The organism is Citrobacter sp. LST-B2 (genome assembly GCF_057983045.1).
Genome location: NZ_CP192598.1, coordinates 4,601,624 through 4,658,758, shown reverse-complemented (window position 1 = coordinate 4,658,758; position 57,135 = coordinate 4,601,624). Strand labels below are relative to the sequence as shown.

General features: G+C 55.1%; 51 protein-coding genes and 3 pseudogenes (2 of these 54 only partly in view). 27 read left to right on the top strand and 27 right to left on the bottom strand.

The features are described from left to right. A protein-coding gene (gene aphA, locus ACQ0PY_RS22485; RefSeq protein ID WP_042999042.1) for an acid phosphatase AphA crosses the window boundary here: on the top strand, positions 1 to 623 show its 3' portion. It extends 91 nt beyond the left edge of the window; only the last 623 of its 714 coding nucleotides appear in the window; its start codon lies beyond the left edge, outside the window; the stop codon is at positions 621 to 623. Positions 624 to 749: 126 nt separating this feature from the next. After that, a complete protein-coding gene (locus ACQ0PY_RS22480) occupies positions 750 to 1,106 on the top strand; it encodes an MmcQ/YjbR family DNA-binding protein (protein WP_042999043.1) in 357 nt (118 codons plus the stop codon). A gap of 41 nt (positions 1,107 to 1,147) precedes the next feature. Here ACQ0PY_RS22480 and uvrA read toward each other — a convergent pair whose 3' ends face one another. Further along, positions 1,148 to 3,970 carry an excinuclease ABC subunit UvrA gene (uvrA, locus tag ACQ0PY_RS22475; RefSeq protein WP_042999044.1) on the bottom strand — a complete coding sequence of 941 codons (2,823 nt, stop codon included), beginning with the start codon at positions 3,968 to 3,970 and terminating at the stop codon, positions 1,148 to 1,150. 252 nt (positions 3,971 to 4,222) lie between these two features. Between uvrA and ssb1 the strand changes: the two genes are divergently transcribed. The 3 genes and pseudogenes from ssb1 (at position 4,223) to ACQ0PY_RS22460 (ending at position 5,919) form a co-directional block, all read left to right on the top strand. Then, complete coding sequence (gene ssb1, locus ACQ0PY_RS22470; protein ID WP_042999045.1) at positions 4,223 to 4,750, top strand: single-stranded DNA-binding protein SSB1; 528 nt, start codon at positions 4,223 to 4,225, stop codon at positions 4,748 to 4,750. A 186-nt stretch (positions 4,751 to 4,936) separates the two neighbouring features. Further along, positions 4,937 to 5,200: pseudogene (tnpA, locus tag ACQ0PY_RS22465) on the top strand (IS200/IS605 family transposase); the annotation flags it as partial. 287 nt (positions 5,201 to 5,487) lie between these two features. Beyond that, on the top strand, positions 5,488 to 5,919 hold the full coding sequence (locus tag ACQ0PY_RS22460; RefSeq protein WP_042999046.1) for a universal stress protein: 432 nt from the start codon (positions 5,488 to 5,490) through the stop codon (positions 5,917 to 5,919). Positions 5,920 to 5,984: 65 nt separating this feature from the next. On the opposite strand, the gene ACQ0PY_RS22455 is transcribed toward ACQ0PY_RS22460, so the two are convergent. Together ACQ0PY_RS22455 and ACQ0PY_RS22450 are read right to left on the bottom strand one after the other, a co-directional pair. Further along, positions 5,985 to 8,693 (bottom strand): cation-transporting P-type ATPase, encoded by a 2,709-nt coding sequence (locus tag ACQ0PY_RS22455; RefSeq protein ID WP_109739579.1) that lies wholly within the window; start codon positions 8,691 to 8,693, stop codon positions 5,985 to 5,987. 558 nt (positions 8,694 to 9,251) lie between these two features. After that, on the bottom strand, positions 9,252 to 9,533 hold the full coding sequence (locus ACQ0PY_RS22450) for a YjcB family protein (protein WP_109739578.1): 282 nt from the start codon (positions 9,531 to 9,533) through the stop codon (positions 9,252 to 9,254). Between the two features lie 596 nt (positions 9,534 to 10,129). On the opposite strand from ACQ0PY_RS22450, the gene ACQ0PY_RS22445 reads away from it, so the two are divergent. Then, positions 10,130 to 11,716, top strand: coding sequence for an EAL domain-containing protein (locus ACQ0PY_RS22445; protein WP_042999049.1), 1,587 nt, complete (start codon positions 10,130 to 10,132; stop codon positions 11,714 to 11,716). Between the two features lie 2 nt (positions 11,717 to 11,718). Here ACQ0PY_RS22445 and soxS read toward each other — a convergent pair whose 3' ends face one another. Beyond that, entirely contained in the window at positions 11,719 to 12,042 is a 324-nt protein-coding gene (soxS, locus tag ACQ0PY_RS22440) for a superoxide response transcriptional regulator SoxS (protein WP_042321117.1), read from the bottom strand. 86 nt (positions 12,043 to 12,128) lie between these two features. Here soxS and soxR point away from each other — a divergent pair, with 86 nt between their 5' ends. The 8 genes from soxR (at position 12,129) to mgtU (ending at position 21,538) form a co-directional block, all read left to right on the top strand. Next, positions 12,129 to 12,593 carry a redox-sensitive transcriptional activator SoxR gene (gene soxR, locus ACQ0PY_RS22435; RefSeq protein ID WP_042321119.1) on the top strand — a complete coding sequence of 155 codons (465 nt, stop codon included), beginning with the start codon at positions 12,129 to 12,131 and terminating at the stop codon, positions 12,591 to 12,593. A gap of 254 nt (positions 12,594 to 12,847) precedes the next feature. Then, positions 12,848 to 13,516, top strand: coding sequence for a glutathione S-transferase family protein (locus tag ACQ0PY_RS22430; RefSeq protein WP_109739577.1), 669 nt, complete (start codon positions 12,848 to 12,850; stop codon positions 13,514 to 13,516). Between the two features lie 346 nt (positions 13,517 to 13,862). Beyond that, the gene (gene ghxP / locus ACQ0PY_RS22425; protein WP_044326546.1) at positions 13,863 to 15,212 is read left to right on the top strand and encodes a guanine/hypoxanthine transporter GhxP; all 1,350 of its coding nucleotides are present in this window, start codon (positions 13,863 to 13,865) and stop codon (positions 15,210 to 15,212) included. Positions 15,213 to 15,361: 149 nt separating this feature from the next. After that, positions 15,362 to 17,008, top strand: coding sequence for a Na+/H+ antiporter (locus tag ACQ0PY_RS22420; RefSeq protein WP_042999051.1), 1,647 nt, complete (start codon positions 15,362 to 15,364; stop codon positions 17,006 to 17,008). Positions 17,009 to 17,744: 736 nt separating this feature from the next. Beyond that, positions 17,745 to 18,440 carry an MgtC family protein gene (locus tag ACQ0PY_RS22415; RefSeq protein WP_042999052.1) on the top strand — a complete coding sequence of 232 codons (696 nt, stop codon included), beginning with the start codon at positions 17,745 to 17,747 and terminating at the stop codon, positions 18,438 to 18,440. 155 nt (positions 18,441 to 18,595) lie between these two features. Then, positions 18,596 to 21,328, top strand: a complete 2,733-nt coding sequence (gene mgtA / locus ACQ0PY_RS22410; RefSeq protein ID WP_061069529.1) for a magnesium-translocating P-type ATPase — start codon at positions 18,596 to 18,598, stop codon at positions 21,326 to 21,328. A gap of 18 nt (positions 21,329 to 21,346) precedes the next feature. Then, entirely contained in the window at positions 21,347 to 21,439 is a 93-nt protein-coding gene (gene mgtR, locus ACQ0PY_RS22405) for a protein MgtR (RefSeq protein WP_094030729.1), read from the top strand. 12 nt (positions 21,440 to 21,451) lie between these two features. Beyond that, entirely contained in the window at positions 21,452 to 21,538 is an 87-nt protein-coding gene (gene mgtU, locus ACQ0PY_RS22400) for a magnesium transporter protection protein MgtU (RefSeq protein WP_252869633.1), read from the top strand. A gap of 367 nt (positions 21,539 to 21,905) precedes the next feature. On the opposite strand, the gene ACQ0PY_RS22395 is transcribed toward mgtU, so the two are convergent. Further along, entirely contained in the window at positions 21,906 to 22,808 is a 903-nt protein-coding gene (locus ACQ0PY_RS22395; RefSeq protein WP_042999054.1) for a LysR family transcriptional regulator, read from the bottom strand. A gap of 103 nt (positions 22,809 to 22,911) precedes the next feature. Here ACQ0PY_RS22395 and ACQ0PY_RS22390 point away from each other — a divergent pair, with 103 nt between their 5' ends. Both ACQ0PY_RS22390 and ACQ0PY_RS22385 read left to right on the top strand, forming a co-directional pair. Then, positions 22,912 to 23,322, top strand: coding sequence for a CidA/LrgA family protein (locus tag ACQ0PY_RS22390; RefSeq protein ID WP_042999055.1), 411 nt, complete (start codon positions 22,912 to 22,914; stop codon positions 23,320 to 23,322). After that, positions 23,315 to 24,004 (top strand): LrgB family protein, encoded by a 690-nt coding sequence (locus ACQ0PY_RS22385; RefSeq protein ID WP_044257358.1) that lies wholly within the window; start codon positions 23,315 to 23,317, stop codon positions 24,002 to 24,004. Before ACQ0PY_RS22390 ends, ACQ0PY_RS22385 begins: the two co-directional genes overlap by 8 nt. A 42-nt stretch (positions 24,005 to 24,046) precedes the next feature. Here the strand turns inward: ACQ0PY_RS22385 and actP are convergent, their stop codons facing one another. The 3 genes from actP to acs form a co-directional block, all read right to left on the bottom strand. Then, positions 24,047 to 25,696 carry a cation/acetate symporter ActP gene (gene actP / locus ACQ0PY_RS22380; RefSeq protein WP_042999057.1) on the bottom strand — a complete coding sequence of 550 codons (1,650 nt, stop codon included), beginning with the start codon at positions 25,694 to 25,696 and terminating at the stop codon, positions 24,047 to 24,049. After that, positions 25,693 to 26,007, bottom strand: a complete 315-nt coding sequence (locus ACQ0PY_RS22375) for a DUF485 domain-containing protein (RefSeq protein ID WP_042999058.1) — start codon at positions 26,005 to 26,007, stop codon at positions 25,693 to 25,695. Before ACQ0PY_RS22375 ends, actP begins: the two co-directional genes overlap by 4 nt. A 235-nt stretch (positions 26,008 to 26,242) precedes the next feature. Continuing rightward, positions 26,243 to 28,201 carry an acetate--CoA ligase gene (acs, locus tag ACQ0PY_RS22370; RefSeq protein WP_044257356.1) on the bottom strand — a complete coding sequence of 653 codons (1,959 nt, stop codon included), beginning with the start codon at positions 28,199 to 28,201 and terminating at the stop codon, positions 26,243 to 26,245. 431 nt (positions 28,202 to 28,632) lie between these two features. On the opposite strand from acs, the gene nrfA reads away from it, so the two are divergent. From nrfA to gltP, 8 genes and pseudogenes are all read left to right on the top strand, one after another. Further along, on the top strand, positions 28,633 to 30,069 hold the full coding sequence (gene nrfA, locus ACQ0PY_RS22365; protein ID WP_099433569.1) for an ammonia-forming nitrite reductase cytochrome c552 subunit: 1,437 nt from the start codon (positions 28,633 to 28,635) through the stop codon (positions 30,067 to 30,069). Between the two features lie 44 nt (positions 30,070 to 30,113). Then, entirely contained in the window at positions 30,114 to 30,677 is a 564-nt protein-coding gene (nrfB, locus tag ACQ0PY_RS22360) for a cytochrome c nitrite reductase pentaheme subunit (protein ID WP_042999062.1), read from the top strand. After that, positions 30,674 to 31,345, top strand: a complete 672-nt coding sequence (gene nrfC / locus ACQ0PY_RS22355; protein WP_042999063.1) for a cytochrome c nitrite reductase Fe-S protein — start codon at positions 30,674 to 30,676, stop codon at positions 31,343 to 31,345. Before nrfB ends, nrfC begins: the two co-directional genes overlap by 4 nt. Further along, positions 31,342 to 32,298 (top strand): cytochrome c nitrite reductase subunit NrfD, encoded by a 957-nt coding sequence (gene nrfD / locus ACQ0PY_RS22350; protein ID WP_042999064.1) that lies wholly within the window; start codon positions 31,342 to 31,344, stop codon positions 32,296 to 32,298. The genes nrfC and nrfD overlap by 4 nt, the downstream gene beginning before the upstream one ends. 26 nt (positions 32,299 to 32,324) lie before the next feature. Beyond that, positions 32,325 to 34,096: pseudogene (locus tag ACQ0PY_RS22345) on the top strand (heme lyase CcmF/NrfE family subunit); the annotation flags it as partial. 80 nt (positions 34,097 to 34,176) lie between these two features. Next, positions 34,177 to 34,542 (top strand): annotated as a pseudogene (nrfF, locus tag ACQ0PY_RS22340) (heme lyase NrfEFG subunit NrfF); the annotation flags it as partial. Next, positions 34,529 to 35,137 carry a heme lyase NrfEFG subunit NrfG gene (nrfG, locus tag ACQ0PY_RS22335; RefSeq protein WP_090050339.1) on the top strand — a complete coding sequence of 203 codons (609 nt, stop codon included), beginning with the start codon at positions 34,529 to 34,531 and terminating at the stop codon, positions 35,135 to 35,137. The pseudogene nrfF and the gene nrfG, both read left to right, overlap by 14 nt. Before the next feature lie 397 nt (positions 35,138 to 35,534). Further along, a complete protein-coding gene (gltP, locus tag ACQ0PY_RS22330) occupies positions 35,535 to 36,845 on the top strand; it encodes a glutamate/aspartate:proton symporter GltP (protein ID WP_042999068.1) in 1,311 nt (436 codons plus the stop codon). Positions 36,846 to 36,942: 97 nt separating this feature from the next. Here the strand turns inward: gltP and yjcO are convergent, their stop codons facing one another. Beyond that, on the bottom strand, positions 36,943 to 37,632 hold the full coding sequence (gene yjcO / locus ACQ0PY_RS22325; protein ID WP_042999069.1) for a Sel1 family TPR-like repeat protein YjcO: 690 nt from the start codon (positions 37,630 to 37,632) through the stop codon (positions 36,943 to 36,945). A 103-nt stretch (positions 37,633 to 37,735) separates the two neighbouring features. Further along, a complete protein-coding gene (gene fdhF / locus ACQ0PY_RS22320) occupies positions 37,736 to 39,883 on the bottom strand; it encodes a formate dehydrogenase subunit alpha (RefSeq protein ID WP_109739575.1) in 2,148 nt (715 codons plus the stop codon). A gap of 277 nt (positions 39,884 to 40,160) precedes the next feature. Between fdhF and yjdP the strand changes: the two genes are divergently transcribed. After that, positions 40,161 to 40,496: a DDRRRQL repeat protein YjdP gene (yjdP, locus tag ACQ0PY_RS22315; protein WP_042999071.1), complete on the top strand. Its 336-nt coding sequence runs from the start codon at positions 40,161 to 40,163 to the stop codon at positions 40,494 to 40,496. On the opposite strand, the gene phnP is transcribed toward yjdP, so the two are convergent. The 16 genes from phnP to ACQ0PY_RS22235 form a co-directional block, all read right to left on the bottom strand. Further along, a complete protein-coding gene (gene phnP, locus ACQ0PY_RS22310) occupies positions 40,493 to 41,251 on the bottom strand; it encodes a phosphonate metabolism protein PhnP (RefSeq protein ID WP_109739574.1) in 759 nt (252 codons plus the stop codon). The two genes, yjdP and phnP, sit on opposite strands and share 4 nt — an antisense overlap. Before the next feature lie 63 nt (positions 41,252 to 41,314). Then, entirely contained in the window at positions 41,315 to 41,749 is a 435-nt protein-coding gene (phnO, locus tag ACQ0PY_RS22305; protein ID WP_109739573.1) for an aminoalkylphosphonate N-acetyltransferase, read from the bottom strand. Continuing rightward, positions 41,736 to 42,290: a ribose 1,5-bisphosphokinase gene (gene phnN / locus ACQ0PY_RS22300; protein WP_042999074.1), complete on the bottom strand. Its 555-nt coding sequence runs from the start codon at positions 42,288 to 42,290 to the stop codon at positions 41,736 to 41,738. Before phnN ends, phnO begins: the two co-directional genes overlap by 14 nt. 2 nt (positions 42,291 to 42,292) lie before the next feature. Next, a complete protein-coding gene (phnM, locus tag ACQ0PY_RS22295; RefSeq protein ID WP_109739572.1) occupies positions 42,293 to 43,429 on the bottom strand; it encodes an alpha-D-ribose 1-methylphosphonate 5-triphosphate diphosphatase in 1,137 nt (378 codons plus the stop codon). Further along, positions 43,426 to 44,112, bottom strand: a complete 687-nt coding sequence (gene phnL, locus ACQ0PY_RS22290) for a phosphonate C-P lyase system protein PhnL (protein ID WP_109739571.1) — start codon at positions 44,110 to 44,112, stop codon at positions 43,426 to 43,428. Before phnL ends, phnM begins: the two co-directional genes overlap by 4 nt. Before the next feature lie 72 nt (positions 44,113 to 44,184). Further along, the gene (gene phnK / locus ACQ0PY_RS22285; RefSeq protein ID WP_061069534.1) at positions 44,185 to 44,943 is read right to left on the bottom strand and encodes a phosphonate C-P lyase system protein PhnK; all 759 of its coding nucleotides are present in this window, start codon (positions 44,941 to 44,943) and stop codon (positions 44,185 to 44,187) included. Then, positions 44,940 to 45,731, bottom strand: a complete 792-nt coding sequence (gene phnJ / locus ACQ0PY_RS22280; protein ID WP_231912858.1) for an alpha-D-ribose 1-methylphosphonate 5-phosphate C-P-lyase PhnJ — start codon at positions 45,729 to 45,731, stop codon at positions 44,940 to 44,942. Before phnJ ends, phnK begins: the two co-directional genes overlap by 4 nt. Before the next feature lie 46 nt (positions 45,732 to 45,777). Next, positions 45,778 to 46,845: a carbon-phosphorus lyase complex subunit gene (locus ACQ0PY_RS22275; RefSeq protein ID WP_334262942.1), complete on the bottom strand. Its 1,068-nt coding sequence runs from the start codon at positions 46,843 to 46,845 to the stop codon at positions 45,778 to 45,780. Then, a complete protein-coding gene (gene phnH / locus ACQ0PY_RS22270; protein ID WP_042999080.1) occupies positions 46,845 to 47,429 on the bottom strand; it encodes a phosphonate C-P lyase system protein PhnH in 585 nt (194 codons plus the stop codon). The genes ACQ0PY_RS22275 and phnH overlap by 1 nt, the downstream gene beginning before the upstream one ends. Beyond that, positions 47,426 to 47,878 carry a phosphonate C-P lyase system protein PhnG gene (gene phnG / locus ACQ0PY_RS22265; RefSeq protein WP_042999081.1) on the bottom strand — a complete coding sequence of 151 codons (453 nt, stop codon included), beginning with the start codon at positions 47,876 to 47,878 and terminating at the stop codon, positions 47,426 to 47,428. Before phnG ends, phnH begins: the two co-directional genes overlap by 4 nt. Beyond that, entirely contained in the window at positions 47,879 to 48,604 is a 726-nt protein-coding gene (phnF, locus tag ACQ0PY_RS22260; RefSeq protein ID WP_044328534.1) for a phosphonate metabolism transcriptional regulator PhnF, read from the bottom strand. It abuts the gene before it with no gap. 20 nt (positions 48,605 to 48,624) lie between these two features. After that, positions 48,625 to 49,404, bottom strand: coding sequence for a phosphonate ABC transporter, permease protein PhnE (phnE, locus tag ACQ0PY_RS22255; RefSeq protein ID WP_044328535.1), 780 nt, complete (start codon positions 49,402 to 49,404; stop codon positions 48,625 to 48,627). Positions 49,405 to 49,501: 97 nt separating this feature from the next. Then, positions 49,502 to 50,518 (bottom strand): phosphonate ABC transporter substrate-binding protein, encoded by a 1,017-nt coding sequence (phnD, locus tag ACQ0PY_RS22250; RefSeq protein ID WP_042999084.1) that lies wholly within the window; start codon positions 50,516 to 50,518, stop codon positions 49,502 to 49,504. A gap of 148 nt (positions 50,519 to 50,666) precedes the next feature. Further along, complete coding sequence (phnC, locus tag ACQ0PY_RS22245; RefSeq protein WP_109739568.1) at positions 50,667 to 51,455, bottom strand: phosphonate ABC transporter ATP-binding protein; 789 nt, start codon at positions 51,453 to 51,455, stop codon at positions 50,667 to 50,669. Between the two features lie 132 nt (positions 51,456 to 51,587). Further along, on the bottom strand, positions 51,588 to 52,034 hold the full coding sequence (gene yjdN / locus ACQ0PY_RS22240; protein ID WP_109739567.1) for a VOC family metalloprotein YjdN: 447 nt from the start codon (positions 52,032 to 52,034) through the stop codon (positions 51,588 to 51,590). Positions 52,035 to 52,115: 81 nt separating this feature from the next. Next, positions 52,116 to 52,451, bottom strand: coding sequence for a zinc ribbon domain-containing protein YjdM (locus ACQ0PY_RS22235; RefSeq protein WP_042999087.1), 336 nt, complete (start codon positions 52,449 to 52,451; stop codon positions 52,116 to 52,118). A 529-nt stretch (positions 52,452 to 52,980) separates the two neighbouring features. On the opposite strand from ACQ0PY_RS22235, the gene crfC reads away from it, so the two are divergent. Together crfC and ACQ0PY_RS22225 are read left to right on the top strand one after the other, a co-directional pair. Continuing rightward, positions 52,981 to 55,335, top strand: coding sequence for a clamp-binding protein CrfC (gene crfC, locus ACQ0PY_RS22230; protein WP_109739566.1), 2,355 nt, complete (start codon positions 52,981 to 52,983; stop codon positions 55,333 to 55,335). Continuing rightward, a complete protein-coding gene (locus ACQ0PY_RS22225; RefSeq protein ID WP_054176708.1) occupies positions 55,332 to 56,222 on the top strand; it encodes a diguanylate cyclase regulator RdcB family protein in 891 nt (296 codons plus the stop codon). Before crfC ends, ACQ0PY_RS22225 begins: the two co-directional genes overlap by 4 nt. A gap of 17 nt (positions 56,223 to 56,239) precedes the next feature. Here ACQ0PY_RS22225 and kdgT read toward each other — a convergent pair whose 3' ends face one another. Next, positions 56,240 to 57,135 carry the 3' portion of a 2-keto-3-deoxygluconate transporter gene (gene kdgT, locus ACQ0PY_RS22220; RefSeq protein WP_042999090.1) on the bottom strand. Its footprint extends 103 nt past the window's final position, so 896 of the gene's 999 nt are visible here — the last part of the coding sequence; its start codon lies beyond the right edge, outside the window; the stop codon is at positions 56,240 to 56,242.

The window sequence follows — 57,135 nt, the reverse complement described above, 5'->3', positions numbered from 1 at the left end:
TAAATCCCGGTACTAACGTTGCGAAACTCGCGGAACAAGCTCCTGTTCACTGGGTTTCCGTGGCGCAGATCGAAAACACGCTGACCGGTCGTCCGCCAATGGCCGTCGGTTTTGATATTGATGACACCGTGCTGTTTTCCAGTCCTGGTTTCTGGCGTGGAAAGAAAACCTGGTCCCCGGACAGCGAGGCGTATCTGAAGAACCCGGCATTCTGGGAGAAAATGAACAACGGCTGGGATGAGTTCAGTATTCCAAAAGAGGTCGCGCGTCAGTTGATCGACATGCACGTCCGTCGTGGCGACAGCATCTTTTTTATCACCGGTCGTTCGCCGACCAAAACCGAGACCGTATCGAAAACGCTGGCAGATAACTTCCACATTCCGGCGGCAAATATGAATCCGGTGATTTTTGCCGGAGACAAGCCGGGTCAGAACACCAAAACGCAGTGGCTGCAGGATAAAAATATCCGCATGTTCTATGGCGACTCGGATAACGACATTACCGCCGCGCGTGATGCGGGCATCCGTGGGATCCGTATTCTGCGCGCCTCAAACTCGACCTACAGACCGTTGCCGCAGGCTGGTGCGTATGGTGAAGAGGTGATCGTAAATTCGGAGTATTAACCGGCGGCTGAGCGTCTGCTGTTTTTTTAAACAAAATTGATCTGCCAGCTTTTACCTTTTGCTGTCTTGCTGCACACTGAATAGATGACATTTCAGTGGAGTATTACGCTTGCGAGGGGATTAACGATGACCAATTCGGAGTTACTGCAATACTGCATGGCGAAAATCGGCGCGGAGCAGAGTGTGCACAGTGACTGGAAAGCCACACAAATCAAAGTTGAAGATGTGCTCTTTGCCATGGTGAAAGAGGTGGAAGGTCGCCCGGCGGTATCTCTGAAAACCAGCCCCGAACTGGCGGAATTGTTACGCCAGCAGCACAGTGATGTGCGTCCGAGCCGACATCTCAATAAGGCACACTGGAGCACCGTCTACCTCGACGGCTCGCTGCCGGATTCACAAATTTATTATCTGGTGGATGCTTCGTACCAACAGGCGGTGAATACGCTGCCGGAAGAGAAACGCAAGCTGCTGGTACAGCCGTAAAAAACGCCGTTCAGTGTGAAAGATGAACGGCGTTTTGTCTTTTACAGCATCGGTTTCAGGAAGCGGGCCGTGTGTGAGGCTTCACATTCCGCCACGGTTTCTGGCGTACCGGAGACGAGGATTTCCCCACCGCCGCTACCGCCTTCTGGACCGAGATCCACGATCCAGTCCGCCGTTTTGATGACGTCCAGGTTGTGCTCAATCACTACGATGGTATTGCCCTGATCGCGTAACTGATGGAGCACGTCCAGCAATTGTTGGATATCGGCAAAATGCAGACCCGTAGTCGGTTCATCCAGAATATAGAGCGTCTGGCCGGTGCCGCGTTTCGACAGTTCGCGCGCCAGCTTCACACGCTGGGCTTCACCGCCGGAGAGCGTTGTCGCCGACTGGCCGAGACGAATGTAGGTCAAACCGACATCCATCAGGGTTTGCAGCTTACGTGCCAGCGCCGGGACGGCATCAAAGAATTCACGTGCTTCTTCGATAGTCATATCCAGCACTTCGTGGATGGTTTTGCCCTTGTACTTAATCTCCAGCGTTTCGCGGTTATAGCGCTTGCCTTTGCACTGGTCGCACGGCACGTAAATATCTGGCAGGAAGTGCATTTCGACTTTAATTACGCCATCGCCCTGACAGGCTTCGCAACGCCCGCCGCGAACGTTAAAACTGAAACGCCCCGGCGTATAGCCGCGTGAGCGTGATTCCGGTACGCCAGCAAACAGCTCACGTACTGGCGTAAACACGCCCGTGTACGTTGCCGGGTTGGAACGCGGTGTACGTCCAATCGGGCTCTGATCGATGTCGATGACCTTATCGAAATGCTCCAGCCCCTGCACATCGCGGTACGGCGCCGGTTCGGCGATCGTCGCACCGTTCAACTGGCGCTGTGCAATCGGGAACAGCGTATCGTTAATCAGGGTCGACTTACCGGAACCGGACACGCCGGTGATGCAGGTGAACAGGCCGACCGGCAGCGTTAACGTCACGTCTTTCAGGTTGTTGCCGCGCGCGCCGGTCAGTTTCAGCACTTTCTCCGGGTTTGCGGGAACGCGCTGTTTCGGCACTTCAATCTTGCGTTTGCCGCTCATGTACTGGCCGGTCAGGGACTCCGGCACCGCCATAATCGCTTCCAGCGGACCTTCGGCAACCACTTCGCCGCCGTGGACGCCGGCACCCGGACCGATATCAATCACGTGGTCGGCGGCGCGAATCGCATCTTCATCGTGCTCTACCACAATCACGGTATTGCCGAGATTGCGCAGGTGGATCAGCGTCCCCAGCAGACGTTCGTTATCGCGCTGGTGAAGGCCGATGGACGGCTCATCCAGCACGTACATCACGCCGACCAGACCGGCGCCAATCTGGCTTGCCAGTCGAATACGCTGGGCTTCGCCGCCGGAGAGCGTTTCCGCGGAACGGGACAGCGTCAGATAGTTGAGGCCAACGTTGACCAGGAACTTGAGGCGGTCGCCAATCTCTTTGAGGATTTTCTCTGCAATCTTCGCCCGCTGACCGGCGAGTTTGAGATTGTTGAAGAAGTCCATCGCATGGCCGATGCTCATGTCGGAAATGGTCGGCAGCGGTGTATTTTCAACGAAGACGTGGCGCGCTTCGCGCTTAAGACGGGTTCCTTCACAACTGGCGCACGGGCGGTTGCTGATGAACTTGGCTAACTCTTCACGAACGGCGCTGGATTCCGTCTCTTTATAGCGGCGTTCCATGTTGTGCAGTACGCCTTCAAACGGATGGCGACGCACGGAGGTATCGCCACGATCGTTCATGTATTTGAATTCAATACTCTCTTTACCAGAACCGTACAGCACCACTTTGTGTACGTTTGCGCTCAGGCTGGCCCACGGGGCTTCAACATCAAACTTGTAGTGTTCTGCCAGCGATTTCAGCATCTGGAAGTAATAGAAGTTCCGGCGATCCCAACCGCGAATGGCCCCGCCCGCTAGCGACAGCTCAGGGTTCTGGATCACGCGATCGGGGTCGAAATATTGCTGTACGCCGAGCCCATCGCAGGTCGGGCAGGCGCCCGCCGGGTTGTTAAAGGAGAACAGGCGTGGTTCCAGTTCGCGCATGCTGTAACCGCAGATTGGGCAGGCGAAGTTGGCGGAAAAGAGCAGTTCTTCTGCTTTTTCGTCGTCCATATCGGCAACCACCGCCGTCCCGCCGGACAGCTCCAGCGCGGTCTCAAACGATTCCGCCAGACGAGTGCTGAGATCGTCACGCACTTTGAAACGATCGATCACCACCTCGATAGTGTGTTTCTTCTGCAGTTCCAGCTTTGGCGGATCGGAGAGGTCACACACTTCGCCATCGATACGGGCGCGGATATAACCCTGGCTTGCCAGGTTTTCCAGCGTTTTGGTGTGCTCGCCCTTACGCTCTTTAATCACCGGGGCCAGCAGCATCAGGCGTTTGCCCTCCGGCTGCGACAGAACGTTATCCACCATCTGGCTTACGGTCTGCGCCGCCAGCGGAACATCGTGATCCGGGCAGCGCGGTTCGCCAACGCGGGCAAACAGCAGACGCAGGTAGTCGTGGATTTCGGTAATGGTGCCGACCGTCGAGCGCGGGTTATGGGACGTCGATTTCTGTTCAATTGAGATGGCGGGAGACAGCCCCTCAATATGATCGACATCCGGCTTTTCCATTAACGACAGAAACTGACGCGCATAGGCAGAAAGGGATTCAACGTAACGACGCTGCCCTTCGGCATACAAGGTGTCGAAAGCGAGCGAGGATTTGCCTGACCCCGAAAGCCCGGTCACGACAATCAGTTTGTCGCGGGGGATGACGAGGTTGATGTTTTTGAGATTATGGGTGCGGGCGCCCCGAACTTCGATCTTATCCATTCACCTTTCCCGGATTAAACGCTTTTTTGCCCGGCGCAGCAGGGTGCTACCGGCGATCACAAACGGTTAATTATGACACAATAAAACCTGAATGGATATACAGTATTGGAATGCAAAACGCAGAGTCTTATGTAACAATGTCCGGCTGAGGTTGTTTCGCGGAATCCGCGTCGCAACATAGTAAATTCGCTATTGGTAATGCTACAATCGCGCGTTTACACTTATTAAGAAACGTTTTCAGGAGACTCGATCATGGCCAGCAGAGGCGTAAATAAGGTTATTCTCGTGGGTAATCTGGGCCAGGACCCGGAAGTACGCTACATGCCGAATGGTGGCGCAGTTGCCAACATCACGCTGGCTACTTCCGAATCCTGGCGTGACAAGCAGACCGGTGAAATGAAAGAGCAGACAGAATGGCACCGTGTTGTGCTGTTCGGCAAACTGGCGGAAGTAGCCAGCGAATATCTGCGTAAAGGTTCTCAGGTCTACATTGAAGGTCAGTTGCGTACCCGTAAATGGACCGATCAGTCCGGCGTAGAGAAATACACCACGGAAGTGGTGGTGAATGTTGGTGGTACCATGCAGATGCTGGGTGGTCGTCAGGGTGGTGGCGCACCGGCAGGCGGTCAGCAGCAACAGGGTGGTTGGGGTCAACCTCAGCAGCCACAGGGTGGCAACCAGTTCAGCGGCGGCGCGCAGTCTCGCCCGCAGCAGCAGTCTGCCCCGGCAGCACCGTCTAATGAACCACCAATGGATTTCGACGACGATATCCCGTTCTGATCAAGCCAGTTTAGCGCTGTGCTAAATAAAAATAGAAAAGCCCCGTTTCTGACGGGGCTTTTTTGTACGCATAAAACCCCAGCCAGGCTGGAGGTTCCGGAAAGCTTTCAATTTTGAGACAGTTATTAAAACCCCTTGCGGTCTGGCAACTGCAAAAGTTAAACAAGAAATCAAAAGGGGATCCCAATGAGGGACGAAAAGAGCTTAGCGCACACCCGATGGAACTGTAAATATCATATAGTTTTTGCGCCAAAATACCGAAGACAAGCGTTCTACGGAGAGAAACGCAGGGCGGTAGGCAGCATCTTAAGAAAGCTGTGTGAGTGGAAAAACGTACGAATCCTGGAAGCGGAATGCTGTGCAGATCATATCCATATGCTTGTGGAGAGCCCACCCAAAATGAGCGTATACGGCTTTATGGCGTATCTGAAAGGGAAAAGTAGTCTGATGCAAATGTCAGATCGTATGCGCCTGTTAGGGCGCGGCTAGTAACAGAGCCTTATCGGCGCATCAGAAAAACCTCCGGCTATGCCGGAGGATATTTTTTTGTCAGTTTTTCTCACGCTACGTAAATAAATCTGCAGAGTTATCAGGAAGATAAATAAACTGCCTGAGATCAAATCGTGACGACGATTATCGATTATCCTGCGTTCGCAACTTTCACCCATTAAGACTGAACCTTGCCGGGCTTTTCAGGGAAACACGATCAGCCTGTCAGCGAACATAAGGAAATTAGAATGAACAAATCCATTTTAATGCCGGTTGATATTCTGGCGATGGACCTTTCTGACAAAGCGATTGCCTGGGCCGATCACATGCTCAATAAAGAAGAGGGCGTGCTACATCTGCTGCACGTTTTCCCTAAGCTGCAGGCGTCGCCAATGCGCGGCTTTGCTTCGGATATCAAAAAATACGAAGAGTACATGACCAACGATGCGCAGGAGAAAATGCTCGCGCTGGCGAGAAAATTCAAAACGCCGCTGGAGAGGATTCGCTTTGAAGTCCGACACGGCAATATTCGCGATGAGGTGAATGACGCGGCAGCGGCGCATAATGCCGAAATGATTATTATCGGCTCACGCAAACCGGGGATTGCCACCCATCTGCTGGGCTCGGCAGCCGCTAATATTTTGCGTTACGCAAAGGTGCCGGTAATGGTTGTTCGTTAATCCGTCATCGTAGACGAAAAAGGCCTCCGGTTTTGGGAGGCCTTTTTATTGCCGGATACCGCCGGTTAGTTCCGGCGGTATTTGCGGGTGAGGGGTTTCTCAATCTCAACAATGAAGAACAGCGCGATGCCGATGGCAAAGGTAATTCCCCAGTAGCGCAGCGGCAGAGCTTCAGTACCAAACAACATCTGCAGGAACGGCACGTAGATAATCGCCAACTGCAGCAGTAACAGAATACCGCTGACCAGCCAGATGCCTTTATTCATCAGCAGACCGCGACCCAGCGAGAAGCCATCGGAAACGCGGCAGTTGAGCATGTACACCCACTGCGCTGTCACCAGCGTTTGCAACAGGACGGTGCGGATGAATTCCGGGCTGTGACCGCGCGGCTGCAGCCAGGCTTCCAGCATAAAGGCACAGGCGGCAATTAGCGTACCGACAAATCCTACGCGCCAGATAGCAAAGCCATCCATCACGTTCTCATTACTCTGGCGCGGTGGGCGGCGCATGATGTTGCGCTCACCGGCTTCAAACGCCAGACCGAATGACAGCGTGGCGGAGGTTGCCATGTTCATCCACAGGATCAGCACTGGCGTCAGCGGGATCAGATTACCCGCCAGCAGCGCGACGATGATCAGCAGACCCTGCGCCAGGTTAGTGGGCATGATAAACAGGATGGTTTTCTTCAGGTTGTCGTAGACGCGGCGCCCTTCCTGTACCGCGCTGGCAATGGTCGCGAAGTTATCATCCGTCAGCACCATGTCGGCGGCCTCTTTCGTCACTTCGGTACCTTTAATACCCATCGCGATGCCTACATCGGCCTGCTTCAGCGCCGGCGCGTCGTTGACACCATCCCCGGTCATGCCGACGATCTCGCCTTTTTCTTGCAGGGCTTTTACCAGACGCAGCTTATGCTCCGGGCTGGTACGGGCAAAGATATCGTAGGTGACGGCCGCTTCGGCAAGTTCAGCCTCATCCATCTGCTCGAGTTCATAGCCCGTCACCGCATGTGTGCTGTTATGGATACCCAACATGCCGCCAATGCTCATGGCGGTTTGCGGGTGATCGCCGGTGATCATTTTGACGCGGATCCCGGCTTGCTGGCAGGCACCGATCGCCGCAATGGCTTCCGGGCGCGGCGGATCCATCATCCCGGCGATGCCGAGGAAAATGAGCCCCTCACTCAGACAGTCATGGGTCAGCGCATCGGCATCAGCACGCGCAGGCTTCCAGGCGGCAGCCACCATCCGCAAACCTTCTTTGGCATAGCGGGCGATTTCGGCCTCCCAGTGCGGCTGGGTAAAGGCTTCCGTGCCGTTCGCGGTTTGTTGCAACCGGCAGAGTTTAAACAGCACATCCGGTGCCCCGGTCACCAGTACGCGCTCGTCGTTGCCGATGCGATAGTGCGTCGCCATATATTTGTACTGGGAATCGAACGGGATTTTACTGCGCAGTTCGCTCTCGACGGCAGGCAACATGGCCTTGGCGGCCAGCACTTTCAGCGCCCCTTCCGTTGGCCCGCCGGTAATTCCCCAGTGCCCCTGTTCATCGCGAATCAACTGGCTGTCGTTGCACAGATCAATAGTACGCAGATAGCTTTCAAGCAGGCTGCCAGGCGCAATCTCTGCCTGCGCGTCGTTTTCCTCGACGTGGATCTCGCCCGTTGGTTCGTAGCTGTTGCCCTGCACGCGATAATTTTTATCCGCCGTGATGATGGCTTTAACCGTCATCTCGTTCATGGTCAGCGTGCCGGTTTTGTCGGAACAAATCACCGACATGGCACCCAACGTTTCAACGGTAGGCAGTTTGCGGATGATGGCGCGTTTGCGGGCCATGGTCTGTACGCCCAGCGACAGGATGATCGAGATAATCGCCGGTAAACCTTCCGGAACGGCCGCGACAGCCAGGCTAATTAACGAAAGCAGCAGTTCACCCATCGGCATATCGCGCAGCAGCAGACTGAAAATAAACAGCCCGAGCATCATGGCGAGAATAAGGGCAAAAATCGCTTTACCGAGTTTATCCATCTGCACCAGTAGCGGCGTACGGTGCTTTTCGATCTCCGTCATCATCTGGTTGATATGGCCCAGTTCCGTCGCCTCGCCGGTGGCGATTACCACGCCAAGCCCCGCCCCGGCGCTGATGGTGGTGCCAGAGAACAGCAGGTTTTTGCGATCGCCCAGCGGCAGTTCGCTAGTCAGCGCCTCTGCCGTTTTGTCCACAACGGTGGATTCACCGGTCAGGATAGCCTCTTCAACCCGCAGGTTATGGGCTTCCATGACACGAAGATCGGCGGGGATGCGGTCACCCGCACGCAGTACCACGATATCGCCGACAACCAGATCGGTCGTCGCGACCGTCTCATGTTGTCCGTTACGGACCACGACAGCGAATGCGGAGAGCATATTGCGGATGCTTTTCAGCGATTTTTCCGCGTTGTTTTCCTGAATATGGCCAATCAGGGCATTGATCACCGCGACGCCGAGGATGACGGCTGTATCCACCCAGTGCCCCATTACGGCGGTGAGGGCCGCTGCGGCGATCAGGACGTAGATCAGAACATCGTGAAAATGGGCCAGAAAGCGTAGCCAGGCGGGTTTACCCGCTTTTTCCGGTAGTGCGTTAAGGCCATCTCTGGCAAGACGTGCGCTGGCCTCATTGTGAGTCAGCCCGGAAGGTTGGCTCTGCTGATTTTTCAGAACCTCCTCAACGGTTAGCTGGTACGGCTTTTTTCCAGCGCATGGCGCAGAATGGAGACGATTGCTGTTCGGCATTCTGGTCAAAGTAAATTTCCTCAAAGAATAAAATTTTAATATTTTGAAACACGCGCATACTATTTGAATAATGCCTTAAGATGTTTGATATTAATCAATGGTATTTCGGTAAATATTATTTTATCTTTGAGTGAAGATGATATTTTCCCTTGTTTTTTATGAGGGTAAATGGAAGTGTAAATTTAGGAAAGGAGGTGTTTATGTTTGGAATATACAATGCCAAGAGATTGATTTTATTGATTATGTTTGCAATCGCTGTGGCGGCAATTAGCGGTATTTCAACCTATTTCTTTGTAAAATATCTGGGATGAGAATAATAAAAACAGTCTTCCTTACATAACTTTTAAATCCTGAAAAATAATGACATTAGGGAAATCAGAGACAACGGGGAAATATATTATGAAGCGCAGCCTGCCGAATAAACGGGCCGCGCCATATAAGCGAATAATCGAGGCGGGCTTGCTGAAATCGAAGGGGAATCGAGTGTGTCCACAACAAACACCGACGGGATTATCTGGAAACAATAAAAAAGCCTCCGTCAGGGAGGCTTAGGTGAAATCAGGTCAATACCATCGGCCATTCCGGCGGCGTCTGGCTCATTACTTCAACCATCACGGATTCAATGTTGTTCCAGATGGCGGAGAGATCCATCAGGGTGATGCCGAGTAATCCCGTCGCAAACCAACAGGCGGCGACAACCCCGAGCCCATTGCTGATCACTGCCAGACCAATGTAATCTGAGCGACGAAAGCGAATATTCAATGTGCTGGCGAGAAACATGAGCACAGCGCTCAGCAGCTGCCAGCGGAGAAGAACCACGCCAGTGGTTAGGGTAGCCATGAAATATTTCCTCTGAGAATAGCAGGTGCCCTGGACAGCGCGGCGTTTTCACGGGAGGCGTGGCGCACTCTGGCTATCGATGGGCATTCACATCAACACCGAATGAAACATTGTTTTTGTTTCATAATATTTGTGAACTATATCACGGTTAGGCGACCATTCGCCAGCCTGTCGACTTCTTTTTTGCCTGCTTTATAACCTTAATAAAAACATGGTTATTGATTCAATGATCGACACACTTTCACCGTGGTGCAACCGAAAAGCGCGACGTAATAAAGAGGCAATGGCTTTACCTTGTTTGTATTGTCAAAAAATAAGCAGACGAAGAAATTTAACTTAATTTCATTTTGAGAATGAGCCAACAAAACTTTCATAAAACACGACTCCTTTCGCTGAATGGATTACCCTTAATAAAATTAATCGTCACTGCGGGTTTGCTTTATGGTCGAATATTATCACCATCCTGCAATATCAGACTTTTGCTAATAAAAGTCTGTTGCTAATATTGATAGATTCATGCAACGTAACCACCTGTGTAATTTAGCATCCTGTCTTGATGATAACAGGCATATGAAATGCAGGGATATAGGGCTGAAATGAATCATCGGGTGCGACGCAAGGTGCTGAGGTTCCTCGGGATAATCATGGTGGTTTTGCTCCCCGTGATGCTGGCGCTATGGTTTGCCCACCTGCAAGCAACGTCCCAAACCAGTAAGCAACTGAGCATTTTTGCTCATCTGGCTTTAGATAAAACAGAACTGGTCGTTTTACAGGCAGACTTAGCCCGCGATGCCGCTGAACAGTATCAGGGACAAGCGTGTACGCCGGCGCATCAACAACGAATGTTGAATATTATCCGAGGGCGCCTGTATATCAACGAGTTAATTTATGCGCAAGGCGATCGTTTTTTATGCTCAACGGTAATGGCACCGTCAGCGCCCTATATTATGCCAACGGCAAACTATAAACGAAAACCCAATATCGCTATTTATTACTTTCGCGATACGCCTTTTTTCACCGGTTATAAAATGACGTATATGCAACGTGGAAACTATGTTGCCGTGATCAATCCATTGTCATATAGCGAAGTGATGTCCGAAGACCCCGAGCTGGCCTGGGGGGTCTATGACACGGTAACCAACACCTTTTTCTCCCTTAGCGAACAGGCCTGGGCGGCTCAACTGTTGCCACTGGTCCAGCGTAATCAGTCTGTATTCCGGCAGGACGACCGTTTTTATACCGTCGTCCAATCGGATAAACGCCCCATAGCGGTCATTGTGTCGACCTCGATGCAGCGGTTTTATCAGAATCTGTATCAGCAATTGCTGATCGCGCTTCCGTTGGCGGTCATCAGCAGTATTTTGCTATTAATGTTCTGGTCTCGGGCGCGTCGGCAATACTACTCGCCGCGGCGCATGCTCCAGCGCGCGCTTAAACAGCGTCAGCTTTGCCTGCACTATCAGCCGATCATTGATATCAAAAACGAGAAATGCGTGGGGGCGGAAGCGCTGCTGCGCTGGCCGGGTTGTAAAGATCAGGTGATGAGTCCGGCGGAGTTTATCCCGCTGGCGGAAAAAGAGGGGATGATCGCGCAGATTACCGACTACGTGGTGGAAGAAGTGTTCAGTGATATGGGGACGTTTCTGGCTGCAAATCCGCAGTTGTATATCTCTATCAACCTTTCCGCATCGGATTTCCACTCTTCACGATTGATTGCCATGATCGCGGATAAAGCGCGCGAACATGGCGTACTTGCGCAACAAATAAAAGTCGAAGTGACCGAGCGAGGATTTATCGATGTGCCGAAAACCACGCCGGTGATCCAGGCATTTCGTCAGGCAGGCTATGAAGTGGCGATTGATGATTTCGGCACCGGCTACTCTAACCTGCACAACCTCTATTCCCTGAACGTTGATATTCTTAAGATCGACAAGTCCTTTATCGATACGCTGACCACCAACAGTACCAGCCATCTGATTGCGGAACATATCATTGAGATGGCGCAAAGCCTGCGTCTGAAAACCATCGCAGAAGGCGTGGAGACGGCGGATCAGGTGAGCTGGCTGCTTAAACGCGGGGTGCAGTACTGTCAGGGGTGGCACTTTGCGAAGGCGCTGCCGCCGCAGGACTTCATTCACTGGCTGCAACAACCGCCCGCACTCCTGATGCAGCGCGGGCAGTAATACTACAGGCGGTGGCGGTAGTCGCTGGGGGTGCGATCAAATTCCCGGCGAAACACGCGGGAAAATGTCTGTTGCGACACATAACCTAAATCCATCGCAATATCGAATATCGGTCGCTCGGTGTTGCGCAGTTCAACGGCGGCCAACAGCAGCCGCCGCTGACGGATATAGTCACCCAACGTCTGGCGCATTACTGTGCGGAACATCCTCTGTAAATACCACTTTGAATAACCTGATTTTTTCGCGACCACATCAATGTTCAGCGGTTGGTCGATATGTTCATCAATCCATTCAATAAGAGTCTGAATAATTTGCTGATGGGACATATTGCTGCCTCCTTCTCAGTGTTCGATTCGTCTATTTGTCTGCGGGCGAGTATAATTCCTCAAGTTAACTTGAGGTAAAGCGATTTATGGAAAAGAAATTACCGCGTATAAAAGCGATGCTCACGCCGGGCGAAGTGGCAAAGCGTAGCGGCGTGGCGGTGTCCGCATTGCATTTCTATGAAAGCAAGGGGCTTATCAGCAGTATCCGCAACAGCGGCAATCAGCGCAGATACCGGCGTGACGTGTTGCGTTATGTCGCGATTATCAAGATTGCTCAGCGGATCGGTATCCCACTGGCGACTATCAGTGAAGCGCTGGGCGTGCTGCCGGAAGGTCATACCCTCAGCGCTAAAGAGTGGAAGCAACTCTCCTCGCAATGGCGCGAAGAGCTGGACCGTCGCATTCATACGCTGGTGGCGCTGCGTGATGAGCTGGATGGTTGCATCGGCTGTGGCTGCTTGTCGCGCAAAGACTGTCCGTTACGTAACCCCGGAGATCGGCTGGGCGAAGAGGGTACGGGCGCGCGTCTGCTGGAAGATGAACAAAACTAAAGCGCCGCAAGGGCGCTTTAGTTTGTTTTCCGGTCTTTGTCTTTCTCTCTATCCCGCTGGTTCACGGGAGGGTTTCCCCCGACGTCAACACCCCTCATTCGAGCACGTGGTGGAGGTTCCGGTTTGTGTTGATACTGTAAGTGTAAGCCGCGTTATCCCGTTTGCCAGTGTATCTGGCGACTTTTTAGGCGAATTTTTTTCGCCATCTCCCATAATTTACTAGAGTGAGTATGAGGAAATGACGGGAGAACATCATGCTGACGGTGCATCATTTAAACCAGTCCCGCTCACAGCGCATTCTCTGGGCGCTGGAGGAGCTATCGCTGCCTTACCAGATTGTGCGTTACCAGCGTGAAAAGAACATGCTCGCTCCGCCGGCACTGAAGAAAATTCATCCGCTGGGGAAATCCCCCGTAGTGGAAGATAACGGCGCGATCCTCGCGGAGTCAGGGGCGATTCTCGACTATTTGCAGGACACCTATGACAGCGAAGGGAAGTTTAAACCGGCTGATGCACAATCCGTTCTCCAGTATCGCTTCTGGTTGCATTACGCCGAGGGTTCGCTGATGCCGTTGCTGTTAATGAAGCTGGTCTTCACCAGTCTGGGGAAACCGCCCGTGCCGTTTGGTTTGCGCACGCTGGGCGGCGTGCTGGGGCAGGGCGTACAAAAAGCGTATCTCAATCCGCAACTGGAAACCCACGCGCGCTTTATTGACGCGCACCTCGCTGAGCGTCCGTGGTTTGCCGGAGACCATCTCAGCATGGCGGATATCCAGATGAGTTTTCCTCTTTTTGCGTTACTGGCGCGCGGTGGTATTGCCGATCTTCCCCATATCAGCGCGTGGAAAAAACGCGTGGAAATGCGTCCTGCCTGGCAACGTGCCATTCAGCAGGGAGGACCTTTTGCCATTCCCGGTGGTTGATGGCGGTTTTTTAACCGTCTTGCCTCCTGCATTTGCGACGCGATCCGGCTAACTATGTTGCCGGATTGCGCATTGACGATAACGTTTGCGCATCAGTTGGTGATTTCTTCAGCGTTAGTGCAAGAAATGAGTAAAAAGCGGCAAAGTTCAGTTGAAAATCCTCGTATGATCGCTGGATAATCGTTTGCTTTTTTTACAACCCGTTTTTTTATGCGCGGAGCTAAACGTTTGCTTTTTGCGACACCCCTCTTTGTCGCGATCAGAGCACAGGGAGTTGACGTTGCGCTGGCAGTGGATTGTCCACCACGCATAAGAACGAATAATAAACTCTCAGGGGATGTTTTCTATGTCTACGCCTTCAGCGCGTACCGGCGGTTCGCTCGACGCCTGGTTTAAAATTTCACAACGTGGAAGCACTGTCCGTCAGGAAGTGGTGGCAGGTTTAACAACGTTTCTGGCGATGGTGTACTCCGTTATCGTCGTGCCTGGCATGCTGGGTAAAGCCGGATTCCCGCCCGCGGCGGTGTTCGTCGCGACCTGTCTGGTGGCCGGTCTGGGGTCTATCGTCATGGGGTTGTGGGCCAACCTGCCGCTGGCGATTGGTTGCGCCATCTCGCTGACCGCCTTCACCGCGTTCAGTCTGGTACTGGGCCAGCAGATTAGCGTTCCGGTCGCACTGGGTGCGGTATTCCTGATGGGTGTACTGTTTACCATTATCTCCGCCACCGGGATTCGTAGCTGGATCCTGCGCAATTTACCGCAGGGTATCGCGCACGGTACCGGTATCGGTATCGGTCTGTTTTTACTGTTAATCGCGGCGAACGGCGTGGGTCTGGTTATCAAAAACCCGCTGGACGGTTTGCCGGTGGCGCTCGGCCACTTCGCTACCTTCCCGGTGATTATGTCGCTGGTGGGTCTGGCGGTAATTATCGGTCTGGAGAAACTGAAAGTGCCGGGCGGTATTCTGCTGACTATTATCGGCATTTCTGTCGTTGGTCTGATTTTCGATCCGGCGGTGAAATTCTCCGGCATTTTTGCCATGCCGTCGCTGAGCGATGAAACCGGTAAATCACTGATTGGCAGCCTGGATATCATGGGCGCGCTGAACCCGGTTGTTCTGCCAAGCGTTCTGGCGCTGGTAATGACCGCTGTGTTTGATGCCACCGGCACCATCCGTGCCGTGGCGGGTCAGGCGAATCTGCTGGATAAAGACGGGCAGATTATTGACGGCGGTAAAGCACTGACCACAGACTCCCTGAGCAGCGTGTTCTCCGGTCTGGTGGGTGCGGCGCCGGCAGCAGTCTACATTGAGTCGGCAGCCGGTACGGCGGCGGGGGGTAAAACTGGCCTGACCGCCATTACCGTTGGCGTGCTGTTCCTGCTGATCCTGTTCCTTTCCCCGCTTTCTTACCTCGTTCCAGTGTATGCCACGGCGCCTGCGCTGATGTACGTCGGTCTGCTGATGCTGAGCAACGTGGCGAAAATCGATTTCGCTGACTTTGTCGATGCGATGGCGGGTCTGGTGACGGCGGTATTCATTGTACTGACTTGTAACATCGTGACCGGCATCATGATTGGTTTTGCCACGCTGGTGATTGGCCGTGTGGTGTCGGGTGAATGGCGCAAGCTGAACATCGGCACCGTAGTGATCGCCGTGGCGCTGGTGGCGTTCTATGCCGGTGGCTGGTCCATTTGATTCCGAAAGTGATTCCGAAAAACGGGTGGCGTTTGCCGCCCGTTTTTATTTTCAGCACACACTCGTTGTCTTTTGCGATACTCTGAGAAAGGTAAAATTGAGGCACGACGCCTCTCAAACACATAAGAAACATCGCAAACAGGGAACGCATGGAAATCTTCTTCACAATACTCATCATGACCCTTGTGGTCTCGCTGTCCGGGGTATTTACGCGCGTATTGCCCTTCCAGCTCCCCTTACCCCTCATGCAGATTGCTATTGGCGCGCTGTTGGCGTGGCCCACGTTTGGTCTGCACGTAGAATTTGACCCCGAACTGTTTCTGGTTCTGTTTATCCCGCCGCTGCTGTTTGCGGATGGCTGGAAGACGCCAACGCGAGAATTTCTTGAACATGGGCGAGAGATTTTCGGTCTGGCGCTGGCGCTGGTGCTGGTCACCGTGGTCGGGATTGGTTTTCTGATTTACTGGCTGGTGCCGGGCATTCCGTTGATTCCGGCCTTTGCGCTGGCTGCCGTGCTGTCGCCAACCGATGCGGTTGCGCTTTCCGGTATTGTCGGTGAAGGGCGGATCCCTAAGAAAATCATGGGCATCCTGCAAGGTGAGGCGCTGATGAATGACGCCTCCGGTCTGGTATCTTTGAAATTTGCCGTTGCGGTGGCGATGGGCACGATGGTGTTTACCGTCGGCGGCGCGACGGTGGAGTTCTTTAAGGTGGCGATCGGCGGTATCCTCGCGGGCTTTGTGGTCAGTTGGTTGTACGGTCGCTCGCTGCGCTTTCTCAGCCGCTGGGGCGGCGATGAGCCAGCGACGCAAATCGTCCTGCTGTTCCTGCTGCCGTTCGCATCGTACCTGATCGCAGAACATATCGGCGTCTCCGGGATCCTCGCGGCGGTCGCCGCCGGGATGACCATCACCCGCTCCGGGGTGATGCGCCGTGCGCCGCTGGCGATGCGTCTGCGCGCCAACAGCACCTGGGCGATGCTTGAGTTTGTGTTTAACGGCATGGTCTTTTTGCTGTTGGGCCTGCAACTGCCGGGCATTCTCGAGTCGTCGCTGGTGGCAGCGGAGGCCGATCCGAACGTGGAAATCTGGATGCTATTTACCGATATCATTCTGATTTATGTGGCGCTGATGCTGGTGCGTTTCGGCTGGCTGTGGACGATGAAAAACTTCAGCATGCGTTTCCTGAAAAAGAAACCGATGGAGTTTGGCTCCTGGACGACACGGGAAATTTTGATCGCCTCCTTTGCGGGCGTTCGCGGGGCTATCACCCTCGCGGGTGTCCTGTCTATCCCGCTGCTGCTGCCAGATGGCAACGTCTTCCCGGCGCGCTACGAACTGGTCTTCCTGGCCGCTGGGGTGATTCTGTTCTCGCTGTTTGTCGGCGTGATTATGCTGCCGATTCTGCTGCAACATCTGGAAGTGGCCGATCATTCTCAGCAACTGAAAGAGGAGCGGATTGCCCGCGCGGCGACGGCGGAGGTGGCGATTGTCGCCATTCAGAAGATGGAAGAGCGTCTGGCGGCGGATACCGAAGAGAACATTGATAATCAGCTGCTGACCGAGGTGAGTTCCCGCGTCATCGGTAACCTGCGGCGTCGTGCCGACGGGCGTAACGATGTTGAGAGTTCGCTCCAGGAAGAGAATCTGGAACGCCGCTTCCGTCTCGCGGCGCTGCGTTCAGAGCGGGCGGAGCTGTATCACCTGCGCGCCACGCGTGAAATCAGCAATGAAACGCTGCAAAAACTGCTGCACGATCTCGACCTGCTGGAAGCGTTACTGATCGAAAATCAGTAACACCGTCATGTTGCCCGGTGGCGCTACGCTTACCGGGCATCGACCCGGGCGGCAGATTCAGCGGACCGTCGAATCCCTGACGGATATGTCCTGGAATCGCCTGGTGAGCGAAACGACGTCATTCTGAGCCATACCGATTTTCAGTCTGTAGAAAAGTAGTCAGGTCATACGTATCCCGCGTAGTGTATGGCAACAACAAGACCGGGAGACGGCAGATTTTAAATTTGCAGCCTTCAGGCTGCTTAGTTCTATCCCGCTATGATTGGTGCATGATAGGGCAGGATTAGGTGCTGATAGCAGCGATCGTGACGTCGATAATTAATGACGTCTTTGATTAGTGAATTAACCCCGGTTCGCGCCGGGGTGGGCTTTGAGCATTAAGGTCATTCTAAACAAATCGTCACTAAAGCGAGATTTTAACTTTACTCGAATAATTGAATGATTATAATGAGCACAAATTCATACAGGAGAAATATGTTGGACAGTCACCCTTATTTATACATAAAGGCAAGCTGACGTAATTTTTTCTGCGCTGCTTGCCTACCGGCGGGCAGCAATCTCCTCATCCAGACGATTGCATCCCATAAAGAATAACGCAGCATGGCTGCGAGGATAATCGTCATGTTCATGTTTAAAAATACATTATTCCCTCCACCGTCAACGCGACGTTAATCGCCTTTCCGGCGACAATTCGTCGTGTGCTTAATAAAGCACGTAGTTAATTCTTCCAACATAAATGGAGGAAGCTATGTTGATGTTTCCTTATATCGCAAATTTACTCGCTGCGATGCTATTGGGCGCGCTGATTGGCGCTGAAAGACAGTGGCGTCAGCGTATGGCCGGCCTGCGCACTAACGCGCTGGTCGCCACCGGCGCGGCGGTTTTTATTCTGAGCTCCATTTCAACCTCTCCGGACAGCCCTGGACGTATTGCCGCGCAGGTGGTTTCCGGAATTGGTTTTCTCGGTGCCGGCGTCATCATGCGTGAAGGCATGAACGTGCGCGGCCTGAATACCGCTGCAACCTTGTGGTGCTCTGCGGCGATTGGCGTGCTGTGTGGACTGGGCCAGTTCTGGCAAGCGGCGGCGGCAACGCTGATAATCCTCTGCGCCAATATTCTACTGCGCGAAGCGGCGCAGAGAATTAATCAGATCCCCGGCGCGACAGAAGAAGAGAAATGCTACGTTCTGAATATTGTCTGTCAAAGCGAATATGAAAACGCGATTCGTCAGCTATTGCTTAATATCAGTAAAGAGATGACGCTCAGCCTTCAGGGACTGGTGTCAACAGCAGCAAAAGAACAAGGGCATAAAGAAATTCGCATCGAACTGGTGGGTAATACCGACTGCCGCAAAGCGCGAGACCTTATTATGTCAAGAGTTGGCGGGGACGAAAACATTACGTCAGTCCGCTGGTGTGTCGAGGGGAGTTAACCTCGCGGCTATTCTACTCCGACAATCATTTGTCTAAGGAGGGAATGATGAATATTCCCAGGCAATTAAAGTAATAAGCGTTTAATAACGTAAAAATGAATTATGCATAAATCATTTATGCAGGGATAACGACGTCTTAAATTTGAGGATTAATCATGACTGACATGAAAATAGTAAACCGGAAAATAAACCGGTCTGCGTCAGAAAATGATAAGCAGCATAAAAAAAGCTTCGCCATTGAAACCGAGGCATTTAACAGCCCGGATCATACGCTGGCGCGGTTAAACAGCAGTCGCCACGGGCTCACCAACGAAGATGCCCTTGAACGACTGGATGAATATGGCCGCAATGAAGTGGCGCATGAGCAGGCGCCGCCAGCATTGATCCAGCTTTTGCAGGCATTCAATAACCCGTTTATCTATGTCCTGATGGCGCTGGCCGCCGTCAGCTTCGTGACCGATTACTGGCTACCGCTGCGTAACGGCGAAGAGACCGATCTGACCGGGATCATCATTATCGTCACGATGGTTAGCCTGAGCGGGTTATTGCGTTTCTGGCAGGAGTTTCGTACCAACAAAGCGGCGCAGGCGCTGAAATCCATGGTCCGCACCACGGCTACCGTGCTGCGTCGCGGTCCCGGGAATCTGGGGTCGGTGCAGGAGGAGATTGCCATTGAGGAGCTGGTGCCCGGTGACATCATCTTCCTGGCAGCAGGGGATCTGGTTCCGGCGGACGTCCGTTTGCTGGAGTCCCGGGACCTGTTTGTTAGTCAGTCGATACTCAGCGGCGAGTCGCTGCCGGTTGAGAAGTATGATGTTCTGGCCAGCGTTTCCGGCAAAGGGTGTGACAGGCTTCCTGAGCCGAACAAAAATAAAAGCCTGCTGGAGATGGGCAATATCTGTCTGATGGGCACTAACGTGACCAGCGGCAGGGCGCAGGCGGTGGTGGTGGCCACCGGAAACCGTACCTGGTTTGGCTCGCTGGCGAAATCCATCGTTGGCACGCGTACCCAGACGGCGTTCGACCGCGGGGTAAACAGCGTCAGCTGGCTGTTGATTCGATTTATGCTGGTGATGGTACCGATTGTGCTGCTGATTAACGGCTTCAGCAAAGGTGACTGGGTTGAGGCCTCGCTGTTTGCCCTGGCGGTAGCGGTTGGCCTGACGCCGGAAATGCTGCCGATGATCGTCAGCTCTAACCTGGCGAAAGGCGCTATCGCCATGTCGCGGCGCAAAGTGATCGTCAAGCGGCTGAATGCCATTCAGAACTTTGGCGCGATGGACGTGCTGTGTACCGATAAAACCGGCACGCTGACTCAGGACAATATCATTCTTGAGCATCACCTTGATGTCAGCGGTCATGAGAGCGACCGGGTGCTGACGCTGGCCTGGCTGAATAGCAGTAGCCAGAGCGGGGCGCGCAACCTGATGGACCGGGCGGTGCTGCGCTTTGGCGAGGGCAGGATTGCGTCAGCGACCAAAGAGCATTTTGTCAAACTGGATGAACTGCCGTTTGATTTTGTACGCCGTCGGGTATCGGTTTCGGTGGAAGATGTTCGCCACGGTGACAAAAGTCTGATCTGCAAAGGCGCTGTCGAAGAGATGCTGATGGTCGCCACGCATCTTCGTGAAGGCGATAACGTTGTGGCGCTGGATGAAACCCGACGCGATCTGCTGTTAGCCAAAACGAAGGATTATAACGCCCAGGGCTTCCGCGTGCTGCTGGTCGCAACTCGCAAGCTGGATGACTCCGCTCTGACCACGCCGCTGTGCACCGCCGATGAGCAGGGACTGACGGTTGAAGGGATGTTGACTTTCCTCGATCCGCCGAAAGAGAGCGCGGGAAAAGCCATTGCCGCGCTGCGCGACAACGGCGTGGCGGTGAAAGTCCTGACCGGCGATAATCCGGTGGTTACGGCGCGTATTTGCCTGGAAGTGGGCATTGATGCCCACGGCATCCTGACCGGGGCCCAGATTGAAGCGATGACGGATAATGAACTGGAGCGCGAAGTAGAAAAGCGCGCGGTATTCGCCAAACTGACGCCGCTGCAGAAGTCGCGCATCCTGAAAATGCTGCAGAAAAACGGGCACACCGTCGGTTTTCTCGGCGACGGCATCAATGATGCGCCGGCCCTGCGCGATGCGGATGTAGGCATTTCGGTCGACAGCGCGGCAGATATCGCCAAAGAGGCATCGGATATCATCCTGCTGGAAAAGGATCTGATGGTGCTGGAAGAAGGGGTGATCAAAGGCCGTGAGACCTTCGGCAACATCATTAAATATCTGAATATGACCGCCAGTTCTAACTTCGGCAACGTCTTTTCGGTACTGGTGGCCAGCGCGTTTATTCCGTTCCTGCCGATGCTGGCGATTCATCTGCTGATACAGAACCTGATGTACGATCTCTCTCAGCTCTCGCTGCCGTGGGACAAAATGGACAACGAATTTTTGCGCAAACCGCGCAAGTGGGATGCGAAGAACATCGGCCGTTTTATGCTGTGGATTGGACCGACGTCGTCTATTTTTGATATCACCACCTTCGCGCTGATGTGGTACGTGTTTGCGGCGAATAACGTCGAAGCCCAGGCGCTGTTCCAGTCCGGGTGGTTTATTGAAGGGCTGCTGTCGCAAACGCTGGTCGTGCATATGCTGAGAACGCAGAAAATTCCGTTTATTCAGAGTCGGGCGACGCTGCCGGTGCTACTCACTACCGCGGTGATTATGGCGATCGGGATCTACGTTCCGTTCTCGCCAGTGGGAGCGATGGTCGGGCTGGAGCCGCTGCCGCTAAGCTACTTCCCGTGGCTGGTCGCGACGCTGCTCAGCTATTGCCTGGTGGCGCAGGGCATGAAGCGTTTCTATATCAAACGTTTCGGTCAGTGGTTCTGATGATAAGGAGGCGCTGGGATGAACCGTTCTCCGGACACTATCGTCGCGCTGATATTTTTCCTGATGGGGCTGCTGGTGCTGCTGTTAGCAATCTGGCAAATCTTGTTCTGAAAGGGGGGCGCGATGCACAGAGGATCGCTGGATAAAGTCTTTATCCGGGTGGTGATTATCGCATTCATCATTATTTTGCTGACAATCTGGATTAGATAAGGGGCTTTTTGTCTCGCCTGTTTGCCGGGCAGCGGCTAACGTCATGCCCGGCCTACTGTTCACGTACAGGAAATCGAATTTTTTCAGCCCTGGAATGTGGTGGTTGAAATTTGACCATTTTTTATTGGTACGCCAGCAGACAAACCGGCACTACGAGAGGATGGTCATTTCGGCATTTTAAGGCAGTTTTTGTACTTTCAGCGAATAGCAGGCGGATCTTACCTGCGTCAGGCCGGGATATACCTCATCAGACCGATCTCGCGCGCATGGGTTTTCAGTCCCTGAACATTCAGACCTGTCACCGCATGGCGGTAAACCCTCACTTCTGTGCAAATCGATATCGCACAGGCCACCGGTGGCGCGATGCTTACCGGGCAACTGAGGGCACTTGCTCCGCCCAAAAACCTTCGCAGCACGATAACCACGCTTTGGCGCTGTGTGAGAGATACACCCCTTCGCGCCAAATCATCCCCAACTGCCAGCGCAACTCGCTTTCCAGCGGGATCCAGCGCAGCGTATTTTTGTCCAGCCGTTCGCAGATGGGCTCCGGCAGAATGGCAATCCCCACGCCCGCCTGCACCATCGCCGCAAGAAAGTCCCACTGTCCGCTGCGTACCGCGATACGCGGCTTGACGTCATGCTCACTGAACAACTGCATTAACTGGCGGCTCAGGGCGAAATCTTCGTTGTAGATTAACAGCGGATGCTCGGCCAGCGCTTCTGGCGATACGGACTGGCAGGTGGTCCACTGACCGGAACGTGGCACCAGTACGCACAGGGGGTGGCTGAATACGGGTAACGTCGCCAGACCACTTTCTTCTTCTACGGGTAGCGCGGTCATCGCAACGTCCAGTTCACCATTCATCACCGCCTGCTGCACCGTTAACCCGCCAAACTCGGAAACCTTGAGCTCTACGCCGGGGTAACGCTGGCGAAACAGGCCGATCGGTCCGGCCATCAGCATGCCGACCATCGGCGGGATGCCAAGGCGCAGCAGCCCTTTGTTGAGATGGTTGATGTCGCCCAGTTCGGCTTCCAGTTGACGAAACTCGGCCAGAATCGCCAGCCCGCGTTCAAACACCACGCGACCGGTATCGGTGAGCAATAGCTTGCGGCCGTCGCGGATCAGAAGCGTACAGTTCAGTTCATCTTCCAGATTTTTCAACATCTTGCTGATGGTCGGTTGGGTGACAAAGAGCTTCTCTGCTGCGCGGGTGAAGCTCTGTTGGCGCACCACTTCAACAAAATAACGCAGCGTTCTGATATCCATGAGTATTCCTTCCGACTATGCCTGTAATGATTTTAATTCATTTCAGTCATCGGCGGGGTCTCTCTATACTGGCGTTCCCTATTATTTTTCAGGATGTTCCCTCATGGCTGTGGCGATAAGCCGCGTTACGCCTGCCGTTTTGCAACGACTTCAGGTTCCGGTTCAGGTACTGCTGTATGCAGGTTTGTTTATCGTTGCGCAATATCTTGTCTCCTGGCTGCATCTGCCGTTACCGGCCAATCTGGTGGGGATGGTGTTGATGCTGGCGCTGATTGTCTGTCGCATCCTGCCGCTGAGCTGGGTTCGCGCCGGGGCGCGCTGGCTACTGGCGGAGATGCTGCTGTTTTTTGTTCCGGCGGTCGTGGCGGTGGTGAACTATGCCCATCTGCTGCTGGTGGACGGCTGGCGGATTTTTTCGGTCATTGCGATCAGTACGCTAATGGTGCTCGGTGCCACGGCATGGGTGGTGGATAAGGTCTATCGCTATGAGATAAGCAGGTTAAACCGTGACTAATCTCCAGCTCAGCGTGCTCTGCCTGGCGATTACGCTGGTTATCTATTTCGCCAATAAACGTCTGTACCGTCGTTTTCGTAAGCTGCCGTTGATGCCGCTGGTCCTCACGCCCGCGCTGCTGGTGTTGATGCTGGTGTTGGGGCATATCTCCTGGCAAAGCTATATCGGTGAATCCCATTGGCTGTTGTGGCTGCTTGGCCCGGCAACGATCGCTTTTGCCGTGCCGGTTTACGACAATTTCGCCATCATCAAACGTCACTGGATGTCACTGACCGCAGGCGTGGTGACGGCAACGGTGGTCGCGGTGACCAGTTCCGTCTGGCTGGCGCGCTTATTTACCCTGCCGGACGAAATTCAGCGCAGCCTGGCGGTGCGTTCGGTGACCACGCCGTTTGCCCTTGCGGCGGCTGAACCATTGGGTGGGCAGCCGGATTTAGTGGCGCTGTTTGTGGTGGTGACCGGCGTCTTTGGCATGGCGGTCGGGGATGCGCTGTTTTTACGTCTGTCGATTCGTGAAGGGATGGCGAAAGGCGCAGGATTTGGCGCGGCGTCGCACGGTGCGGGAACGGCGCGCTCGTATGAGCTTGGTCAGCAGGAGGGCGTGGTTGCCAGCCTGGTGATGATGCTTTCCGGTGTGGTGATGGTGCTGGTCGCCCCGCTGGTGGCAAGGCTGATGTTCTGAGAATGGATCCCCGGTCAGCGTGACCGGGGAAAAGCGTGTCGATTAGTGGGCGCGGCCTTGTTCGACGCCGAAGCCCGTCTGGGAACGGATAAACTGAGCACGGAACTGCTCACGCTCGCGATTCCCTTCTGTCGAGTTATCCGTGGCAGAGAAGAACCAGATCCCCAGGAATGCCACGGTAATGGAGAACAGCGCCGGGTATTCATACGGGAAGATAGCTTTTTCGTGACCGAGGATTTGTACCCAAATGGTGGGGCCAAGAACCATCAGCACGACGGCCGTCAGCAGACCCAACCAGCCGCCCATCATCGCGCCACGCGTGGTCAGCTTCGACCAGTACATGGAAAGCAGGATGATCGGGAAGTTGCAGCTCGCGGCGATAGCAAACGCCAGACCCACCATGAAAGCGATGTTTTGATTCTCGAACAGCACGCCGAGAATAATCGCAATCACGCCCAGTACCAGCACGGTGATTTTCGACACCCGCAACTCTTCACGTTCGGTCGCCCCTTTACGGAACACGTTCGCATACAGATCGTGAGAAACCGCAGATGCACCCGCCAGCGTCAGACCAGCGACGACCGCCAGAATGGTGGCGAACGCCACGGCGGAAATAAAGCCGAGGAACAGGTTACCGCCCACCGCATTCGCCAAATGTACCGCCGCCATGTTGTTCCCGCCAATCAACGCGCCCGCCGCGTCTTTATACGCCGGATTGGCACCGACCAGCATGATGGCGCCAAAGCCGATGATGAAAGTCAGGATGTAGAAATAACCCATAAAACCGGTGGCATAGAACACGCTCTTACGCGCTTCGCGGGCATCACTGACCGTGAAGAAACGCATCAGGATGTGCGGCAGGCCTGCCGTACCAAACATCAGGCCGAGCCCCAGTGAGAGCGCGGAGATTGGGTCTTTCACCAACCCGCCTGGGCTCATAATCGCAGAGCCTTTCGGGTGAACCGCCATCGCTTCGGTGAACAGGTTATTGAAGCTAAAGCCGACGTGCTTCATCACCATAAAGGCCATAAAGCTGGCGCCGAACAGTAGCAGCACGGCTTTGATGATCTGCACCCACGTGGTTGCCAGCATGCCGCCGAACAGCACGTACATCATCATTAGCACGCCGACCAGCACCACCGCAATGTGGTAGTTCAGGCCGAACAGCAGTTCAATCAGTTTGCCCGCACCGACCATCTGTGCAATCAGATAAAGGGCAACCACCACCAGCGAACCGCAGGCCGACAGAATACGGATCGGGCCTTGCTTCAGGCGATAAGAGGCCACATCGGCAAAGGTATAGCGACCGAGGTTACGCAGACGCTCGGCGATCAGGAACAGGATGATCGGCCAGCCGACGAGGAAGCCCAGCGAGTAGATCAACCCGTCATAGCCGGAGGTAAACACCAGTGCGGAGATCCCGAGGAACGACGCCGCCGACATGTAATCGCCCGCAATCGCCAGTCCGTTCTGGAAGCCGGTGATATTTCCGCCCGCCGTATAGTAGTCGCTGCGTGAACGTACGCGTTTAGAGGCCCAGTACGTAATACCCAGCGTAAACACAACGAAAATCAGGAACATGACAATCGCCTGCCAGTTGGTTGGCTGGCGTTGTACTGCACCGCTAATGGCATCCGCCGCGTTGGCCGCGAAGGGTAGTGTGGCGGCAAGCGCCGTCAGGACTCTCTTCATAATGCGTTAACCTCGTGCAGTACTGCCTTGTTCAGACGGTCAAATTCGCCGTTCGCCCGCCAGATGTAGATGCCGGTCAGAACGAAAGAGATCAGAATCACCCCCACGCCAATCGGAATACCCCGGGTGACGCTGGTTCCCTCATGAAGCGGGGTTCCCAGCCAGCCAGGCGCAAAAGCAATCAGTAGAATAAAGCTGATATAGACCACCAGCATGATGATCGACAGTATCGTGGCAAACCGTTGCCTTTTTTCAACTAATTCCCTGAAACGCGCACTGTCTTCTATCCGCTGATAAATGGTGTCATTCATCACAGAGTCTCCAGAGGCCCCCTGAGTCTTTCACGCCACAGATGCGTTGGCCGCACTTGCCCACCCCAGTCACATAGTGAACGATGTGACCGGGGATGTGCTCGCTTGCCGCCTTCCTGTGACACGAAATCCTTTGGGGAGGTTTTTATATTTCCCCTCCCAATGAAGAGAGGGTAGGGTCAGAACTTGTAGGGGCGTAGGCCGGATCAGCGCAACGCCATCCGGCATCTTTTTATTATGATGGCATCGCGATGGCCTGCTTCTCTTCGAGCAGCTTCTCTACCACGCCAGGATCGGCGAGCGTCGAGGTATCGCCCAGATTGCTGGTATCGCCCGCCGCGATCTTGCGCAAAATACGGCGCATGATTTTGCCGGAACGGGTTTTTGGCAGTGAGTCGGTCCAGTGCAGCACGTCTGGCGTCGCCAGCGGGCCAATCTCTTTACGTACCCAGTTGCGCACGTCGGCGTACAGTTCAGGCGACGGCTCTTCGCCGTGATTCAGCGTCACATAGGCATAAATCGCCTGGCCCTTGATGTTATGCGGAATGCCGACCACCGCCGCTTCGGCAATCTTGGGATGCGCCACCAGCGCGGATTCAATTTCCGCCGTGCCCAGACGGTGACCGGAGACGTTCAGCACGTCGTCAACGCGCCCGGTGATCCAGTAGTAACCGTCTTCGTCACGACGCGCGCCATCGCCGCTGAAGTACATGTTTTTAAAGGTTGAGAAGTAGGTTTGCTCAAAGCGTTCATGATCGCCGAACAGCGTACGCGCCTGTCCAGGCCAGGAGTCGGTGATCACCAGGTTGCCTTCGGTGGCCCCTTCCTGCGGATGGCCTTCGTTATCCACCAGCGCCGGCTGCACGCCGAAGAACGGGCGGGTAGCGGAACCCGCTTTCAGTTCGGTTGCGCCCGGAAGCGGGGTGATCATGAAGCCACCGGTTTCGGTCTGCCACCAGGTATCCACCACCGGGCATTTTTCGTTACCGATCTTTTTCCAGTACCACTCCCACGCTTCCGGGTTGATCGGCTCGCCAACCGATCCCAGAATGCGCAGCGATGAGCGGTCAGTGCCCTCAATCGCCTTATCGCCTTCCGCCATCAGGGCGCGGATCGCCGTCGGCGCGGTGTAGAGAATATTGACCTTATGCTTATCCACCACCTGGCTCATGCGCGCCGGCGTCGGCCAGTTCGGCACGCCTTCAAACATCAGCGTGGTAGCGCCGCAGGCCAGCGGCCCATACAGCAGGTAGCTATGTCCGGTAACCCAACCCACATCGGCGGTGCACCAGTAGATATCGCCCGGATGGTAATCAAACACATATTTAAAGGTCGTTGCGGCATATACCAGATAGCCGCCGGTGGTGTGCAACACGCCCTTCGGTTTACCGGTGGAGCCCGAGGTATAGAGGATGAACAGCGGATCTTCGGCGTTCATCTCTGCGGGTTGATGCTCAGGGCTGGCTTTTTCAATCAGATCGCTCCACCACAGGTCGCGACCTTCCTGCCACTCGATGTTGCCGCCGGTGCGCTTGAGTACAACCACATGCTCGATGGTTTTCACGTTCGGGTTTTTCAGCGCATCGTCGACGTTTTTCTTCAGCGGAATGCTGCGACCAGCGCGCACGCCTTCATCAGCGGTAATCACCAGCTTCGAACTGGAATCAATGATGCGACCGGCGACCGCTTCCGGCGAGAAACCGCCGAAGATCACCGAATGTATGGCACCAATGCGGGCGCAGGCCAGCATCGCGACGGCGGCCTCTGGCACCATTGGCATATAGATCGCCACCACATCGCCTTTTTTAATCCCCAGATCCTGCAGCGTATTGGCGAAACGGCAGACATCGCGATGCAGTTCGCGATAGCTAATATGTTTGCTCTGCGAGGCGTCATCGCCTTCCCAGATGATGGCGGTGCGCTCGCCATTTTCCTGCAGGTGGCGGTCGAGACAGTTGGCCGCCAGGTTCAGCGTGCCGTCCTCATACCATTTAATGGAGACATTGCCCGGTGCGAAAGAGGTGTTCTTCACTTTCTGGTACGGCGTGATCCAGTCGAGAATTTTTCCCTGCTCGCCCCAGAAGGTATCTGGCTCGTTAATAGATTGTTGATACTTCGCTTCGTACTGCTCCGGATTTATCAGGCAACGATCCGCAATGTTTGCGGGAATAGCGTGTTTGTGAATTTGGCTCATGGCTTTTGTTCTCCTTGTAGGATGTTAATAATATGTCTCACAAACGTTAAATGTAGGGGCTTTGACAGTTTTGTTTAGCTTTTGCGCGACAGATCACGCAATACAGGAATTGTGCAAATTAACGGCAATACGTTTTTTGAAGGAAACCAACAAAAGTTGGTAAAATCTTTCCGTTACAGAGGGTTATGTTAATTATTCACGAACGGTGATCGAGGTCGAAAAAGAGGAAAGGAGTAGAGAAAAAACGGCTTGACTAACTCTAAAGTGGTATTTTACATACACTTACAATTGATTAAAGACAACATTTTGAGTGTGGTTTTTTGTTACATCTAGATTAGGGCAATGTCATGGCGGTGTGTGTGGTTATCGTCATGGATAGAATAAAAAAGAACCGTCATTGAACGCAATGGCGCAATCTGGATGAGACCTCTATGGCAAGGATTACACTACGCGCACGTCGTTTCTTCAGCCTGATCGTACCGCTGTTTTTCATTTCTGCGGTTTATGCTGAGCAAACGCCCGAACCCGCAAAATCAGTTACCGTTGAAGCGAAGAATGAAGTCTTCGCCCCTCAGCATCCCGATCAATACCTCTCATGGAAAGCGACTTCAGAGCAATCAAAACGTGAAGACGCGTTAGCGGAAGATCCCCGTCTGGTGATCTTGTGGGCGGGATATCCGTTCTCCCGTGATTACAACAAACCGCGTGGGCACGCCTATGCGGTGACCGACGTGCGTGAAACCTTACGTACCGGTGCCCCAAAAAACGCTGAAGACGGTCCATTGCCGATGGCCTGCTGGAGCTGTAAAAGCCCGGACGTGGCGCGTTTGATCCAGAAAGACGGTGAAGATGGCTACTTCCACGGCAAATGGGCGCGCGGCGGCCCGGAAATCGTGAATAACCTGGGCTGCGGCGACTGCCATAACACGGCGTCACCTGACTTTGCGAAAGGTAAACCTGAGCTGACGTTGTCTCGTCCGTATGCGGAACGTGCGATGGAGACCATCGGTAAGCCATTCGATAAAGCCGGTCGTTTCGACCAGCAGTCGATGGTTTGCGGGCAATGCCACGTTGAATATTATTTTGACGGCAAAGACAAAGCCGTGAAGTTCCCGTGGGATGACGGCATGAAAGTCGAAGACATGGAGAAATACTATGACGCCATTACCTTCTCTGACTGGACCAACTCGCTGTCAAAAGCGCCGATGCTGAAAGCACAGCATCCGGAATATGAAACCTGGAGCGTGGGTATTCACGGCAAAAACAATGTGACCTGTATTGACTGTCATATGCCGAAAGTGCAGAACGCTGAAGGTAAACTCTATACCGATCATAAGATTGGCAATCCGTTCGACAACTTCCCGCAAACCTGTGCGAACTGCCATACCCAGGACAAAGCTTCTCTGCAAAACGTGGTCGCTGAGCGTAAGAAGGCAATCAATGGGCTGAAAATCAAAGTTGAAGATCAACTGGTTCGTGCGCACTTCGAAGCGAAAGCGGCCTGGGATGCGGGCGCAACGGAAGCGGAAATGAAGCCGATTCTGAGCGATATCCGTCACGCGCAGTGGCGCTGGGATCTGGCCATTGCCTCTCACGGTATCCATATGCACGCCCCGGAAGAAGGTCTGCGGATGTTAGGTATCGCGATGGACAAAGCCGCCGATGCGCGGACTAAGCTGGCGCGTCTGTTGGCAGCCAAAGGCATCACCCATGAAATCGCGATTCCGGATATCTCCACCAAAGAGAAAGCCCAGGCGGCCATTGGTCTGAACATGCAGCAGATTAACGCCGATAAACAGGACTTTATCAAAACGGTGATCCCGCAGTGGGAAGAACAGGCGCGTAAAAACGGTTTGTTAAGCCAATAACCCCATTCCGCCTCGCAAGGGGCGGATAACTCAACGGAGTGAATATGAGCGTATTACGTTCGTTATTAACTGCTGGGGTGCTGGCGTCAGGTCTGTTATGGAGCCTGAGTGGAATAACCGCCACGCCAACGCCGCAGGAATCGGAACGCTGGGAGGTGACGCCACAGCGTAGCCCGGATGCCGCGTGTCTGGACTGTCACAAGCCGGATACCGAAGGGATGCATGGTAAGCATGCGTCCGTGACCAATCCGAACAATAAACTGCCGGTCACCTGTACTAACTGTCATGGCAAGCCATCGCCTCAGCACCGTGAAGGGGCGAAGGATGTGATGCGCTTTAACGAGCCGATGTATAACGTGGAGCAGCAGAACAGCGTTTGTCTGTCCTGCCACTTGCCTGAACAGTTGCAAAAAGCGTTCTGGCCGCACGATGTTCACGTGACTAAAGTGGCCTGCGCCAGTTGTCATTCGCTGCATCCGAAGCAAGACACGATGCAGACGTTAAGCGATAAAGGACGAGTTAAGATTTGCGTCGATTGCCACAGCGATCAGCGTAACAACCCGAACTTTAATCCGGCGTCTGTGCCCTTGCTTAAGGAGCATCCATGAGTTGCTCTCGTCGCCAGTTCATCACCGGCGTCGGCGCGCTGGTGGCCGTCAGCGGTACTGCAGGACGCGTGGTGGCGAAAACGTTGAATATCAACGGCGTGCGATACGGCATGGTGCATGATGAATCATTATGCATCGGCTGTACCGCCTGTATGGATGCCTGTCGGGAAGTCAACAACGTGCCGGAAGGCGTGTCGCGACTGACCATCATTCGCAGCGAACCGCTGGGCACGTTTCCGGATGTGAAGTACCGCTTCTTCCGCCATTCGTGCCAGCACTGCGATCACGCGCCGTGCGTTGACGTCTGCCCGACCGGGGCGTCGTATCGCGACGCCGCGAATGGCATCGTGGATGTGAACCCGGATCTCTGCGTCGGCTGTCAGTACTGCATCGCCGCGTGTCCGTACCGCGTGCGCTTTATCCATCCGGTCACGAAAACAGCGGATAAATGCGATTTTTGCCGTAAAACCAATCTGAAAGCGGGCAAACTGCCTGCCTGCGTCGAGTCTTGCCCGACGAAGGCGCTGACGTTTGGTAATCTGGACGATCCTGACAGCGATATTTCCCGGCTGTTGCGGCAGAAAACCACCTATCGCTACAAGCTGGCGCTGGGTACCAAACCGAAGGTCTACCGCGTTCCCTTTAAATATGGGGAGGTGAGCCAATGACAAACGCATCTGCTTTCCACTTTGAATCGCTGGTGTGGGACTGGCCCATCGCCATCTATCTGTTTCTGATCGGCATCTCTGCCGGACTGGTGACGCTGTCAATCCTGCTGCGCCGTTACCATCCGGAGGCGGGTGGAGCGGACAGTACGCTGCTGCGTACCACGCTGGTCGTGGGGCCGGGGGCGATTATTCTCGGCCTGCTGATTCTGATCTTCCACCTGACGCGTCCCTGGACCTTCTGGAAACTGATGTTCCACTATAGCTTTACGTCGGTGATGTCGATGGGGGTTCTGCTATTCCAGCTTTATATGGTGGTGCTGATTCTGTGGCTGGCCATCATCTTTCAAAAAGAGGTGATGGCTCTGCAACAGCGTTGGTTCCCCCGTCTTGGACTGGTGCAGAAAGTGTTGACGCTGTTAACGCCGTTCAACCGTGGACTCGAAACGCTAATGTTGGTACTGGCGGTACTGCTGGGCGCCTACACCGGTTTCCTGCTTTCGGTGCTGAAATCGTATCCGTTCCTGAATAACCCGATCCTGCCGGTGCTGTTCCTGTTTTCCGGGATCTCCTCCGGTGCGGCGGTGGCGCTGATTGCGATGGCATTACGTCAGCGTGGTAATCCGCACAGTACCGAGGCGCATTTTATTCACCGCGTGGAAACCCCGGTGGTGTGGCTGGAGATCTTCCTGCTGGCCGCCTTCTTTGTGGGGCTGGCTCTGGGCGATGACGGCAAAATGCGCGCGCTGTCGGCGGCGCTGGGTGGCGGCTTCTGGACCTGGTGGTTCTGGCTCGGCGTCGCGGGGCTGGGACTGATCGTTCCCATGTTACTGAAACCCTGGGCCAACCGCGGTTCGACGTTTCATGGTGTGCTGGCGGTCTGTGGTGCCAGCCTGACGGGCGTGCTGTTACTGCGCTTTTTCATTCTTTATGCTGGACAGCTCACGGTTGCATAAGCATGGCTGTGAGGGAAAGGTGATTTCTGGACGTACTCCTTCCTGAAGCCGGTTTTCTGGCACTGTTATTCAGCCTCGGGGTCAACGTGTTGACCCCGCTTGCCGTACTGGCAGGTGAACGCCAGCGCTGGCAGAGCGTAATGCGTCTGGCGAGCGTGGGCGTCTGGGCGCAATTTGCGTGCCTGCTGCTCGCCTTCTTGATTCTGGTGTTTTGCTTTCTGACCAGCGATTTCTCCGTTATCTATGTGGCCCAACATAGTCACAGCCTGTTGTCGTGGGGACTCAAGCTGGCGGCGGTGTGGGGCGGTCACGAAGGATCTCTGCTGCTGTGGGTGTTATTTCTGTCCGGCTGGAGCGCGCTGTTTGCCTGGCGCTATCGCCGCGAATCTGATCCTCTGTTTCCGTTCACACTCGGCGTACTCTCGGCGATCACCGCATTGCTGCTGCTGTTTGTGGTGTTCTGGTCCGATCCGTTTGTCCGTATCTTTCCGCCAGCGATAGAAGGGCGCGATCTCAACCCGATGCTGCAACATCTGGGGCTGATCCTGCATCCGCCATTGCTGTATCTGGGGTACGGCGGCCTGATGGTCGCTGCCGGAGTGGCGCTGGCGTCATTGCTGCGCGGTGATTTCACGACGTTGACCGCCTGGGTGTGCTGGCGCTGGGCGCTGCCCGGTTGGTGTGCGCTGACGCTTGGCATCATTCTCGGTTCATGGTGGGCCTATTGCGAACTGGGGTGGGGCGGCTGGTGGTTCTGGGACCCGGTGGAAAACGCGTCTTTATTACCCTGGCTTTCTGCCAGTGCGCTGCTGCACAGCCTGTATGTGTCGCGTGAACGCGGCATTTTTCGCCACTGGTCGCTACTGCTGGCCATTGTTACGCTTATCCTCTCTTTGCTGGGCACGCTGATTGTCCGTTCCGGTATTCTCGTTTCTGTACACGCTTTTGCGCTGGATAATGTGCGCGCCGTGCCGCTGTTTGCCCTCTTTGCCATTCTGAGTCTGGCCGCGCTCGGCTTGTACGGCTGGCGCGCGCGGGCTAACCAACAGGCCGTTCGTCTGAGCGGCTGGTCACGCGAAATGCTGATTCTGGCAGCGCTGCTGCTCTTTTGCGCGGTGCTGCTGATCGTACTGATTGGAACGCTCTACCCGATGATTTATGGCCTGCTGGGCTGGGGGCGACTCTCCGTTGGCGCGCCCTATTTTAACCGCGCCACCTTGCCGTTTGGCTTGCTGATGTTGGTGGTAATCGTGACAGCGATGGTCAGAAGCCGGAAGAGGGCCGTACACCGCCAGCTTCCGGCGCTGCTGGCGCACGCAGGTGTGCTGGTTTTTGCCGCGGGGATCCTCTTCTCCAGCGGCAGTCGTCAGGAGGTAAGCCTTAACCTGAGCCCAGGTCAGCAGGTTGAACTGGCGGGTTACACCTTCCGCTTTGAACGGCTGGATCTGGCCGCGAAAGGGAACTACACCACCGAAAAGGCGCTTATTACGCTGTGGCAGGGCGAGAAACGAATAGGTAGCCTGACGCCCGAGCGGCGCTTTTATTCCGCCCGTCGCCAGCAAATGATGGAACCTGGCATTCACTGGGATCTGCTTCATGACTGGTATGCGGTGATGGGTGAAAAAACGGGCGAGGAGCGGTATGCCCTGCGCCTGTATGTGCAAAGCGGCGTGCGCTGGATTTGGGGCGGGGGGCTGTTGATGATTGCCGGGGCGCTGCTCAGCGGCTGGCGTGGGAGAAAGCGCGATGCGTAATGAACCGCGGTTTTTGTCGGGGGGATTGCCGGATGGCGGCGCATGGTTTAAGCACGGCGCAGGCCTGATAAGCGCAGCGTCATCAGGCACCATCATTGCGTTTATCTTACTGCTGGTTATCTCCTTTTCCGCTCACGCTCAGGTGGTTGATACCTGGGCTTTTGAGAACCCACAGCAGCAGGAAAAGGCGTTGTCGATTGCCAGCCAGCTTCGCTGTCCGCAGTGCCAGAATCAAAACTTGCTGGAATCCAATGCGCCGGTTGCGGTCAGCATGCGCCACCAGGTCTATACGATGGTGGCAGAAGGGAAAGATGAAGCTGAAATCACCGCCTGGATGACTGCGCGGTACGGTGATTTTGTCCGCTATAACCCGCCGCTCACCGGGCAGACGCTGCTGCTGTGGGCATTGCCGTGCCTGCTGTTGCTGCTGGTTGGAGGGATTTTGTGGCGCGTCAGCAGGCGAAAAGGGGGCAACGATGAGACAACCTGAACCGTCACGCCCGATGCCTGTCAGACGACTGACTCTGGCGGCAGTGCTGATGGTCATCGTCTGTCTGTGCGGCTATCTGCTGTCGCCGAAATGGCAGGCCGTGCGAGACGAACAACGACGACTGGCCGATCCGCTGCATGAATTCGCAGAAACCGCGACGCCGGAGGCCCAACTGATAGCCCTGCAAAAACAGATTCGCGCCAACCCACAGGACAGCGAAAAGTGGGCGCTCCTCGGCGAGTATTATCTGTGGCGCAATGATTACGATAATGCGCTGCTGGCTTATGGTCAGGCACTGCGTAGCCGTGGAGAGAATGCGGAGATCTATTCGGCGCTGGCGACCGTGCTCTACTACCAGGCCGGGCAGCACATGACGCCGGCGACCCGCGAGATGATTGATAAGGCGCTGGCACTGGATGCCGGGGAAGTGACTGCGCTGATGCTACTGGCGTCGGATGCATTTATGCAGGCGGATTACAAACAGGCGATTTTGCAGTGGCAAAAAGTCCTGGATTTGAATTCGCCGCGGGTGAATCGTGCGCAGCTGATAGACTCGATAAATATGGCAAAGTTGTTACAGAACAGACAGAAATAGATTTGTGTTTTTGCGCGATTTATCTGTTTAAAAAACAGGCAAATGAACCTCGCCGCCAAAATAATTCACGACAGTTATAATTCAAAAACGCAGATTTAAAAATCTTTCCATAACAAATAGTTATGCAATATAAACCCGATAAATTCGCGTTATTATGCAATATTTCAGCGAAAAGCCCTGTTCTTAAAGGGTTGCGCAAGATGCCTTGCAAATGGTACTGATTATACACCCGTCATACTTCAAGCTGCAGGTGTGTTGGCTTCCTGCAACTCGGACTATTTAGGGTATAGCGTTAAAAAACTCTACTAACCAACGCAACACAATTCATACCCTTTCAGTATGTATCCATTCCTGCGCGATGAACAGGAGTGGCGTTCCATTGAGGAAGTTCGTCGTTATGAAAAGTTTTAAACTCAGTCTGGCCTGGCAGATCCTGATTGCCATGGTGCTGGGCATTTTACTCGGCAGTTATCTGCATTATCACAGCGACAGCCGCGAGTGGCTGATTGCAAACCTGCTCTCTCCGGCAGGGGATATCTTTATCCATCTGATTAAAATGATCGTCGTGCCGATTGTGATCTCCACGCTGATTGTCGGGATTGCCGGTGTCGGCGATGCGAAACAACTGGGACGTATTGGCGCGAAAACCATTCTCTATTTCGAAGTGATCACGACGATTGCCATTATCCTCGGGATTACGCTGGCGAACGTCTTCCAGCCGGGTTCCGGCATTGATATGTCGCAACTGGCGACCGTGGACATTTCGAAATACCAGAACACGACGGCAGAGGTGCAGAGCCACGCGCATGGCCTGATGGGCACCATTCTGTCGCTGGTCCCGACAAACATCGTTGCTTCGATGGCGAAAGGCGACATGCTGCCAATCATCTTCTTCTCGGTGCTGTTTGGTCTGGGGCTTTCCTCGCTACCGGCAACGCATCGTGAGCCGCTGGTGACGGTGTTCCGCTCCATTTCCGAAACCATGTTTAAAGTGACGCACATGGTCATGCGCTATGCACCCGTCGGGGTATTCGCGCTGATCGCCGTGACCGTGGCGAACTTCGGTTTTGCCTCGCTGTGGCCGTTGGCGAAGCTGGTGCTGTTGGTTCACTTCGCGATCCTGTTCTTCGCGCTGGTGGTGCTGGGTATCGTCGCGCGTATTTGCGGACTGAGTATCTGGATCCTGATCCGCATTCTGAAAGATGAATTGATTCTGGCGTACTCCACCGCCAGCTCTGAAAGCGTGCTGCCGCGAATTATCGAGAAGATGGAAGCCTACGGCGCGCCAGCCTCGATCACCAGTTTTGTGGTGCCGACCGGCTACTCGTTTAACCTCGATGGCTCGACCCTGTATCAGAGTATTGCGGCGATCTTCATCGCGCAGTTGTACGGTATCGACCTGTCGCTGTGGCAGGAAATCGTGCTGGTGCTGACGCTGATGGTGACATCGAAAGGGATTGCTGGCGTGCCGGGCGTCTCCTTCGTGGTATTGCTGGCAACGCTTGGTAGCGTGGGCATCCCGCTGGAAGGCCTGGCCTTTATCGCCGGGGTCGACCGTATTCTCGACATGGCGCGTACGGCGCTGAACGTGGTGGGGAATGCGCTGGCGGTACTGGTGATTGCCAAATGGGAACACAAGTTTGATCGCAAAAAAGCGCTGGCGTATGAGCGCGAAGTACTGGGGAAATTCGATAAGACTGCCCAGTAACGGTAAACGGTCTGCCGGATGGCGCTGCGCCTTATCCGGCCTACGAGTCGACATCGCTTGTAGGCCTGATAAGCAAAGCGCCATCAGGTAATCTGAGTCAGCCGTTCGTTAATCGGTCAAACTCTTCGCAGCCGGTATCGAATCCTTCGGTACAGCTCAGATTCAACCAGTGCAGCGCCTTCTGTTTATTCTTCTCAATAAAGCCCTGTTCGCCGTTCAGAAACATCATTCCCGCCCAGTATTCGGAATACCCGGTGCGAGAGATGGCGGAACTGCGTTTGAAGTACCAGGTCGCTTTATCATCATCAGCCTGAATCCCGACACCGTTGGCGTAAATCAAACCGAGCAGCATCTGCGCATCTACGGCCACATCACTCTCCAGATTTTCAGAGGCGTTTTGCAGCAGGGAGATGGCTTTGGGGTAATCGGTTTTACCGGCCTGCGTATTCACCAGAATGCGTGCCAGCGTAATTTCGCCCGCTTTACTGCCCGCCCGGGCGGCCTTCTCCGCCAGCATTTTTGCTTCAGGGTAATCCAGACTGACCGGATTAGTGATTTTAATCTGCGCCAGCAGCGCACAGGCGTCCGCATCGCCATTGTCGGCGGATTTCTGTGCCCAGTATTCGGCTTTGCTTAAATCGCCGAAGCTAAACCAGCTGTCAGCAAGGTAATATTGCGCGCGTTTGTCACCTGCCTCTGCGGCCTGCAAATACTGGCTTCCAGGCTCAGGATCGGCAGCACGGGCAAAGAATGTCATCAATAACATCAATGCAAGAAGTGGTTTCATTATTAAGTTTTAATTAGGGTACGGAATGGACAGTATAAAGAGATCGTATGGATAAAAAAACAGCCTCCAGGGTGGAGGCTGTTGAGATGCATCAACGTTGTGGTTAGCCCATTGCGGTTTCGCGCAGGCGAGCCTTCAGCTTGTTGTATTCATCAATCACGTACTGCTCGGCGGCGGACTGATTGGCAATCGGCTCCACGCGCACGGCGCAATACTTGTACTCTGGCGTTTTGGTAATCGGGCTTAAGTTCTCGGTCACCAGCTCGTTACAGGCACCAATCCACCACTGGTAGGTCATATAGATAGCCCCTTTGTTCGGGCGCTCGCTGACCTGCGCGCGGGTGATAATTTTGCCTTTACGTGAGTGAACCCACACCAGTGCTTCATCTTCAATGCCCAGACGCGCCGCATCGGCCGCGTTGATTTGCGCATAGCCTGGTTCGTCCGCCAGCGCGGCCAGGGCCGCACAGTTACCGGTCATCGAACGACAGGAGTAGTGGCCGACTTCACGCACCGTCGACAGTACCATCGGGTACTCGTCGGTGAGTTTATCGATCGGCGCAACCCAGTCGCAGGTGAAGAACTGTGCCATGCCGTTCGGGGTATCAAACTTCTCTTTAAAGAGGTATGAGGTCCCCTGATCGGCGTCTGACGTGTCGCGGCAAGGCCACTGGATGTAGCCCAGTTCGCCCATCTTCTCGTAAGTCGCCCCGTAGAAATCCGGGCACAGATGACGCAACTCATCCCAGATCTCCTGGGTGTTGTTGTAGTGCATCGGATACCCCATCCGGGTGGCGATCTCACTGATGATTTGCCAGTCGGTTTTCAGATCCCACTTCGGCTCAACGGCTTTAAAGAAGCGCTGGAAACCACGGTCAGCAGCGGTAAAGACCCCTTCATGCTCGCCCCACGACGTCGACGGTAAAATGACATCTGCCGCCGATGCGGTTTTGGTCATAAAGATGTCCTGCACGATGACCAGTTCCAGATCCTCAAAGCCTTTGCGCACTGCGGAGAGTTCCGCATCCGTTTGCAACGGATCTTCGCCCATAATGTACGCCGCACGCACTTCGCCATGCGCCGCACGGTGCGGCAACTCGCTGATGCGATAGCCAGTGTGCGCAGGCAGGCTGTCCACGCCCCAGGCTTTGGCGAATTTCTCGCGGTTAGCCGGATCTTTCACATACTGATAGCCCGGATAGGTATCCGGCAGCGCACCCATATCGCACGCGCCCTGAACGTTGTTCTGGCCACGTACCGGGTTAACGCCCACGCTGGGCTTACCGAGGTTGCCGGTCAGCATCGCGAGGCTGGTCAGTGAACGCACGGTTTCTACACCCTGATAGAACTGGGTGACGCCCATGCCCCACAGGATGGTCGCGCTTTTCGCACCGGCATACATCCGCGCGGCCTGACGAATTTCACTCGCGCTAATGCCGGTTATCTCCTCGACGGACTCCGGCGTATAGCCTTCGGCAATCTTGCGGTACTCTTCAAAACCTTCCGTACGGGAGGCGACAAACGCCTGGTCGTACAGATTTTCTTCAATAATGACATGTCCTATCGCGTTCAACAGTGCGATATTCGAGCCGTTTCGCAGAGCGATGTGCATGTCGGCAATGCGCGCGGTTTCAATTTTGCGCGGATCGCAGACGATAATTTTCGCCCCGTTACGTTTTGCGTTAATCACGTGATTCGCCACAATCGGGTGGGAATCCGCCGGGTTGTAACCGAAGATAAACACTAAATCGGTGTTATCAATTTCGTTAATGGCATTGCTCATTGCGCCGTTACCGACCGACTGGTGCAGACCTGCAACCGATGGGCCGTGTCAGACGCGAGCGCAGCAGTCAACGTTATTGGTACCAATAACGGCGCGCGCAAATTTTTGCATGATGTAGTTGGTTTCATTCCCGGTGCCGCGCGACGAGCCGGTCGTCTGGATGGCATCAGGGCCGTATTTCGCTTTGATGGCGCTCAGGCGTTCGGCGACGTAATTCAGCGCTTCATCCCAGGAAACTGATTCCAGTTTGCCGCCACGCTGGCGACGAATCATAGGCGTTTTCAGGCGCGGGGTCAGGATCTGGGTATCGTTAATAAAATCCCAGCCGTAATAGCCCTTCAGACACAGAGTACCCTGATTGGTTTTCCCCTGCGCCGCCTCAGCCCGGACGATTTTGCCGTTATCGACCACCAGGTTGATCTTGCAACCTGATGCGCAATACGGGCAAACCGTGACGACTTTTTTCATCGGTCTCGCTCCAGTTAATCAAATCGCGCATACACGCTTGTCGACCTGAGTATGCATCTTTTATGCCACATTTTAATTGGGGGCTTTCCCTGATATTACGGATAATTTTTGGACAAAACCCTGACGAAAAACAGGCTGTCGTCATATTTGACGTGACGATTTGGCGTTGTGCCGACGGAGGCTGTAGCGGAACCCGATACGAAATTGAGATTCCTCCGCTACTCGTCGCACAGGGCGATAACTAACGTAGAAACCGTCCCCTTTTGAGGCTGGTTCTATGAAACGCACCCTGACACTCTTTTTATTCAGCCTGCTGTCGCTGGCTACCGTGCCGGCACAGGCCGATATCATTGATGATGCTATCGGCAACATTCAGCAGGCGATCAACGATGCTTATAAGCCTGACAGCGATAGCGGGCGGGATTACGAGGATTCGCGCGACGACAGGTGGCAGAACGAAATGAGCGACGATCGCCGCAGACAATATGATGATCGCCGGCGTCAGTTTGAGGATCGCAGACGGCAGCTTGATGAACGTCAGCGCCAGCTCGATCGTGAACGCCGCCAACTGGAAGATGAAGAAAGCCGAATGGAAGAGGATTACGGGCGTTAATCGACCATAATCTGCATCCCGTCATAGCCTGCTTCAAATCCGTCCGGGAGCGGATTATCCATCAGCCAGACATCGAACGCGTGGCTGATATGCGTGAGGATCACCTGCGGGCAGCGAATCACTTCATTAAGCGCAATGACCGTATTTAAATCACAGTGATTGCGCGGCGGTTGGGGACGTGGCGGATAGCTACAGTCGATGACGATAACTTGTGGCTGATTGTTGAGCAGAAAGGTGAGCGTTTTATCGGGCAGTCCGGCGGTGTCAGACAGCCATGCCACGCGGCTGTGCGCTGTCTCCAGAAGATAACCCAACGTCAGCTTTGAGTGATTCAGCGGTAGCGGTGTGACCTGCAATCCTTGTAACTCAAACACCACAAACGGCTCGACGGTGTGGCTAAAGTCGAGAATGCCGGGATGCTTAAACAGATCGTCGCACCCCTGTTCGTCCGGCGGGCCGTACACCGGGATGGACGCCCCGACGCCCCAGCGTAGCGGAAACAATCCCTGTACGTGATCCATATGATAATGGGTGAGTAAAAACTGTCGAAAGCTGCCCGCCGGCCAGTCGTCCATCAGGTGCGGTATGCCCGCATCCAGCAGCGTCACCGTATCGTTGAATTTGATCACGCCGCTACACGGGCGTCGGCGATACGGTTCCTGCAGGCGTGCGCGGCGACAGGCTGCACAATCGCAGCCAAACACGGGTACCCCTTGCGCACCGCCGGTGCCGCTTAGCGTGATGCTCAGACTCATCGTGATTCCCCTTGTCGTATCGTGCCGGATGGCGACGCGAGCGGCTTATCCGGCCTACGTACCTCACAATGCTTTTGTGAAGCGAAAATGACTTTGTTCGTAGCCTTCGCGCTGATAAAAACGGTGGGCGTCATGACGCTTCACGCTGGTGGACAGCTCTGTCATCTCTGCGCCTGCCTCGCGGGCTTCCTGTTCTGCCCATGCCAGTAACTGGCTACCGATTTTCAGACCCCGCGCCTGCGGCATCACCACCAGTTCCTGAATCTCGCCAATCCAGTTGGCGTGGTGTAAATGATACTGCAGATGCAGGCCAATGAGTCCAACCGCCTGGCCCTCAAGCAGCGCCAGCTGATAACGCAGTCGGTTATCCTGCAAATTGGCGGTGAATCCGGCGCAAAAGGTCGGGTAATCAAACTGGGCTTGCTTCAGTTCGCAGATGAGCGCGTACACGGCCTCGGTGTCTAGTCCGGTGGCGTGACGAAGTTCACAGGCAGACATGGCGTGGCTCCTTGCGTCCCATTAACGTTAACAGCGAATCGACGGACTGGTGCAAACTGCCGTCGTTATTGAGCGTATGGCAGCCAAACGGGGCGTAGCGGGCGGCGCGTTCGAGACGCGCGGCGATCTCGGGTTCGCTTTCTCTCCCGCGCGCCTGTAAGCGCTGGCGCAAAATCGTAGGGGAGACCTGCAAGCAGACCGGCAGCAGCGCCGTGCCGTAGCGCGCCTGCGCCTGGGGCAGATGCGCGCGTGAGCCGTTGACCACCACGTCGAAACCGCCGTTAAGCCAGAGATCGATCTCCACGCCGACGCCATAATAAAAGCCGTTAGCATGCCAGCTTAGCGCCAACAGGTTATGCCCGGCGCGAGTGAAAAACTCTTGCTCGCTCAGGGCGACATGATTTTCGTTCCCGGCATTCGCCGCGCGAGTGATATAACGGTGCGCCACCAGGAGTTGCGCATGTTCTTGCTGACGGAGTGCGGTCAGCAAACTGTCCTTCCCGGAGCCGGACGGCCCCATCAGCCAGATCAGTTTTCCCATACTCAGAACACCCTCTTTCCCTGGCGCCAGACGTGGTCGATGTGGATGTGATCGCCTTTACGGTGCGCCAGTACCAGATCGGCGCGCTTACCTTCGGCGATCACGCCGCGATCGCCGAGACTGAGCGCCCGCGCCGGGTTGGCGGTCACCAGGCGGATCGCCTGCGGCAGGGTGAAACGGTTAGCCGCGTCGTCTGCGACGCGAAACGCGGCATCCAGCAGGCTGGCGGGGTAGTAATCTGACGAGAGGATATCCAGCAACCCCAATTCTGCCAGCGTGTGCGCCGCGACGTTGCCGGAATGAGAGCCACCGCGCACAATGTTCGGTGCGCCCATCAGTACGTTCATGCCGTGCTGGCGCGAGGCTTCTGCGGCTTCGAACGTGGTGGGAAATTCGGCGATCACGCTGCCAAGCTGGTGGGATTCCTGCACATGCCCGGAGGTGGCGTCATCATGGCTTGCCAGTGCAATGTTGCGCTCGCGGCACAGTTGCGCGATGGCAGTCCGGTTGGGCTGCGACCAGCGAGCCGCCAGGGCCAGTTGTTCCTCTTCATAACGCGTCATTTGTTCATCGGTCAGCGAATATTTACCCTGATAATATTCACGATACTTCTCGCGGTTGGCGAACTGACGCTGGCCCGGCGAGTGATCCATCAGCGAAACCAGCGTGACCGGTTCGCGGCTGATCAGCTTCTCGAACAGCGGCAGCGTGGCGTGGTGCGGCAGTTCGCAGCGCAGATGCAGGCGATGCTCGGCGCGGTTCACCCCACGCTTTTGCGTCTCCTCTACGGCGTTAATCATTTTCTCCAGGTTTTCCAGACGATCGCCGCCGTCGCGGACATCGCCAATCGCCACCGCGTCCAGCACGGTGGTGATACCGCTGGCGACCATCAGCGCGTCGTGGCTGCTCATTGCGGAATGCGCGGGCCAGTCCACTTTCGGCCGTGGGGTAAAGAATTTGTCGAGATTATCGGTGTGCAACTCAATCAGCCCCGGTAGCAGCCAGCCGCCTTCTCCGTCCAGCGCTTGCGGAAGACGGCTCTGACTTTGCGCAAACGTGCGAATCACGCCATCCTGCATTTCCAGCGATCCCTGCACCACTTCATCTTCCAGCACCAGCTTTACATTATTGATAATCATGGTGTTGTTCCCATCAGGTGCAAACGATCCGCTACGCGGTCGCGCACAGTTTGATCGTGAAAAATGCCGACAATGGCCGCACCCCGCGCTTTCGCCTCTTCAATCAGCGCCACCACGGCGGCACTGTTTCTGGCATCCAGCGACGCGGTCGGTTCGTCGAGTAACAGAATCGGATAATCGACGATAAATCCGCGCGCGATGTTCACGCGCTGTTGTTCACCGCCGGAAAAGGTTGATGGGGCGAGGTGCCACAAGCGTTCCGGCACGTTCAGACGGGTCAACAGGCTTGCGGCTTTGGCGGCGCACGCCTCGCGCGGTACGCCGAGATCCAGCAGCGGCTGCATTACTACGTCCAGCGCGGAGATCCGTGGGATCACCCGCAGAAACTGGCTCACCCAACCTATCGTGGCGCGGCGGACTTCCCGCACTTTGCGCGCCGGAGCGTGCACCAGATCCACCCATTCGTCGTGATGGCGAATGTGAATATGCCCCTCATCGGGCAGATAATTGGCATACAGCGAACGCAGCAGCGTCGATTTTCCGCTGCCGGAATGGCCATATAGAACGACGCATTCACCGTTTTTGACTTCCAGCGAGGCATTTTGCAGCACCGGCAGGCGCACGCCGTTTTGCTGGTGGAGCACAAAGGTTTTACTGACGTTTTCAACGCGGATCGCGTTCATTTTTAGCCTCTTTAAGCATTGGTGCATTCGATTGCCGGATAAGGCGCAGCCGCCATCCGGCAAAACAAAAAATCAGTTCTGCAATACGGACGACACCAGCAACTGGGTATACGGATGATGTGGATCGTCGAGCACGCGGTCGGTTAATCCACTTTCCACCACCTGACCCTGTTTCATCACCAGCAGACGGTCTGCCAACAGGCGCGCCACGCCTAAATCGTGAGTGACAATCACCACCGCCAGATCCAGTTCCACCACCAGCCCGCGCAGCAGATCCAACAGTTTCGCCTGGACAGAGACGTCGAGACCGCCGGTCGGCTCATCCATAAATACCAGCTTCGGGTGAGTGACGAGGTTGCGGGCGATCTGCAGACGCTGCTGCATGCCGCCGGAAAAGGTGGTCGGTAGATCGTCGATACGAGAGGCCGGAATTTCGACCTCCTCCAGCCAGCGCTGGGCGGTGGCGCGGATCTCGCCATAGTGGCGTGCGCCGGTCGCCATCAGGCGTTCGCCGATATTACCGCCCGCCGAGACCTGACGACGCAGGCCATCCAACGGGTGCTGATGTACCACGCCCCATTCAGTGCGCAACAGGCGGCGGCGGTCGGCTTCGCTCATGGCGTACAGTGAACGGTTCTGGTACTGAATCTCGCCCGACTGCGGCGTCAGGCGCGAGGAGAGGGATTTCAGCAGGGTGGTTTTGCCGGAACCGGACTCCCCGACAATGCCCAGCACTTCGCCAGGCCACAGGTCAAAGGAGACATCGCTGAAGCCTTTGCCCGGCGCGTAGAGATGGGTCAGGTTATTAACCGAAAGCAACGGTTGCGTCATTGGCTGAGTGCCTCGCTCTGTTGGCGGCAGTAGTCGGTGTCGGAGCAGACAAACATGCGTTTGCCGGTGTCATCGAGCACCACTTCATCAAGATAACTGTGCGTTGAACCGCAGATGGTGCAGGGCTCATCCCAGGTCTGTACGGTGAACGGATGATCGTCGAAATCGAGACTTTCCACGCGGGTATACGGCGGTACGGCATAGATGCGTTTTTCGCGTCCCGCGCCAAATAACTGAAGGGCGGGCATCATGTCCATCTTCGGGTTGTCGAATTTCGGGATCGGCGACGGGTCCATCACATAGCGTCCGTTGACTTTCACCGGGTAGGCGTAAGTGGTGGCGATATGGCCAAAGCGGGCGATATCTTCATACAGCTTCACCTGCATGATCCCGTACTCCTCCAGCGCATGCATAGTGCGGGTTTCCGTTTCGCGAGGTTCGATAAAACGCAGCGGTTCAGGGATCGGCACCTGGAAGATCAGGATCTGATCTTCCGTCAGCGGCGTTTCCGGGATCCGGTGACGGGTCTGGATTAACGTGGCGTCTTCCGTGCGCTCGGTGGTATTGACTCCGGTGACGCGTTTGAAGAAGTTGCGGATCGATACCGCGTTGGTGGTGTCATCTGCGCCCTGATCGATAACCTTCAGCACGTCCGGTTCACCAATCACGCTGGCGGTAATCTGGATCCCACCGGTTCCCCAGCCGTAAGGCATCGGCATTTCGCGGCCACCGAATGGCACCTGATAGCCGGGGATCGCCACCGCTTTGAGGATCGCGCGACGGATCATGCGTTTGGTTTGCTCATCCAGATAAGCAAAGTTGTAGCCGAAGAGGTTAGTGGTCACGGGCGGCCTCCTGTTGCAGGCGTTTGAGCAGTTCCAGCTCGGCCTGGAAATCGACGTAGTGGGGGAGCTTGAGGTGCGAAACAAAACCCGCCGCCTCGACGTTATCCGCGTGCGCCAGCACGAACTCTTCGTCCTGCGCCGGTCCTGTGACCGTTTCATCGTAGTCGGGTGCCTGTAGGGCTCTGTCCACCAGCGCCATTGCCATCGCTTTGCGTTCGCTCATGCCGAACACCAGTCCGTAGCCGCGGGTAAAGTGAGGCGCATCGTTGTCCGGGGCGACAAAGCCGTTGACCATTTCACATTCGGTCATCAGCACTTCGCCGACGTTGACCGCAAATCCCAGCTCTTCCGGTACCGTTTCCAGCGCAACGTACCCACTACGGATTTCGGCTGCGAAGGGGTGATTGCGCCCGTAGCCGCGTTGGGTGGAGTAGGCCAGCGCCAGCAGATAGCCCTCATCGCCGCGCATCAGCTGTTGCAAGCGTGACGCACGGGAGCAGGGGTAAACCGGCGGCATGCGGGTGATGTCATCCGGCGTGGCGCCGTTATCTTCTTCGGGCTTCGCCAGCCCTTGATTCGCCAGCAGCGAAAAGACGTGCGGGGCGGCGTCCTGCGTACTTTCTGCAGTCCGCAGCGGCGGCGTTTCGCCATTCGCCAGCAGCGTAAAATCGAGCAGACGATGGGTGTAGTCGTAGGTTGGTCCTAACAGCTGTCCGCCCGGAATATCCTTATAGACTGCTGAGATACGGCGTTCCAGGCGCATTTCCCCACTGTTCAGCGGTTCGCTTACCGCCAGCTTTGCCAGCGTGGTGCGGTAAGCGCGCAGCAGAAAGATGGCTTCGACGTTATCGCCGCTGGCCTGCTTGAGCGCCAGCGCCGCCAGTTCGCGATCGGCAATACCGCCTTCGGTCATGACGCGATCAACAGCCAGATTCATCTGCTGTTCGATCTGCACCACGCTCAGTTCGGCAACGGTATCGTCGCCCCGGCGTCGCTGCTCCTGTAACGCATGGGCGTTGGCTATCGCCTTCTCGCCCCCTTTGACGGCTACGTACATCAGCACACCTCCACATGGGTGGTTCTCGGGATAGCCAGCAGCCGTTCGCCGCAGGTAAGGATGAGGTCAACACCCAGCGGGAACGGATGCGGACGTTCGGTGAGTTCGTGGATCAGGCAGTCTGGTAACTGTGGTGCGATCATTCGCTCTTCGGCGATACCAGCCCCGGTCAGGCGTAACATCCGCCCACCACTCAGACTGGAAACCTGTACGATGAGCGTGGCGCTGTTTTCTGGCGCGACCGCAGAACCGGCAGAAAGCGCATTAAGCTGTTCGCTGCTGATGCGCTCGTCGGCTACGGCATAGGCCGCCAGTTGGGGTTGTTCGACCATCGGAGCATTGGTGTGAAAACGCAGGTTCTGGCTGGCGATGTCGTTATTCATCGCAGGCGACAGCCACACCGGCGTATCGCCGTCGACTAACGTCAGCAGGACGCTGGTGGTCGCCAGATTCAACGGCTGCCAGCCGTGTTTCAATTGATGTAAGGCAACAATCACCCCCGGTTCGCTCATCGCTTTCAGCAGACGGCGAAAGCTTTGTTGGGCGTCCTGGACGGGCAGGGTAAAGGCGGTCTGTAGGGTCATTCGTTATCTCCGCGCACCAGCGTAAAGAAGTCGACCCGGCTGGCGTTGACCTCGGCGCGACGGGCGGTGATTTCCGCATCGCGTTCTGCTTCCAGCGGGCTAATTAAGGTTTCCATCAGGTTCTGGAAATGTGTCTGTTCCTGCAGTAAAGCGTCGATAACGGCGCACTGCTCGGCGTGGCGTTTGTTGCGTCCCAGCAGGTAGCTGTAACCCAGCGTGCCGCTTTTCAGGCGAACCACCGCGCGGGTCAGCGTGGTGTCTCCGGCAAAGAAACGGTTGCCGGTGCCGCCCATGCGCGCCTGAATTTGCATCAGTCCGCATTCCGGGGGGCGAATCAGTTCATATTCCGGTGCCAGCGTTAACGCCTGGAGTCGCGCATTCAGGGCATCGGCCTTGCTGTAAGCCAGCGCGCGCATCCAGCGCTGGCGAGTGGCGGTATCGAAATGCATTCAGTGCTCCATAGTGAATTCGATCATGTCGGCGCGGGTCAGGCTGACGGAATACTCCATCGCACGTTCCTCGCCTTCACGGTGGTTCAGGGTGCGCACGCAGAGCAGCGGCGCCATGTTGGGGATTTCCAGCACCTTGCTCTCTTTCGCCTGCGCACGCCGGGCGCTGATGCGCGTCTGGGTGCGCTTGAGCGTCAGGCCGGACTGTTCGCGCAAATAGTCGTGCAGCGAGCCGTGGTTAAAACCCTGCAGCAGCGGCCAGAGGGCCAGGTCGGAAAAGTAATGGTCAATCAGACACAGGGCGATGCCGTTCACCCGCCGCAGGGTGCGCAAGTGGATGACGTTATCGCCTTCCTGCACGCTGAGCGCATCGGCAACGTGACGGGAGGCCGGGCGCAGTACCGCCAGCCGTTTTTCGCTGGTGGGATGACTTCCCTGATCCAACAGGTTCTGACTGAAGCGTGCCTGGGCGTTAAGCGGATAATCGAACGGGCGCATCAGCACCAGTACGCCGACGCCCTGACGACGCTGGACCCAGCCGCGTTCCACCAACTGGTCGATGGCGCGGCGCAGGGTGTGGCGATTAACCTCATAACGCGCGGCAAGCTGATGCTCGGCGGGCAGATAGTCGCCGCAGCGGTAATGTTGACGTAGCTCCTGCTCAAGTCTCGCGGCAATCTCCTGATAACGCGTCGGATAACTGGTCGGATGTGTAGACAAGTGCATAGCAATCAATGCCTCGCTAATCAGATAAAGTGCTTACGTAAACGCTGGGAGAGAAAATCCAGCAGGCTGACGGTCACAATGATTAACACCATCAGGGCGCAGGTTTGCTGGAACTGGAAACCGCGAATTGCCTCCCACAACGTGACGCCAATGCCGCCTGCGCCCACCATCCCGACGACGGTTGCTGAGCGGACGTTGGATTCAAAGCGGTACAGCGAATAGGAGATCAGCAGCGGCATCACCTGGGGCAGTACACCGTAAAGAATTTCTTCAATTTTGTTAGCGCCAGTGGCGCGAATGCCTTCAACCGGACCGGGTTCAATGGCTTCCACCGCTTCGGACAGCAGCTTGGAGAGCACGCCGGTGGTATGGATAAACAGCGCCATGACGCCCGCAAACGGACCGAGGCCGACAGCGACCACAAATAGCATCGCAAACACCATTTCGTTAATGGCGCGGCAGGCATCCATCAGACGGCGCATCGGCTGGTAGATCCACCAGGGCACGAGGTTGTCGGCGCACATCAGGCCGAAAGGAATGGAGAGGATCACGGCCAGCGCGGTTCCCCAGACGGCGATTTGCAGGGTCACCGCCATTTCGCCGAGGTAGTCCTGCCACTGGCTAAAGTCCGGCGGAAAGAAGTCGGCGGCAAACGTCGCCATGTTGCCAGAATCCTGAATCAGCGTGAGCGGGGCCATTTCGGCGCCTTTCCACGACACGACCAGCACGGCGAGCAGAATGGCCCAACTGACGAGCGAGAACCAACTGCGCTTTGGCGGGGCAACGGTGATGGTTTGCATGTTTAGCTCCGTGCGTACGTTATTGGCGGAAGGCGGCTCCGCCTTATCCGGCCTACGTTTGTAGGCCCGGTAAGCGAAGCGCCAGCGGGCGTCAGGTTTACTGCACCGCTTTGGTGACGCTGGTCATGGCGCTCAGCGCCGCAGTCAGACGGTCAAGATCGTCCAGTTGCGCTTTAATCGCAGAAGATTTGCTGGTCTTCTCTTCAGCGTTCAGTCCTTTGTTGTCCTTCACGCCCTGCATCTCTTTAAACAGGGCGAGCTGGCGAATCGGCACCAGTTGCAGGTCGCTGGAGGCGCGGAACGGCGCCCAACCCAGGCGTTCCAGTACGGTTTTTTCTTCCGGCGTTTTGCCGTAGTTCATGAAGAAGTCGTACACCTTGTCCTTGGTGGCTTCAGAGAGGTTCTTACGCCAGACAATCGGATCGCCTGGGATCAGCGGCGACTTCCAGATAACCTTCAGCGCTTTCAGCTTGTCCGGCGCGGACGTTTTCAGCTTATCGAGGTTCTCGGTGTTGTTGGTGGCGACATCCACCTGCTTGTTGGCGACCGCAAGGGCGTTAGTTTCATGACCGGCGTTGACGGTGCGTTTGAAGTCGCTGGCGGCGATATTGTTTTTCGCGAAGACGTAATAGCCAGGGACGAGATAGCCGGAGGTAGAGTTAGGATCGCCATTACCAAAGGTGAGATCTTTGCGTTTGGCGATCAGATCGTCGAGGTTGTTGATCGGGCTGTCCTTGTTGACGATCAGCACGCTCCAGTAACCCGGCGATCCATCGGCGGCGACGGTCTGGGCAAAGACCTGGCCGTTGGCGCGATCCACGGCTTCCATTGCTGACAGGTTACCGTACCAGGCGATGTCGACTTTATTAAAGCGCATACCCTGGATGATCCCGGCGTAGTCCGGCGCGAAGAAAGCGTTCACTTTCACGCCCAGTTTCTTCTCCATATCCTTCAGGAACGGATCCCATTGAGGTTTCAGGTTTTGCTGTGATTCGGTCGAAATAATGCCAAAGTTCAGCGCTTTTTCCTGCTCTTCGGCAAAGGCGGGACTGAGCAGAGTACTGACGCTGAACATGCTGGTAAACGCCAGCGCGGCAACGGCCTTGTAATTCATGTTTTATCCTCACGTTGTTCCAGGCTATTTCACCTGCCAGCCTGAGTTCGGGCAGTGCTCAACATCCTCACGTACTATGTGTACGCTCCGTTTTTCCGCGCTGGCCGCCTCCAGTCTGTCTGCGTCAATAACGCCTGGTCTTTTTGAATTAAGCAGCCTGCGCGTTCTGTTCGACGCGGTTCATGCTGCGGTAGAGATGGTCAAATCTTTCGTTATCAAAGAGCTGGCTGCTGCCGTCGTAGAAAACGTGTCCCTGACGCAACGCGACAATCCGTTCGCAGTAGCGCAGGGCGTAATCCACCTGATGCAGCGTGACGACGACGGTAATACCGTCGGTCTGGTTGATGTCGCGCAGGGTGTCCATCACGATGCGCGCGGATTCCGGGTCCAGTGAGGCAATCGGCTCGTCGGCGAGGATCACTTTGGCCTGCTGCATCAGCGCCCGGGCAATGGCCACGCGCTGCTGCTGACCGCCGGAGAGCGTAGAGACGCGCTGGTACGCAAAGTGCGCCATCCCGACGCGGGTCAGTGCCTGGAGCGCGCGCTGTTTCTGCGCTGCGCTAAACCAGCTAAAACAGGTGCGCCAGAACGGCGTGCTGCCGAGCGCGCCAATCAGCACGTTCTCCAGCACTGTCAGGCGATTCACCAGATTGAACTGTTGGAAGATGTAACCGGTATGCGTGCGGCTTTTGCGGATATCGCGCGCCAGTCGACCTTCGTGTTGAACGGTGCGACCGAGGAGTTCGACGCGGCTACCTGCTGATTTATCGCCGGTAATCAAACCGCTCAGATGACGTAAAAGGGTGGATTTGCCGGAACCTGACGGCCCCAGCAGAGCGACCATTTCACCGGCACAGATGTTCAGATCAACCGCATGCAGCGCCTGATGCTGATTGAACGTTTTGGAGAGTTTTTCGACGCGAATGATCGTTTCCATGATGCGGCCTCTCTAAAAAAAGTGGCCCTATCGTGGCGGATCAATATGACGTTTGGGTTAAGGGGACGTTACCTGCCGATGAAGAGTTAAGGTGAGTTTGATGACAGAACGGGAGGCATGCCTCCCGTGAGGTTACTCGGTTGGCTGGGGTTGTTTGACGACGTTGATCATCCACGGTACGCCGTAGCGATCGCTGACTTTGCCAAAGCCATGCGCCCAGAAGGTTTCCTGCCAGTCCATTTCGATTTGACCCTCTGCGGCGAGATTGTCAAACCATTGCTTCCCTTCGTTGACATTTTGCGTGTCGAGGACCAGCGTGAAACCTGAATAGTGAGCGTTTCCTGTGGGAATGCTATCGCTCATCATGATGTCGCTATTGGCAATGCGCACGTTGGCATGAGCGATAGCGGTATCGGGGAATGTCATTCCGGACGGGCAACCCTCTTCGCTGTCCTGCGCCGGTTTGGGCATTTCACCGAAGCTGATTTTATAAAGGAGTTCTGCACCCAGCGTCTTTTGATAGTACGCGATGGCGTCGGCACAGTTTCCGGCAAAAGAGATGTAGGGACTTAACGACATAATCTTTACCTCAGGTAAGAGAAGCCAGTTAAGTGTAGTTATCGCAGGCCCGGTAAGCGAAGCGCCACCGGGCAATTTACATCAGTTCTTTTTCACGAATTCTGATTTCAGCTTCATCGGACCAAAGCCATCAATTTTGCAATCGATGTTGTGGTCGCCTTCCACCAGACGAATGTTTTTTACTTTCGTGCCGATTTTCAGCATTGAAGAGCTGCCTTTGACTTTCAGATCTTTCACGACGGTGACGCTGTCGCCGTCAGCCAGCAGATTGCCGTTGGCATCTTTAACGATCAGTTCGTCGCTGTCATGCGCTGGTTCTGCATCGTTCCATTCATGGGCGCATTCCGGGCAGATGTACATGCCGTTATCTTCGTAAGTGTATTCGGAGTTGCATTGTGGGCAGTGGGGTAATGACATGTCGATTTCCTCAAAAGTCAGCAAGGGCAAAAGCGCCCAAAAAATGGCAGATTGCCGAAAAAGGACGCAATTATACACAAAATCCTTAACGTTGTCGGGACTACTCTGTTTTTAAGGTAAATACCGTACTGTGACCTAACCTGTCTGCCAGACAGAAAAAAAGCGCTATTATTTTTAAGGGAAATTGCTACCGTTTGTTATTTGAGATAAGGTGACGAGAAATATTCTAACTAATTGGCTCAGCGAGTTTTACTTAGGGTTCGTTTACCTCACCTTGCCCCTTATTTCTGGTAGGTAAAATTAACCAAAATTGGCCTGGGTTATTATAAATCTGAACTACGATTTTTTACTTTCTTATGCCACTGAGTGTTATTCAAAAAAATAGCAATTAAAATAATAAATTCATTGATATCAATAGATTAATTAATAAATTCTTTTTTTCATACGTAATTATTAAAGCCGAGAATTCACTAATAAACGAAACGGCTAAATAAAAGCAATAAAAATTTGCGTTAAGGAAACATTTTTTATGTACACACAGACAATATATGAATTGAGCCAGGAAGCGGAACGCTTGCTGATGCTCTCTTTAGAGCATCTTAAGACCGTAAAAAAAATGCCAACGGCCACTCTGGAGAGCACTTCATCATTAAAAAGTGAGGACGATCTCAACGTTCAGCCCATGCATTTCAGTACCCGGGGTGTCGAGGCCCAGCAGGCCACGCTGAACAATGAGTTGCGAAAAATCTCGCGACTGGAAATGGTGCTGGCGATCGTCGGCACCATGAAAGCGGGAAAATCGACGACGATCAATGCGATTGTCGGCACGGAGGTGCTGCCCAATCGCAACCGTCCAATGACCGCGCTGCCGACGCTCATTCGCCATACGCCTGGTCAGAAAGAACCGGTGCTGCATTTTTCCCACGTTGCGCCCATCGATGCGCTGATGAAGACCCTGCAAGAGAGCATGCGCGCCTGCGATCGGCAGAATCTGACGCAGGTGCTGGAAATTGATAAAGACATGAACGGCCTCATGCAGCGCATCGAAAGAGGGGAAGCGTTTGAGCGCCATTATCTTGGTGCACAGCCGATCTTTCACTGCCTGAAAAGCCTTAACGATTTGGTGCGCCTGTCGAAAGCGCTGGAGGTCGATTTTCCCTTTTCTGCCTATGCGGCGATTGAACATATTCCGGTGATTGAGGTGGAGTTTGTGCACCTGGCGGGGCTGGAGAACTATCCGGGTCAACTGACGTTACTGGACACACCCGGGCCAAATGAAGCCGGGCAGCCGCATCTGCAAAAAATGCTCAATGAGCAACTGGCTCGCGCCTCCGCCGTTCTGGCGGTGATGGACTATACGCAGTTGAAATCGATTTCCGATGAAGAGGTGCGTCAGGCCATTGCCGCAGTAGGAAAATCGGTGCCGTTGTATGCGTTGGTGAATAAATTCGACCAGAAAGATCGCAACAGCGATGATGAAGAACAGGTGAGGGCGTTGATTTCCGGTACCCTGATGAAGGGTTGTATTAACCCGGCGCAGATTTATCCGGTCTCCTCGATGTGGGGTTATCTGGCCAATCGGGCACGCCATGAGCTGGCAAACCACGGTCATCTCCCGGATCACGAAGAGCAGCGCTGGGTACAGGACTTTGCTGAAGCCGCGCTCGGTCGGCGCTGGCGAAGCGCCGATCTGGATGATATCGAACACCTGCGTCATGCGGCGGATTTGCTGTGGGAAGATTCGTTGTTTGAACAGCCGATTCAGACCTTAATTCATGCCGCCTATGCCAATGCATCGCTGTATGCGCTGCGTTCCGCCTCGCATAAATTGCTGAATTACGCCCACAGCGCCCGCGAATATCTGGATTTCCGCTATCACTGTCTGACGGTGGCCTTTGACACGCTGCAGCAAAATATCATGCGTCTGGAAGCGGACATGCAGCAACTGAAAGTGAGCCAGGACAGCGTCAGCGACGAGATCCGCCATGAGGTCGGGCTGGCGCTGACGTCGGCCAACGACTTTCTCAACCAGCAGCAGGCCACGATCTTGCGCAACATCGGGACCTTTTTCAGCCGTGAACAGATCCTGAAACTGTCGTGTGGCGATAGCTGGTCGCCGCTGCCGCAGGCGGAGCTTGACGGAGAGGTGTTGGTGCTGCATGACGAAGCGCAGGCGCAGGTGATCCTCAGTAAACTACGTTCCTCCTGTGAGGGCGTCCTGCTGGCGGCGCAGGAAAACATCAGCCGCGACCTGGCGATGCGTTTTGAACAACTGGAAGCCACGCTCAGCCGGTCACTGAATGAGGCGATGCGCCCTATCGAAATGCGGGTGAAAGAGGAGTTGAGTCATGCGGGATTTCGCCCCCGAATCAGCTTTCCGGCCTTTCACGCCTCCATGTTTAACTTCACGACGCGCCAGTTATTCAGCGAGGCGATTGCCCAGCAGGACCGCGTCGAAAGTGACGAACCTCGCGTGAGCGGGGTGCGTGAAACCTTCTCTCGTTGGCTGAATCAGCCGAACTGGGGCTGGAATGATTATGTCGAAGCGAAGACACGCTATCTGATTGATATTAATGCGCTGCACCAGAGTCTGGCAGAGTACGTCAGCCACTTCTGCCAACAAATTCGTAAAGCTTTAGCCGCGCAGGTCGATGTTTCAGTTACGGCAGGTATGGCAACGTTTTTTGCCGATTTCTCATTGTGCCTGGCGGGATTACAGGAGAGCCTGCGCGAGAGTTTGCTGGTTCGTCAGCAGAATGAATCAGCTGTTCAGAGTCTGAGTCAGCAGTTGCAGCACAGTATTGCCACCACCGCCTGGATTTATGAAGACTCTCGCCTGCTCCGTGACGACGTTCAAACCCTTTTTGTGGCCGAACACACATGACAAACGCGTTACTGGAAGGCCCCGGACGGACGCTGGAGTGTATCCACCCGAAGTTTATGGTCGATCTGGTTCAGGGAGAAGAACCGAAACGGGCTGACGGCACATTGCAACAGCAGCAGTTTCGCGAGCGCCTGACGCAGGAGATTCTGTCCCAGACGCAGTTGCGGGCGTGGGCGATGGCCGGGATGTTCAGCGAGCATCTGATGATGCGCCTGAAGCTGGTGGAAAAGCTGGCGGGTATGCTCGATCCGGGGCATCTGGCGCTGACGCGGATCGCTGCGCGACTGCAGGTCCTTCAACAGACGGATCTCTCTCGCGGACCGTCCGTCCCAGGACTGGTTCAGCAACTTACCACCCTCAGCGAGTGGTTTAGCCAGCGCAGTGCCTGGAAGGAGAAGGCGCTGAGCCAGCGTGGTCTCACGGTTCAGGCCGGGGAACACAGTGAACAGGTATTTACCCGATGGCTGGCGGGGGCGTATGAAGGATGGTCGCTGCCGGGGCGGTGTTTTATTGCGCTCGAAGAGTTGCGTTGGGGACCGTTTGGCGATGCCTGTCGTCTGGCGAATCCTGACGTGGCGGCGATGCTGAAAGATAATCTCCGGGCGATGGCGACAAACTATCTGGCCCACAGTATCAATGCCGCACCGACGACGCGTCACTATTATCATCAGTGGTTGAGTACCACCGCGACCGCCGGTTCAGTTGAGTACAGCGACATGCTGAGCTGGTTGGGAGACTGGTGTGAGGCGGATAAACATCCGGTGTGCTGGTCTGTGACGCAGCGCTGGCAGCCGGTTGCGTTGGGTATGCCGCGACTCTGTTCGGCAAAGCGACTGGTGGATGCGATGGTTGAAGAGGTGTTTCCACCCTCTCCCCTCAGGTTTTGAGAGGAGAGGGCTGATGATTAGTGGTGTGCGGATTCCGCTGTCGTTTCTTCCACACCAGCAGGAGCCGGTAGCCTGGCGAAGCGTTTGGCGTAGAGCGCGGTAATAATCGGCACCAGAATCGCCGTGACCACTACGCTGGCAGCGACCAGCGCCGTCGCGGAGGCGGCAACCGGTTCAAACGCCGGGTTGATTTGCGCGATGATCACCGGGTTGGCAACGGCGGCACCTGCCGCAGAGGACGCCGCGACACCTGCAGTACCATTACCACCACCGATCACACGGTCCGCAATAATCAGTGGAATACCGGTGATGACAATGACCGCCACACCCAACAGGATACCCAACAGACCGGTATCAACAATCACACCCAGGTTAATGGTGTTACCCAGCGCAAAACCGAAGAACGGAATCAGTACCGGCGTTGCTTTGCTGAAGAACGCACGCAGATCGTGGTCAAGGTTGCCCAGCGTGAAGCCAATCAGGAACGGCAGTACTGCGCCGATAAAGTGATGCGGTTCAAAGGAGCCCAGACCCGCAGCGCCCAGAATCACCATTGTCATCAGCGGACCGGATTCCAGCGACATCAGAACGAATGCGCCGGACTCTTCTTTCGTACCGTACTGGTTCATCAGGCTGGCATACAGACCGCCGTTGGTCATATCCATCGCGGAAACAATCGCCAGTACGGAAAGACCGGCAAAGAAACCGGTCTGAATACCGGTATCCGGAATAAACGAGGCGGCAATCATTGCCACTACCCACGCCACGGCAATTTTGGTAATGACCAGCGTGCCGGATTTACGCAGAACCGTACCGGTTGCGCGTAAATCAATTGATGCACCAATACAGAAAAACCACACAGCAAGAATTGGTACCGTGCCGGTAATCATGCCTTTTGTAAAGGAACCAAAAT

Excerpts from the sequence above, each read along its gene's own strand:
- phnH (WP_042999080.1), bottom strand. The coding sequence starts at position 47,429 with ATGACCCTACAGACCGCCTTTACCCTGCCCGTCCAGGACGCCCAACAA.
- phnK (WP_061069534.1), bottom strand. The coding sequence starts at position 44,943 with ATGACGCAACCGTTGCTTTCGGTTAATAACCTGACCCATCTCTACGCG.
- nrfB (WP_042999062.1), top strand. The coding sequence starts at position 30,114 with ATGAGCGTATTACGTTCGTTATTAACTGCTGGGGTGCTGGCGTCAGGT.
- ACQ0PY_RS22235 (WP_042999087.1), bottom strand. The coding sequence starts at position 52,451 with ATGTCATTACCCCACTGCCCACAATGCAACTCCGAATACACTTACGAA.
- phnE (WP_044328535.1), bottom strand. The coding sequence starts at position 49,404 with ATGCAAACCATCACCGTTGCCCCGCCAAAGCGCAGTTGGTTCTCGCTC.
- phnO (WP_109739573.1), bottom strand. The coding sequence starts at position 41,749 with ATGTCTGCCTGTGAACTTCGTCACGCCACCGGACTAGACACCGAGGCC.
- ACQ0PY_RS22415 (WP_042999052.1), top strand. The coding sequence starts at position 17,745 with ATGGAGGAAGCTATGTTGATGTTTCCTTATATCGCAAATTTACTCGCT.
- phnD (WP_042999084.1), bottom strand. The coding sequence starts at position 50,518 with ATGAATTACAAGGCCGTTGCCGCGCTGGCGTTTACCAGCATGTTCAGC.
- mgtR (WP_094030729.1), top strand. The coding sequence starts at position 21,347 with ATGAACCGTTCTCCGGACACTATCGTCGCGCTGATATTTTTCCTGATG.
- ACQ0PY_RS22275 (WP_334262942.1), bottom strand. The coding sequence starts at position 46,845 with ATGTACGTAGCCGTCAAAGGGGGCGAGAAGGCGATAGCCAACGCCCAT.
- soxR (WP_042321119.1), top strand. The coding sequence starts at position 12,129 with ATGGAAAAGAAATTACCGCGTATAAAAGCGATGCTCACGCCGGGCGAA.
- ACQ0PY_RS22430 (WP_109739577.1), top strand. The coding sequence starts at position 12,848 with ATGCTGACGGTGCATCATTTAAACCAGTCCCGCTCACAGCGCATTCTC.
- yjcO (WP_042999069.1), bottom strand. The coding sequence starts at position 37,632 with ATGAAACCACTTCTTGCATTGATGTTATTGATGACATTCTTTGCCCGT.
- ACQ0PY_RS22455 (WP_109739579.1), bottom strand. The coding sequence starts at position 8,693 with ATGCCGAACAGCAATCGTCTCCATTCTGCGCCATGCGCTGGAAAAAAG.
- nrfD (WP_042999064.1), top strand. The coding sequence starts at position 31,342 with ATGACAAACGCATCTGCTTTCCACTTTGAATCGCTGGTGTGGGACTGG.
- phnM (WP_109739572.1), bottom strand. The coding sequence starts at position 43,429 with ATGATTATCAATAATGTAAAGCTGGTGCTGGAAGATGAAGTGGTGCAG.
- yjdN (WP_109739567.1), bottom strand. The coding sequence starts at position 52,034 with ATGTCGTTAAGTCCCTACATCTCTTTTGCCGGAAACTGTGCCGACGCC.
- gltP (WP_042999068.1), top strand. The coding sequence starts at position 35,535 with ATGAAAAGTTTTAAACTCAGTCTGGCCTGGCAGATCCTGATTGCCATG.
- phnL (WP_109739571.1), bottom strand. The coding sequence starts at position 44,112 with ATGAACGCGATCCGCGTTGAAAACGTCAGTAAAACCTTTGTGCTCCAC.
- phnF (WP_044328534.1), bottom strand. The coding sequence starts at position 48,604 with ATGCACTTGTCTACACATCCGACCAGTTATCCGACGCGTTATCAGGAG.
- nrfC (WP_042999063.1), top strand. The coding sequence starts at position 30,674 with ATGAGTTGCTCTCGTCGCCAGTTCATCACCGGCGTCGGCGCGCTGGTG.
- ACQ0PY_RS22420 (WP_042999051.1), top strand. The coding sequence starts at position 15,362 with ATGGAAATCTTCTTCACAATACTCATCATGACCCTTGTGGTCTCGCTG.
- ACQ0PY_RS22225 (WP_054176708.1), top strand. The coding sequence starts at position 55,332 with ATGACAAACGCGTTACTGGAAGGCCCCGGACGGACGCTGGAGTGTATC.
- nrfG (WP_090050339.1), top strand. The coding sequence starts at position 34,529 with ATGAGACAACCTGAACCGTCACGCCCGATGCCTGTCAGACGACTGACT.
- crfC (WP_109739566.1), top strand. The coding sequence starts at position 52,981 with ATGTACACACAGACAATATATGAATTGAGCCAGGAAGCGGAACGCTTG.
- ACQ0PY_RS22390 (WP_042999055.1), top strand. The coding sequence starts at position 22,912 with ATGGCTGTGGCGATAAGCCGCGTTACGCCTGCCGTTTTGCAACGACTT.
- phnC (WP_109739568.1), bottom strand. The coding sequence starts at position 51,455 with ATGGAAACGATCATTCGCGTCGAAAAACTCTCCAAAACGTTCAATCAG.
- phnG (WP_042999081.1), bottom strand. The coding sequence starts at position 47,878 with ATGCATTTCGATACCGCCACTCGCCAGCGCTGGATGCGCGCGCTGGCT.
- acs (WP_044257356.1), bottom strand. The coding sequence starts at position 28,201 with ATGAGCCAAATTCACAAACACGCTATTCCCGCAAACATTGCGGATCGT.
- uvrA (WP_042999044.1), bottom strand. The coding sequence starts at position 3,970 with ATGGATAAGATCGAAGTTCGGGGCGCCCGCACCCATAATCTCAAAAAC.
- ACQ0PY_RS22460 (WP_042999046.1), top strand. The coding sequence starts at position 5,488 with ATGAACAAATCCATTTTAATGCCGGTTGATATTCTGGCGATGGACCTT.
- ssb1 (WP_042999045.1), top strand. The coding sequence starts at position 4,223 with ATGGCCAGCAGAGGCGTAAATAAGGTTATTCTCGTGGGTAATCTGGGC.
- ACQ0PY_RS22395 (WP_042999054.1), bottom strand. The coding sequence starts at position 22,808 with ATGGATATCAGAACGCTGCGTTATTTTGTTGAAGTGGTGCGCCAACAG.
- actP (WP_042999057.1), bottom strand. The coding sequence starts at position 25,696 with ATGAAGAGAGTCCTGACGGCGCTTGCCGCCACACTACCCTTCGCGGCC.
- mgtU (WP_252869633.1), top strand. The coding sequence starts at position 21,452 with ATGCACAGAGGATCGCTGGATAAAGTCTTTATCCGGGTGGTGATTATC.
- soxS (WP_042321117.1), bottom strand. The coding sequence starts at position 12,042 with ATGTCCCATCAGCAAATTATTCAGACTCTTATTGAATGGATTGATGAA.
- nrfA (WP_099433569.1), top strand. The coding sequence starts at position 28,633 with ATGGCAAGGATTACACTACGCGCACGTCGTTTCTTCAGCCTGATCGTA.
- yjdP (WP_042999071.1), top strand. The coding sequence starts at position 40,161 with ATGAAACGCACCCTGACACTCTTTTTATTCAGCCTGCTGTCGCTGGCT.
- ACQ0PY_RS22445 (WP_042999049.1), top strand. The coding sequence starts at position 10,130 with ATGAATCATCGGGTGCGACGCAAGGTGCTGAGGTTCCTCGGGATAATC.
- phnP (WP_109739574.1), bottom strand. The coding sequence starts at position 41,251 with ATGAGTCTGAGCATCACGCTAAGCGGCACCGGCGGTGCGCAAGGGGTA.
- mgtA (WP_061069529.1), top strand. The coding sequence starts at position 18,596 with ATGACTGACATGAAAATAGTAAACCGGAAAATAAACCGGTCTGCGTCA.
- ACQ0PY_RS22375 (WP_042999058.1), bottom strand. The coding sequence starts at position 26,007 with ATGAATGACACCATTTATCAGCGGATAGAAGACAGTGCGCGTTTCAGG.
- ACQ0PY_RS22480 (WP_042999043.1), top strand. The coding sequence starts at position 750 with ATGACCAATTCGGAGTTACTGCAATACTGCATGGCGAAAATCGGCGCG.
- phnJ (WP_231912858.1), bottom strand. The coding sequence starts at position 45,731 with ATGATCCGTCGCGCGATCCTCAAAGCGGTGGCGATCCCCGGCTATCAG.
- ACQ0PY_RS22450 (WP_109739578.1), bottom strand. The coding sequence starts at position 9,533 with ATGGCTACCCTAACCACTGGCGTGGTTCTTCTCCGCTGGCAGCTGCTG.
- phnN (WP_042999074.1), bottom strand. The coding sequence starts at position 42,290 with ATGGGAAAACTGATCTGGCTGATGGGGCCGTCCGGCTCCGGGAAGGAC.
- ghxP (WP_044326546.1), top strand. The coding sequence starts at position 13,863 with ATGTCTACGCCTTCAGCGCGTACCGGCGGTTCGCTCGACGCCTGGTTT.